Annotated in this window: 54 protein-coding genes and 4 tRNA genes (2 of these 58 cut by a window edge); 29 read left to right on the top strand and 29 right to left on the bottom strand. The window is 59.9% G+C overall.

Going from position 1 to position 56,334, the window contains the following annotated elements:
* From ANI01nite_RS02595 to ANI01nite_RS02575, 5 genes are all read right to left on the bottom strand, one after another.
* Positions 1 to 331, bottom strand: the 5' portion of a protein-coding gene (locus ANI01nite_RS02595; RefSeq protein WP_141355752.1) for a dihydrofolate reductase family protein. The gene continues 263 nt to the left of window position 1, outside the view; 331 of the gene's 594 nt are visible here — the first part of the coding sequence; its start codon is at positions 329 to 331; its stop codon lies off the left edge, out of view.
* Positions 332 to 440: 109 nt separating this feature from the next.
* A complete protein-coding gene (locus ANI01nite_RS16880) occupies positions 441 to 1,124 on the bottom strand; it encodes a hypothetical protein (protein WP_218024296.1) in 684 nt (227 codons plus the stop codon).
* A gap of 124 nt (positions 1,125 to 1,248) precedes the next feature.
* Positions 1,249 to 1,707, bottom strand: coding sequence for a MarR family winged helix-turn-helix transcriptional regulator (locus ANI01nite_RS02585; protein WP_141355750.1), 459 nt, complete (start codon positions 1,705 to 1,707; stop codon positions 1,249 to 1,251).
* The gene (locus tag ANI01nite_RS02580) at positions 1,691 to 2,824 is read right to left on the bottom strand and encodes an LLM class flavin-dependent oxidoreductase (RefSeq protein ID WP_121866599.1); all 1,134 of its coding nucleotides are present in this window, start codon (positions 2,822 to 2,824) and stop codon (positions 1,691 to 1,693) included. Before ANI01nite_RS02580 ends, ANI01nite_RS02585 begins: the two co-directional genes overlap by 17 nt.
* Positions 2,825 to 2,990: 166 nt before the next feature.
* Entirely contained in the window at positions 2,991 to 3,224 is a 234-nt protein-coding gene (locus ANI01nite_RS02575) for a hypothetical protein (protein ID WP_141355748.1), read from the bottom strand.
* Positions 3,225 to 3,311: 87 nt separating this feature from the next.
* On the opposite strand from ANI01nite_RS02575, the gene soxR reads away from it, so the two are divergent.
* Entirely contained in the window at positions 3,312 to 3,818 is a 507-nt protein-coding gene (soxR, locus tag ANI01nite_RS02570) for a redox-sensitive transcriptional activator SoxR (RefSeq protein ID WP_255314356.1), read from the top strand.
* Here the strand turns inward: soxR and ANI01nite_RS02565 are convergent.
* Together ANI01nite_RS02565 and ANI01nite_RS02560 are read right to left on the bottom strand one after the other, a co-directional pair.
* Positions 3,799 to 4,476, bottom strand: a complete 678-nt coding sequence (locus ANI01nite_RS02565; RefSeq protein WP_141355746.1) for a response regulator — start codon at positions 4,474 to 4,476, stop codon at positions 3,799 to 3,801. The genes soxR and ANI01nite_RS02565 overlap by 20 nt on opposite strands.
* A gap of 13 nt (positions 4,477 to 4,489) precedes the next feature.
* Positions 4,490 to 5,839, bottom strand: coding sequence for a sensor histidine kinase (locus ANI01nite_RS02560; protein ID WP_170214539.1), 1,350 nt, complete (start codon positions 5,837 to 5,839; stop codon positions 4,490 to 4,492).
* A 138-nt stretch (positions 5,840 to 5,977) separates the two neighbouring features.
* Here ANI01nite_RS02560 and ANI01nite_RS02555 point away from each other — a divergent pair, with 138 nt between their 5' ends.
* Complete coding sequence (locus tag ANI01nite_RS02555) at positions 5,978 to 6,904, top strand: ATP-binding cassette domain-containing protein (RefSeq protein WP_141355742.1); 927 nt, start codon at positions 5,978 to 5,980, stop codon at positions 6,902 to 6,904.
* On the top strand, positions 6,901 to 7,695 hold the full coding sequence (locus ANI01nite_RS02550; protein ID WP_141355740.1) for an ABC transporter: 795 nt from the start codon (positions 6,901 to 6,903) through the stop codon (positions 7,693 to 7,695). The genes ANI01nite_RS02555 and ANI01nite_RS02550 overlap by 4 nt, the downstream gene beginning before the upstream one ends.
* A gap of 107 nt (positions 7,696 to 7,802) precedes the next feature.
* On the opposite strand, the gene ANI01nite_RS02545 is transcribed toward ANI01nite_RS02550, so the two are convergent.
* From ANI01nite_RS02545 to ANI01nite_RS02535, 3 genes are read right to left on the bottom strand one after another with little or no spacing between them, the layout of a single operon-like run.
* Positions 7,803 to 8,240 carry a DoxX family protein gene (locus ANI01nite_RS02545; RefSeq protein ID WP_141355738.1) on the bottom strand — a complete coding sequence of 146 codons (438 nt, stop codon included), beginning with the start codon at positions 8,238 to 8,240 and terminating at the stop codon, positions 7,803 to 7,805.
* Positions 8,233 to 8,655, bottom strand: a complete 423-nt coding sequence (locus ANI01nite_RS02540; protein WP_141355736.1) for an organic hydroperoxide resistance protein — start codon at positions 8,653 to 8,655, stop codon at positions 8,233 to 8,235. The genes ANI01nite_RS02545 and ANI01nite_RS02540 overlap by 8 nt, the downstream gene beginning before the upstream one ends.
* 34 nt (positions 8,656 to 8,689) lie before the next feature.
* Positions 8,690 to 9,142: a MarR family winged helix-turn-helix transcriptional regulator gene (locus ANI01nite_RS02535; RefSeq protein WP_255314355.1), complete on the bottom strand. Its 453-nt coding sequence runs from the start codon at positions 9,140 to 9,142 to the stop codon at positions 8,690 to 8,692.
* 144 nt (positions 9,143 to 9,286) lie between these two features.
* Between ANI01nite_RS02535 and ANI01nite_RS02530 the strand changes: the two genes are divergently transcribed.
* From ANI01nite_RS02530 to ANI01nite_RS02520, 3 genes are all read left to right on the top strand, one after another.
* On the top strand, positions 9,287 to 9,721 hold the full coding sequence (locus ANI01nite_RS02530; protein WP_141355734.1) for a DUF6153 family protein: 435 nt from the start codon (positions 9,287 to 9,289) through the stop codon (positions 9,719 to 9,721).
* A 93-nt stretch (positions 9,722 to 9,814) separates the two neighbouring features.
* Positions 9,815 to 10,417 (top strand): DUF305 domain-containing protein, encoded by a 603-nt coding sequence (locus tag ANI01nite_RS02525; protein WP_141355732.1) that lies wholly within the window; start codon positions 9,815 to 9,817, stop codon positions 10,415 to 10,417.
* 33 nt (positions 10,418 to 10,450) lie between these two features.
* Complete coding sequence (locus ANI01nite_RS02520; protein WP_141355730.1) at positions 10,451 to 11,086, top strand: CueP family metal-binding protein; 636 nt, start codon at positions 10,451 to 10,453, stop codon at positions 11,084 to 11,086.
* Between the two features lie 87 nt (positions 11,087 to 11,173).
* Here ANI01nite_RS02520 and ANI01nite_RS02515 read toward each other — a convergent pair whose 3' ends face one another.
* The 4 genes from ANI01nite_RS02515 to ANI01nite_RS02500 all read right to left on the bottom strand — a co-directional run bounded on the left by ANI01nite_RS02515 (position 11,174) and on the right by ANI01nite_RS02500 (position 15,947).
* Positions 11,174 to 14,536, bottom strand: coding sequence for an efflux RND transporter permease subunit (locus tag ANI01nite_RS02515; protein WP_141355728.1), 3,363 nt, complete (start codon positions 14,534 to 14,536; stop codon positions 11,174 to 11,176).
* Positions 14,537 to 14,824: 288 nt separating this feature from the next.
* Positions 14,825 to 15,166, bottom strand: coding sequence for a hypothetical protein (locus tag ANI01nite_RS02510; protein WP_141355726.1), 342 nt, complete (start codon positions 15,164 to 15,166; stop codon positions 14,825 to 14,827).
* Positions 15,130 to 15,363: a hypothetical protein gene (locus ANI01nite_RS02505; protein WP_141355724.1), complete on the bottom strand. Its 234-nt coding sequence runs from the start codon at positions 15,361 to 15,363 to the stop codon at positions 15,130 to 15,132. The genes ANI01nite_RS02510 and ANI01nite_RS02505 overlap by 37 nt, the downstream gene beginning before the upstream one ends.
* Positions 15,360 to 15,947 (bottom strand): helix-turn-helix domain-containing protein, encoded by a 588-nt coding sequence (locus ANI01nite_RS02500; RefSeq protein WP_141355722.1) that lies wholly within the window; start codon positions 15,945 to 15,947, stop codon positions 15,360 to 15,362. Before ANI01nite_RS02500 ends, ANI01nite_RS02505 begins: the two co-directional genes overlap by 4 nt.
* A gap of 286 nt (positions 15,948 to 16,233) precedes the next feature.
* On the opposite strand from ANI01nite_RS02500, the gene ANI01nite_RS02495 reads away from it, so the two are divergent.
* Positions 16,234 to 16,716, top strand: a complete 483-nt coding sequence (locus tag ANI01nite_RS02495) for an OsmC family protein (protein ID WP_218024295.1) — start codon at positions 16,234 to 16,236, stop codon at positions 16,714 to 16,716.
* Between the two features lie 77 nt (positions 16,717 to 16,793).
* Here the strand turns inward: ANI01nite_RS02495 and ANI01nite_RS02490 are convergent, their stop codons facing one another.
* The 3 genes from ANI01nite_RS02490 to ANI01nite_RS02480 form a co-directional block, all read right to left on the bottom strand.
* Positions 16,794 to 18,287, bottom strand: a complete 1,494-nt coding sequence (locus ANI01nite_RS02490; RefSeq protein ID WP_255314362.1) for a malate:quinone oxidoreductase — start codon at positions 18,285 to 18,287, stop codon at positions 16,794 to 16,796.
* 72 nt (positions 18,288 to 18,359) lie between these two features.
* A complete protein-coding gene (locus tag ANI01nite_RS02485; protein WP_170214538.1) occupies positions 18,360 to 20,204 on the bottom strand; it encodes an ABC transporter substrate-binding protein in 1,845 nt (614 codons plus the stop codon).
* 150 nt (positions 20,205 to 20,354) lie between these two features.
* Positions 20,355 to 21,287 carry a 2-hydroxyacid dehydrogenase gene (locus ANI01nite_RS02480; RefSeq protein ID WP_141355714.1) on the bottom strand — a complete coding sequence of 311 codons (933 nt, stop codon included), beginning with the start codon at positions 21,285 to 21,287 and terminating at the stop codon, positions 20,355 to 20,357.
* A 173-nt stretch (positions 21,288 to 21,460) separates the two neighbouring features.
* Between ANI01nite_RS02480 and ANI01nite_RS02475 the strand changes: the two genes are divergently transcribed.
* The 6 genes from ANI01nite_RS02475 (at position 21,461) to ANI01nite_RS02450 (ending at position 23,568) form a co-directional block, all read left to right on the top strand.
* Positions 21,461 to 21,533 (top strand) — tRNA-Lys (locus ANI01nite_RS02475).
* A gap of 49 nt (positions 21,534 to 21,582) precedes the next feature.
* A tRNA-Lys gene (locus tag ANI01nite_RS02470) sits at positions 21,583 to 21,655 on the top strand.
* Positions 21,656 to 22,087: 432 nt separating this feature from the next.
* Positions 22,088 to 22,160: transfer RNA gene (locus ANI01nite_RS02465), tRNA-Lys, on the top strand.
* Between the two features lie 66 nt (positions 22,161 to 22,226).
* Positions 22,227 to 22,718, top strand: coding sequence for a thioredoxin-dependent thiol peroxidase (gene bcp / locus ANI01nite_RS02460; protein WP_038991372.1), 492 nt, complete (start codon positions 22,227 to 22,229; stop codon positions 22,716 to 22,718).
* 92 nt (positions 22,719 to 22,810) lie between these two features.
* A tRNA-Leu gene (locus ANI01nite_RS02455) sits at positions 22,811 to 22,895 on the top strand.
* Positions 22,896 to 23,007: 112 nt separating this feature from the next.
* Complete coding sequence (locus ANI01nite_RS02450; protein ID WP_073707546.1) at positions 23,008 to 23,568, top strand: MarR family winged helix-turn-helix transcriptional regulator; 561 nt, start codon at positions 23,008 to 23,010, stop codon at positions 23,566 to 23,568.
* 21 nt (positions 23,569 to 23,589) lie between these two features.
* On the opposite strand, the gene ANI01nite_RS02445 is transcribed toward ANI01nite_RS02450, so the two are convergent.
* Both ANI01nite_RS02445 and ANI01nite_RS02440 read right to left on the bottom strand, forming a co-directional pair.
* Complete coding sequence (locus ANI01nite_RS02445; protein WP_141355712.1) at positions 23,590 to 25,053, bottom strand: SDR family oxidoreductase; 1,464 nt, start codon at positions 25,051 to 25,053, stop codon at positions 23,590 to 23,592.
* Positions 25,050 to 25,880, bottom strand: coding sequence for a TspO-related membrane protein (locus tag ANI01nite_RS02440; RefSeq protein WP_141355710.1), 831 nt, complete (start codon positions 25,878 to 25,880; stop codon positions 25,050 to 25,052). The genes ANI01nite_RS02445 and ANI01nite_RS02440 overlap by 4 nt, the downstream gene beginning before the upstream one ends.
* A 116-nt stretch (positions 25,881 to 25,996) precedes the next feature.
* Here ANI01nite_RS02440 and ANI01nite_RS02435 point away from each other — a divergent pair, with 116 nt between their 5' ends.
* The 9 genes from ANI01nite_RS02435 (at position 25,997) to ANI01nite_RS02395 (ending at position 32,810) form a co-directional block, all read left to right on the top strand.
* Positions 25,997 to 26,494, top strand: a complete 498-nt coding sequence (locus ANI01nite_RS02435) for a MarR family winged helix-turn-helix transcriptional regulator (protein WP_168201972.1) — start codon at positions 25,997 to 25,999, stop codon at positions 26,492 to 26,494.
* Entirely contained in the window at positions 26,491 to 27,624 is a 1,134-nt protein-coding gene (locus tag ANI01nite_RS02430) for a polyprenyl synthetase family protein (RefSeq protein WP_141355706.1), read from the top strand. The genes ANI01nite_RS02435 and ANI01nite_RS02430 overlap by 4 nt, the downstream gene beginning before the upstream one ends.
* 5 nt (positions 27,625 to 27,629) lie before the next feature.
* The gene (locus tag ANI01nite_RS02425; protein WP_141355704.1) at positions 27,630 to 28,574 is read left to right on the top strand and encodes a phytoene/squalene synthase family protein; all 945 of its coding nucleotides are present in this window, start codon (positions 27,630 to 27,632) and stop codon (positions 28,572 to 28,574) included.
* Positions 28,571 to 30,163 carry a phytoene desaturase family protein gene (gene crtI / locus ANI01nite_RS02420; protein WP_141355702.1) on the top strand — a complete coding sequence of 531 codons (1,593 nt, stop codon included), beginning with the start codon at positions 28,571 to 28,573 and terminating at the stop codon, positions 30,161 to 30,163. Before ANI01nite_RS02425 ends, crtI begins: the two co-directional genes overlap by 4 nt.
* A complete protein-coding gene (locus tag ANI01nite_RS02415) occupies positions 30,160 to 30,489 on the top strand; it encodes a lycopene cyclase domain-containing protein (protein WP_141355700.1) in 330 nt (109 codons plus the stop codon). The genes crtI and ANI01nite_RS02415 overlap by 4 nt, the downstream gene beginning before the upstream one ends.
* On the top strand, positions 30,479 to 30,793 hold the full coding sequence (locus tag ANI01nite_RS02410) for a lycopene cyclase domain-containing protein (RefSeq protein ID WP_141355698.1): 315 nt from the start codon (positions 30,479 to 30,481) through the stop codon (positions 30,791 to 30,793). The genes ANI01nite_RS02415 and ANI01nite_RS02410 overlap by 11 nt, the downstream gene beginning before the upstream one ends.
* The gene (locus ANI01nite_RS02405; RefSeq protein ID WP_141355696.1) at positions 30,790 to 31,650 is read left to right on the top strand and encodes a prenyltransferase; all 861 of its coding nucleotides are present in this window, start codon (positions 30,790 to 30,792) and stop codon (positions 31,648 to 31,650) included. Before ANI01nite_RS02410 ends, ANI01nite_RS02405 begins: the two co-directional genes overlap by 4 nt.
* 30 nt (positions 31,651 to 31,680) lie before the next feature.
* Entirely contained in the window at positions 31,681 to 32,205 is a 525-nt protein-coding gene (gene idi / locus ANI01nite_RS02400) for an isopentenyl-diphosphate Delta-isomerase (RefSeq protein ID WP_141355694.1), read from the top strand.
* Positions 32,206 to 32,285: 80 nt separating this feature from the next.
* A complete protein-coding gene (locus ANI01nite_RS02395; protein WP_141355692.1) occupies positions 32,286 to 32,810 on the top strand; it encodes a hypothetical protein in 525 nt (174 codons plus the stop codon).
* 80 nt (positions 32,811 to 32,890) lie between these two features.
* Here the strand turns inward: ANI01nite_RS02395 and ANI01nite_RS02390 are convergent, their stop codons facing one another.
* Positions 32,891 to 33,352, bottom strand: coding sequence for a hypothetical protein (locus tag ANI01nite_RS02390; protein WP_038991384.1), 462 nt, complete (start codon positions 33,350 to 33,352; stop codon positions 32,891 to 32,893).
* Between the two features lie 617 nt (positions 33,353 to 33,969).
* Between ANI01nite_RS02390 and ANI01nite_RS02385 the strand changes: the two genes are divergently transcribed.
* From ANI01nite_RS02385 to ilvC, 3 genes are all read left to right on the top strand, one after another.
* The gene (locus ANI01nite_RS02385; protein WP_038991385.1) at positions 33,970 to 35,853 is read left to right on the top strand and encodes an acetolactate synthase large subunit; all 1,884 of its coding nucleotides are present in this window, start codon (positions 33,970 to 33,972) and stop codon (positions 35,851 to 35,853) included.
* Between the two features lie 3 nt (positions 35,854 to 35,856).
* Complete coding sequence (gene ilvN / locus ANI01nite_RS02380) at positions 35,857 to 36,375, top strand: acetolactate synthase small subunit (protein WP_038991387.1); 519 nt, start codon at positions 35,857 to 35,859, stop codon at positions 36,373 to 36,375.
* Between the two features lie 120 nt (positions 36,376 to 36,495).
* A complete protein-coding gene (ilvC, locus tag ANI01nite_RS02375) occupies positions 36,496 to 37,527 on the top strand; it encodes a ketol-acid reductoisomerase (protein ID WP_038991389.1) in 1,032 nt (343 codons plus the stop codon).
* Positions 37,528 to 37,779: 252 nt separating this feature from the next.
* Here ilvC and ANI01nite_RS02370 read toward each other — a convergent pair whose 3' ends face one another.
* Complete coding sequence (locus ANI01nite_RS02370; protein WP_255314354.1) at positions 37,780 to 38,388, bottom strand: sunset domain-containing protein; 609 nt, start codon at positions 38,386 to 38,388, stop codon at positions 37,780 to 37,782.
* A 259-nt stretch (positions 38,389 to 38,647) separates the two neighbouring features.
* On the opposite strand from ANI01nite_RS02370, the gene ANI01nite_RS02365 reads away from it, so the two are divergent.
* The gene (locus tag ANI01nite_RS02365; protein ID WP_141355688.1) at positions 38,648 to 39,352 is read left to right on the top strand and encodes a class I SAM-dependent methyltransferase; all 705 of its coding nucleotides are present in this window, start codon (positions 38,648 to 38,650) and stop codon (positions 39,350 to 39,352) included.
* Between the two features lie 30 nt (positions 39,353 to 39,382).
* Here ANI01nite_RS02365 and ANI01nite_RS02360 read toward each other — a convergent pair whose 3' ends face one another.
* The 3 genes from ANI01nite_RS02360 to ANI01nite_RS02350 all read right to left on the bottom strand — a co-directional run bounded on the left by ANI01nite_RS02360 (position 39,383) and on the right by ANI01nite_RS02350 (position 44,540).
* Entirely contained in the window at positions 39,383 to 40,294 is a 912-nt protein-coding gene (locus ANI01nite_RS02360; protein WP_141355686.1) for a class C sortase, read from the bottom strand.
* Between the two features lie 125 nt (positions 40,295 to 40,419).
* Positions 40,420 to 41,829, bottom strand: coding sequence for a SpaH/EbpB family LPXTG-anchored major pilin (locus ANI01nite_RS02355; RefSeq protein ID WP_141355684.1), 1,410 nt, complete (start codon positions 41,827 to 41,829; stop codon positions 40,420 to 40,422).
* Between the two features lie 68 nt (positions 41,830 to 41,897).
* A complete protein-coding gene (locus tag ANI01nite_RS02350; protein ID WP_141355681.1) occupies positions 41,898 to 44,540 on the bottom strand; it encodes a SpaA isopeptide-forming pilin-related protein in 2,643 nt (880 codons plus the stop codon).
* Between the two features lie 1,634 nt (positions 44,541 to 46,174).
* Here ANI01nite_RS02350 and serA point away from each other — a divergent pair.
* The 3 genes from serA to ANI01nite_RS02335 all read left to right on the top strand — a co-directional run bounded on the left by serA (position 46,175) and on the right by ANI01nite_RS02335 (position 50,473).
* Complete coding sequence (gene serA, locus ANI01nite_RS02345) at positions 46,175 to 47,770, top strand: phosphoglycerate dehydrogenase (protein WP_141355679.1); 1,596 nt, start codon at positions 46,175 to 46,177, stop codon at positions 47,768 to 47,770.
* Between the two features lie 87 nt (positions 47,771 to 47,857).
* Positions 47,858 to 48,589, top strand: a complete 732-nt coding sequence (locus ANI01nite_RS02340; RefSeq protein WP_141355677.1) for a DUF6270 domain-containing protein — start codon at positions 47,858 to 47,860, stop codon at positions 48,587 to 48,589.
* A gap of 102 nt (positions 48,590 to 48,691) precedes the next feature.
* Positions 48,692 to 50,473, top strand: a complete 1,782-nt coding sequence (locus ANI01nite_RS02335; protein ID WP_141355675.1) for a hypothetical protein — start codon at positions 48,692 to 48,694, stop codon at positions 50,471 to 50,473.
* Between the two features lie 664 nt (positions 50,474 to 51,137).
* Here the strand turns inward: ANI01nite_RS02335 and ANI01nite_RS02330 are convergent.
* The 5 genes from ANI01nite_RS02330 to ANI01nite_RS02310 form a co-directional block, all read right to left on the bottom strand.
* Positions 51,138 to 51,938, bottom strand: coding sequence for an ATP-binding protein (locus tag ANI01nite_RS02330; RefSeq protein ID WP_255314353.1), 801 nt, complete (start codon positions 51,936 to 51,938; stop codon positions 51,138 to 51,140).
* On the bottom strand, positions 51,898 to 52,383 hold the full coding sequence (locus ANI01nite_RS02325; RefSeq protein WP_141355673.1) for a hypothetical protein: 486 nt from the start codon (positions 52,381 to 52,383) through the stop codon (positions 51,898 to 51,900). Before ANI01nite_RS02325 ends, ANI01nite_RS02330 begins: the two co-directional genes overlap by 41 nt.
* Positions 52,376 to 53,482, bottom strand: a complete 1,107-nt coding sequence (gene istA / locus ANI01nite_RS02320; protein ID WP_255314361.1) for an IS21 family transposase — start codon at positions 53,480 to 53,482, stop codon at positions 52,376 to 52,378. The genes ANI01nite_RS02325 and istA overlap by 8 nt, the downstream gene beginning before the upstream one ends.
* Before the next feature lie 361 nt (positions 53,483 to 53,843).
* Positions 53,844 to 54,110, bottom strand: coding sequence for a helix-turn-helix domain-containing protein (locus ANI01nite_RS02315; RefSeq protein ID WP_170214536.1), 267 nt, complete (start codon positions 54,108 to 54,110; stop codon positions 53,844 to 53,846).
* A 341-nt stretch (positions 54,111 to 54,451) separates the two neighbouring features.
* A protein-coding gene (locus ANI01nite_RS02310) for a heparinase II/III domain-containing protein (RefSeq protein ID WP_141355667.1) crosses the window boundary here: on the bottom strand, positions 54,452 to 56,334 show its 3' portion. It continues 808 nt past the right edge of the window; 1,883 of the gene's 2,691 nt are visible here — the last part of the coding sequence; the start codon falls outside the window, past its right edge — the gene reads right to left on this strand; it ends in the stop codon at positions 54,452 to 54,454.

Below are 56,334 nucleotides of genomic sequence, written 5' to 3'. Positions count from 1 at the left end.
ACTGGAAGCTGGTTCCGCCCTCCAGGCAAAGCACCGGCTTCGGATGATTGGTTAGCACGAAGACCGGGGCATGATACGGAGGATTCTCTCCCCACCACCCGATCCAGCCGGCATCGTCTTCTCCGGCTGGAGGGCCGAACATCTTGCTGCCCATGATGAAAGCCGACGCTTCGGTAATGGCAGAAATTTCAGCCTGGTTTTCCTCAAGATTCTCGAACTGCCAACGGTGCAGCGCTTCGGCTCCTACGCCCAGGGGATGCTCCATGCTCTGGTTGGGGCCAGCGCAGAATCCGTCCAAGGAGACGGTGACATCGCAAACTACCGGGCCCATGGCAAATGCCTCGATTCAACCTACTTGCTGGCGGGAGGGTGGCTACTCCAACAATGAACCTGCCCGCAAGCAGAATCAACCCCAAGCCCGGGAAAATCCGGCAGGAGGCTCAGTTCCCGGCATCCTTCGGCGCACCGGCAACATTCCACAGCGTAGCGTGGTATTTCCGGATCAACGCGGCTTCCAGCAGCAGGGCAGCCTTGCGGTGGATGCAGGTCACCCACCGGCCTTCGAGATGCAAGCGGTCAATGGCCAGGCGCGCGACTTGCTGGACGGTCCGGGACTCGCCGCGATCGGCCTCGGCTGCCAGTTCCCGAAGCCACTGCGGGTCAGCCAACGCTTCGTCGAAGGCGTACTTGCCCAGGCCGGAGGTCGCACCCTTGCCGCTGGAATAGATCTTCAGCCGTCCGCGCAGGCCCTTGCCGCTGCGCTCGCCGGCCTGCCCCACGTAGATGGGCTCGTGGTCCCCGGCGCCGGCCCGGCGGAACATGTAGACTCCCGGAGCCACGGGTGCCGAGTCGGCTGTGGCTTCGAAGGATTCCCACGGCGACCATTCCAGCGAATCAATGACCTGGTCATCGACGGGCTTGAGGGCAATGTCCATTCCCGGTGCGCCGGCGAACTGCAGCTGGGCCAGCAAGGTGGCGGACACATGCCACGTGCCTCCTGGCTGGGGCGGCTTCTGGATTGCGCCCTTGGGACGATGCTGGCGCAGATAGCTGCGCAGCTGCTTGGTGTCTACCCCAAGGGTGCCAGCGGCTTCTTCCAAGCTGAATAGCTTCTCGTCCTTCAAAAGTGATCTGCCTTCTGGGTGCCGTGAATGAACAGGTGATGATGAATCAATTTAATCCCATGCAATGCCAAAGAGCCCGGAAGGAGCTGCCTCATGGCATGTCCTTCCGGGCTCGGCTGATCCGCTACTGCACCGCATCTCGCAGCTTGGTGCTCAGGCGCCGCAGTTCATGGAATTCGTCTTCGCTCAGCGCGCTGCCCAGCAGGTTGTGCAGATGCTTGACGTGCTCGCGCCCGATTTCCTGCTGCAGCTTGCGTCCCTTCTCGGTCAGCGAGAGCTGCATGGCGCGATGGTCATTCGGGTCGGGCTCGCGAACTACCAGCCCCTGGTCTTCCAATCGGGTGACCATGCGGCTCAGGCTGGGTTGCGAGATCAGCAGCTGCTTATTCAGGTCAACCAGCCGGCTCTTGCCTCCGGGGCAGGTGCGCAAGTTGAACAATACGTCGTACTCGCGCATGGAGAGCTTGCCGAATTCCGGCATTGCGGTGATCTGGCGCATGACCGCCACCTGTGCGCGGAAAAGCGCTTCCCAGGCATCGGTGGTGACCTTCAATGAGGCTGCTGGATTACTGGTCCCGGTCACTTGCTGCTGGCTCCTTGGTGGTTGCTTGCTCAGCGACCAGTTTAGCGTTGCGAGCGGCCACCAGGCCTTCATGGGTCGGCGCCGGGGTGAGGTCCTTCGGTGCGCGGGACTCCATTTCCTTGCGCAGTTCAGGCAGCACGTACTCGCCGAACATGTCCAGCTGGTTCAGCACGGTCTTCAGCGGAAGGCCCGCGTGGTCGATCAGGAACAGCTGGCGCTGGTAGCTGCCGAAGTATTCCTGGAAGGACAGGGTCTTCTCCAGCACCTGCTGCGGCGAGCCGACGGTCAGCGGGGTCTGCGCGGTGAAGTCTTCCAGCGATGGGCCGTGGCCGTAGACCGGGGCGTTGTCGAAGTATGGGCGGAATTCCTTGACCGCCTGCTGGGAATCCTTGGCCATATAGAACTGGCCGCCCAGTCCCACGACTGCCTGGTCTGCGCGTCCGTGGCCGTAGTGCTCGTAGCGCTCGCGGTACAGGCCGATCAGCTGCTGGTAGTGCTCTTTCGGCCAGAAGATGTTGTTGGCGAAGAAGCCGTCGCCGTAGTAGGCGGCGATTTCAGCGACCTGCGGGGTGCGGATCGATCCGTGCCAGACGAACGGTGCCACGTCATCGAGCGGGCGCGGGGTCGAGGTGAAGTTCTGGAGCGGGGTGCGGAACTTGCCTTCCCAGTTCACGACGTCCTCATCCCACAGGCGGCGCAGCAGGTGGTAGTTCTCCACGGTCAGGTTGACCGAGTCCTGCATGTTCTTGCCGAACCATGGGTAGACCGGGCCGGTGTTGCCGCGGCCCAGGACAAGGTCCACGCGGCCATCGGCTAGATGCTGGAGCATCGCGAAGTCCTCGGCGATCTTCACCGGGTCATTGGTGGTGATCAGCGTAGTCGCGGTGGACAGGATGATGCGCTCGGTCTGCGCGGCAATGTAGGCCAGCGTGGTGGTGGGGGAGGAGGAGAAGAACGGGCGGTTGTGGTGCTCGCCGATGGCGTAGACATCCATGCCGATCTCTTCGACCTTCTTGGCGATTGCCACCGATGCGTCAATGCGCTCTTTCTCGGTAGGGATGCGGCCGGTCGTCGGGTCGCGGGTGATGTCGCTGACTGAGAATACTCCGAATTGCATGTCCACTCCTGTTACTACGGTGCAAGCGTTTTGCCCTGCCACCAATTTATATGCGTATGCATGTAATAACAAGTTGATGCGTCAAATATTCCCGTTCCCTGCGTGGTGCGCTTGCTTGCACTTGCTTCTGCTCGTTCGCACCAGGCTTACGGCTGCCTGACGCGGATCAGCGATGCGTGGGGACGAAGCCGCCACCCCAGAAGAGGGAACTGTGCTCATGGGCCAATTCCATTGATGTTCCCTGCGGCGTGCACTGGCAATGGCGCCGGTGCTTGCGCAGCTGCCGCAGATGGCGGCGCAGCTGGCGCGCGTTCAGCGGGGACGTGTTCCCTGCATCAAGTTGCAGTTCCGGCAGGGGCGAGAACGGGGTGGTGCATGGGTAGATCTGGGTGGCGCTCATGTCGTGGCCTTTCGTCGTGGTTCATACGACAGCCAACAGGCTCTAGCTAACTTGAGGTCAAGGGAAAGGGGCTGAATAATTCGATTTATGACCGCCAGCGAATCCGCAATGCCAACCAGGAAAAGCCAGCTAGGCATCGGGGATCTTGCGCGCCGTGCCGGGGTATCAGTTGCCACGATCCGGTTCTATGAATCGCGGAACCTGATTTTCTCCACCCGGACCAGCGGGAACATGCGCCTTTTTCCCAAGCACACGCTGCGCCGGTTGGCCATTATTGCCGCGGGCCAGCGTGTGGGGCTGACCTTGGCCGAAATTGCCGACGCGTTGAGCGAGCTGCCCGAGGACCGGGCCCCTCGGCAGATCGAATGGGAACAGCTGAGCACGCACTGGAAGCGGATCATCGATCGCCGCATGCTGCAGCTCGAATCGCTGCGGGATTCGCTGGATGGATGCGTCGGTTGCGGGTGCCTGTCATTCAAGACCTGCTCGCTGGTCAACCCCGGAGACGAAGCCGCGAAGGAAGGCGAAGGGTCGCGCTGGATCCGCAAACTCGACGCGAAATTCAACGATGCGGCTACGGACTCTGCGGACTGACGATCCCGCCCTGATAGGCAATGAGCGCGGTCTCCACGCGATTGCGCGCCCCGACCTTGAGCATGATGCTCGTCATGTGCCCCTTGACGGTTGCTTCGGTCAAGAACAGCCTGCCGGCAATTTCCGCGTTGGACATGCCCGCGCCAACCAGCGCCATGACATCATGCTCACGACTGCTCAGGGAGCTGATTCGCGACTGCGCGCGGGAGGCAGCGGAGGTATCAATGCCACGCAACTTGTCGATGACGCGCTTCGCGATGCGCGGCGAAAGGGCAGCGGCTCCCGCGGCGACCGCCAGCACGCCTCCCACCAGTTCCTCCGGTCCGGAACTCTTGAGCAGGAATCCAGCCGCGCCGCCGGACATGGCGCGGTCGATGTAGTCTTCTTCGCCAAAGGTCGTCAGGATCAGTACCCGGGCCTGCGGATTCTGCTCCAGGATGGCCTCCATTGCGCTCAAGCCGTCCAATTGGGGCATGCGGATATCCATCAGGATGACGTGCGGTTCCAGACGCTGGGACAGCTCGATGGCACGGTGGCCGTTCTCAGCCTCGCCGATGATGGTGATGCGCTGGTCGCTGCCCAAGATGGTGCCAAGGCCTGCACGAATCAGCGGCTCGTCGTCAACGAGCAAAACGGTTACGGGGGAGTCAATGTCCATGGCGGGAGCGATCCTAGGGAGCTGGGTACAGGTGGTCGGCAGAGACGAGGATATCGTCGGTGAAGCACAGCCTGAACATCTCGCTGTCCAGGTCGAGTACACCGGTTTTCGCGGCGTAGTACCGGCATTCGGCGTTGGCGGCCGGGGATGATTCCTTGATTACCGGCAAAGGCTCGTCCAGGCCCTTGGCGGTCACGAAGCGGGAAACTTCCTCGCGGCTCATCCCAGGCTGCAGCTGCTGGAAGTCTGCAGGGCTCAAGGCCGTGGCCCTGTAGGTGGCGTCCTGCAGCAAGTAGAGTCCGGCGGCGATGGCTGCGACGGCAAGAATCGGCACGGCAATCATCAGGCGCCTGCTGGTTTTCAAAACAGGCGCATGGGATACCGGTGACGGACGGTGTTGCTTGCCCAGCGGAACGCGGGCCAGCAGTTCGAAACGGCCGGCTGCCTGGGTGATCTGCAGCGAACCGCCGGCGGTGTCCAAGGCCCGGCGCAAGGAGGCCAGACCCGTGGCCCCGGGCCGTGGCTTCGGGGAGTCCCCGGCCAGCGAGTTCGCAATGCGGAGCACAGCGGGACTCGTGCGCGTATCCAGCTTGATGCTGACCGGCTGTTTGGGGGCATACTTGGCGGCGTTGGTCAGTGCTTCCTGCACCATCTGATTCAATATCGCCGACGCGCCATCGGAAGAAAGCGACGAAGACTTGCCGCCGTCATGCTCATAGCTGATGCCCATGCCGTTGGCACGTGCCCGTTCGAGCAAGCGGTCGATGCTCTCAACTGCTGGATCCAACGGAGCTTGCTGATCCGGATCATGCAGCACGCCGATAATCTGGTGCAGATGGTCGATGGAAGCATCGGCCTGTTCGCGGACCCGTGCAGCCTGCGCATAGGCTTCGCTGCCTTTCTCCACGGTGACCTGCAGCCCGCTGGCCGACAGGGCCAGCAGCGCCAAATCATGCCCCAGCTGGTCATGCATTGCTTCGGCGATGCGGGCTCTCTCGCGAAGCTCGGCTTGCACCACCGCATGCTCGCGTTCCTGGGCCCGGAACAGCACCGTATTGCGCCGTGACCGGCCAATCCACCAAGGCAGCAGCGCGAACAGCACCAGACCGGTCAGGATATTCAAGGCAAAGGTCAGCAAGCTGACATGCGAAGAGAAAACCAGCGTCAGCGCCGCGGCAAGCGTGCCTGCGGCGAAGGCCAGCACGCCATGGAGCAACGAGGCCACATGCCGCCCGGCCAGGAAGCTGATCCAAGCCGCACAAGGCGCCAGGAGAATCCATGCGGCATTCGTGGAAATCGGCACCAAGTACGCGCACAATGCCAGGGCAATCAGAAGCCCGAGCTGCTTCCACGAAGTAGTCATGGAACTCATGCTACGCACGATGCGGTGCAGCGAACACCGACGAAAGTCGTGGACTTCGCCATGAGAAGAGCCGACCAACCTCCGATGTGCCGGCACAGCAGAATTCCTAGGGTTGAAGCACAACCCAAGGAGCACACCATGATCACCCTAGACTCGCTGACCAAGGACTACGGGAAGAACCGAGCCGTCAACGAACTGAGCTTCACGATAGAGCCAGGAACCGTCACCGGGTTCCTCGGACCGAACGGGGCCGGCAAATCCACCACCATGCGCATGATCCTCGGACTTGATGCGCCCACCAGCGGGAAGTCGCTGATCAACGGGGTGGGCTACGAACAACTGCGCCATCCCATGCGCACCGTAGGAGCGCACATCACAGGAACCGCCGGCCACCCCGGACACACTCCGCGCACGCACCTGAAAGCCCTCGCGCAAAGCAACCAGATCCCTGCCAGCCGCATCGATGAAGTCCTGGCCCAAGCCGGACTTCAATCGGCGGCGGCACAACGCATCGGCGGATTCTCGCTGGGCATGCGCCAACGCCTGGGCATCGCAGCCGCGTTGCTCGGCGACCCGCAGATCCTCATCCTGGACGAGCCGATGAACGGCCTGGACGCCGAAGGCATCGCCTGGATCCGGCAGCTCATGAAGAACCGGGCCGCCCAGGGAGGAACGGTTTTCGTTTCCAGCCACCTCATGAGCGAAATGCAGCAGGTTGCAGACCAGCTGGTCCTCATCGGACGCGGAGAACTGATCACCCAGGCACCTACCGACGAGCTCATCAAGGGCTTCGCCCAGCAAGTGATTGCAGTCCGCGCGCCGCAAGCTTCGGCGCTCGCCGGAGCCTTGGCCGGCCACGGTGCTGAAATCACTGAGGGTGGCGGAAACCGTCTGGAAATTTCCGGGCTTTCCCTGGCGGAAGTCGGCGCCATCGCGTTCAGCAACGATTTCGAACTGCACGAGTTGAGCCAGGCACGCGGATCACTTGAATCGGCCTATGACCAATTGACAAGAGACACTGTGGAATTCACTTCAAGCACGGCAGGAAAGGCGATGGGCAAATGAGCTCGCCAGCAATCAACCAAGCAACGTCCGGTTTGTCAGCCCCAGCGCTGATGGCCGCAACCCGAGCGGAAACCACCAAGTTCTTTGGCCTGCGATCCCTGACCGGGTTGTTCCTTGCCGGGTTCGTGGCAACCATCGCGTTGAGCTGGGTCCTGGGCATCAGCGCGAAAGCCAGCGGCGACAACGGCTTCGACACCGCGATGCCAGCCCCTTTGCTGGCCTTCGCCACCTTGCAATTCGGCCAGCTTTTCTTCGCGGCCGCCTCAGCGCTGCACATCACCAACGAGTACTCCAGTGGAACCATCGCCAGCTCCTTGCAGGCTGTCCCGCGACGCGGCGTATTCCTCGGGGCCAAGGCGCTGTTGCTGTTCATCGTGAACTTCCTGGCCGGTGCTGTGATGATCTTGCTGGCCACCATTCCCACAGCGCTGAGCGCAGGGGAGTACGGCACATTCAGTTTCCCTGACATGGTGTCCGCGGCACTGGGAGCCGGAACCTACCTGGCGTTGCTGAGCTTGATGGTTCTTGGATTGGGTTTGCTCTGCCGCAATTCTGCGGGAACCATCGTCTGCGCCATCATGCTGGTCATCGGGTTGCCGCAGATTCTGCAGCTGATCCCCATTGAGTGGATCCAAGAAGTGATCCAGTATTTGCCAACCAACGCGGCGACGTTCATGGCGACCGGAGCCAGCGAACCGTACGGGCCTTTGGTGGCCTTGATGGTCCTGATTGCGTGGAGCGTTGCTTTGCTCGGCGCCGGATGCATCAGCTTGAAACGTCGGGATGCCTAGCCATGGGCGGGCGCCAGGCCGCCGGCCAGCGAAATTGCGCAGGCAGTGCACGGCGGGGCATCCGGCGTGATGCCCGAAACTCCCGCCGTGCGCATGCCGCCGCTTTTCTAGGCCTTGGACCGCAGCTGGGCCCGGTCGCGCCATGCTGCGGTGCTCCACAGTGCGAGCGCTATCAGCGCCGGCTGGAAGAAGAGCCGGGCCAGTCGTTTCGCGTCGGTGTCCAAGCCGAACGCATCGCGTCCCTCCTGCCACTGGGCTAAATTGCCGGGGAACACCGCGACGAAGAAGAGGGCGGCGATCCAGCCCACGGCTACCCGCTTCTTGAGCAGCGCGAGCAAGGAAAGTCCCAGGCCGATTTCCACGACACCGGAAAGGATGACCGTCAGATCCGGATCCAGCGGGACGAAGTCCGGGACCTGGGAGCGAAATTCCTCGCGGGCAAAGGTCAGGTGGCTGACCCCGGCGAAGCCGAGAAATGAGCCGAGCGCTATCCGTGCTCCGTGCCGGGCGAAACCCAGTGGCTTCCCCTCCCTGGACCTAGTCATCGCCGACACTCACCAGGACATCGATGTTGCCGCGTGTGGCATTGGAGTAGGGGCAGACTTGGTGAGCCGCATCGGCCAGTTCCTGGGCCAGTGCGGGTTCCAGGCCGGGAATGATGACTTCCAGCTCTACCGACAACTTGAATCCGTTCTCCCCGTCGCGGTTCAGGTGGACACGGCCGCCGACGCTGGAGTCGTCAATTTTTACCTTGCGGCCGCGCGCGACCAGATTTAGTGCCGAGTGGAAGCAAGCGGCGTAGCCAGCGGCGAACAGCTGTTCCGGGTTGGTCCCGGCGCCCGAACCGCCTAGTTCTGCCGGGGAGGCCAAAACCAGGTCGAGCTTGCCGTCGGGGGTCTGGACGCGCCCTTCGCGGCCTTGGCCGGTGGACAGGGACTCTGCGGTGTACAGGGTTTCCATGGAATTGCCTTTCGTTGATGGTGAAAGCTTGTAGCTATTTTCGGGAGGGTTGCTCCGGAGCAGGGATTCCCTGCATGGAAGTGGTGATGCGGTGCAGCGTTGCCAGCAGCGCTTTGGCGCTTTCCATGTCCGGCAGCCCGGTGCCGCAAGCAATCTGCGCCGGGATGTGCGCCAGATCCTTGCGCAGGGATGTGCCAGCGGGAGTCAAGCTGACGTTGACGACGCGGCTGTCCTGGCCATCGCGGCGCCGTTCAATGAAGCCCTTCTGCTCCAGCCGGCGGAGTAGCGGAGACAGGGTCCCGGAGTCCAGCTGGAGCATTTCGCCGATCTCGCGCACCGGCTTATCGCCTTCGGTCCACAGTGAAACGAGCACCAAGTACTGGGTGTAGGTCAGCTGCCACGGGGCGAGCAGTTCGGTATATGCGCGAGTGGTTGCCCGGCTTGCCGAGTAGAGGGAGAAGCACACCATATCGTCAACTATTGCCATGGAATAATGATTGCACACAATTCAATTGTGCACAACTTAAATATTAATGGTTTATCCGAGCTTGGAGCTGCAATCAACGCAGAACGGGGATTCGGACGTGGACGCGTTTCGCGTCCGTGAGCTGCCGTCGCTAAGCTGGGATCCATGAGCATCGGAAAACACCCGGCGAAGGCCGGCGGGCGCAACTGCCCCCGCCTGGCGGTCGTCCGCTCGCTGTTCCTGATCAGCGCGGTGCTTCTCGGCTTGTTCTCGATGCATGTGATGAACCATGGAGCCCAGGCGCAGTCCTTGGCCCCGGTGGCCCATGCACATCCGGCAGACGCCGAGCCCACGCCACATGCGCCGCCAGCCGACGCGGGTGGCTCGGAGCAGGGCTGCGCCGACTGTCCGATGGACCATGGCATGGCCGCCGCGGGTTGCGTGTTGGCGCTGCTGGCCATGCTGCTGTTCTTGCGGCCGCCGCATACCGTAGCCGTGCTCCCGACGGCGTTCCCGCAGACGTTGTGCACGGCATCGGCGCTGCCTGGTATCGGGCCGGAAAAACCTGATCTGGTTGCCTTGGGGATCTGCCGAACGTGAGGGCTTGGCCGGTCCACGCACCGGCCTCCGGCTGGTTCCGGCGCCGCCGCAGGCGGGCGCCGTTCACGTTCGATATCCACCAGGAGAATTACCATGAACAAGCAGATCCTCATTTGCAGCGCCCTCGTGCTGGGCGCAACGCTCGCCCTCGCCGGATGCTCGGGGGAATCATCAAGTACCCCGGCGCCGAGCGCCTCAGCGTCCGATTCGCATGCCGGCCATTCCATGGACCAGTCAGCGTCAGCCAACGATGCCGATATGGCTTTCGCTTCGGGCATGAAGGTGCACCATGAACAGGCGATCGAGATGTCCGAGATGATCTTGGGCAAGAAAGACATCCCGCAGGAGGTCACAGCCTTGGCCGAGCGCATCAAGGCAGCCCAGGCGCCGGAGATCGAGCGAATGGATGGATGGCTGGACGAGTGGGACATGCCCGAAGGAATGGACCACGGCAGCATGGAGCACGATGGCATGGTTCCGGAAGACGGGATCAAGGCACTGCAGGAAGCTTCCGGAACGGAAGCCGCGCAACTGTTCCTCGAGCAGATGATCATGCATCACGAAGGTGCGGTGGACATGGCCGAGTCGGAGCTGGAGGACGGCCAGGATGCCGAGGCCAAGGAATTGGCTGGGCAGATCATCGACTCGCAAACCACTGAAATCGACGAGATGAAGCAGCTGCTGGCCGGCCTGTAAACGGTGCTGCGAACCAAGAAGATGGGATATTACTTGACTCAACGAATTTCGCCCCCTTGCACTGCACGCTGGAAGGCGGCGGCAACTGGCGCTGGAACCGTCCTGGCACTGGCCCTCCTCGCAGGGTGCAGTGCCGGGCAGCCAGCAAGCCAGTCTGCCACGACGGCGATCGACGCCGAGCACGCAGGGCAGTTCCTTGCCGAGCTGGGACTGGAGGGGTTGGACGCCAAACAGGTCATCGACCAGCTCGATCGCTTGCCGAAGGACCAACGGCCTCAGAACTTCACCGCCCAGGTGAAGCCAACGCAGCTGGTGCTGGCCGATGAATCGGGACGCACCGCGAACCTGCCGCTGCCCGAAGACCAGTACTACCTCTCAGCCGCACCCTACGTGGACCAGACGCACAGCTGCCATTTCCATAGCCTCACCACCTGCGTGGGGCAGCTGCAAGGCGTGGAAATGAAGGTCAAGGCAGTCAACTCGGATACCGGTGAAGTTCTGGTGGACAAGGAAATGGAATCCTTCGACAACGGATTTATCGGCCTGTGGGTTCCGCGGGGAATTATGGTGGACCTGGAGTTCACGTATCAGGGAAAGACCGCGCAGACCACGGTGTCCACCGCCGGGGATGAGAACGCTACCTGCCTGACGGAGATGCAGCTGGTGTAGCACCAATTGCCGCCGGCAGAGCACCAACGAACTCGGGCCTGCAACCACCGCGGTGGTTGCAGGCCCGAGTTCTATCGATGCTGAAAGCTAGCCGTCAGTCTTGGGCGGCGTCTGCTTCATCATCTCTTCGAACGCCCGGCGTTCCTTGCGCGAGACCGGAATCTGTCCGGTCAACGGGTTGATGACCTGATCGGCCGGTGCCGCCGGCTTTTCATTCTGGCCAGCCTTGCCCTTGTCCTTGACTAAGGCCTTGTCTTCCGACTTGGCCTTAGTCTTGGCATCGGCTGCCGGTGCAGCCTCCGGCGCGATCTTGGCGCTGGCGCTGTCCATGGCACGGGTCAGGTCCTGGGCCGCGGTGTGCTGCTGCGCAGAATGCTTGCGCGCGGAGCGGGCCTTGGCGTTCTTCTCCTTGCGGGACTCGACCAGGCGGTAGAGCACCGGCACCAGGATCAGCGTGAGCAAGGTGGAGGAGACCAGGCCGCCGATGACCACCACGGCCAGCGGCTGGGAGATGAAGCCCGACTGGCCGGTCAGGCCCAGGCCCATCGGCACCAGCGCGAAGATGGTCGCCAGCGCGGTCATCAGGATCGGGCGCAGGCGCTGGCGGGCGCCGTGCATGATGGCATCCTCCAGGGCCATGGCCGGACGCTCCGGCGTGTCCTGACGGTACTGGTTGATCAAGTCGATCAGCACAATCGCGTTGGTCACCACGATGCCCACCAGCATCAGCATGCCGATCAGCGAGGGCAGGCCCAGCGGGATGCCTGAGATCAGCAGCAGGCCGATCGCGCCGGTGGCGGCGAAGGGAATCGAGACCAGCAGGATCAGCGGCTGGATCAGGGACTTGAAGGTGGCCACCATGATCACGTAAACGATGGCGATGGCCGCCAGCAACGCCAGATACAGCTGGTTGAAGGACTCGGCCTGTTCGGTGGCCGCGCCGCCGATTTCTGCCGTGGCGCCCTCGGGCAGCTGCACCGACTCCAGGCGCTCGGTGACGTTCTTGGACACATCCCCGAGCATGTTCTCCGCAGGGGCCAGGGTGACGGTGGCGATCCGCTCGCCGTTGGAGGTGGTGACCTGCTGGACCACCTTGGCGCGCTCCACGGTGGCCAGATCCTGCAGTTCCTTGACGCCGGCGGCGGTCGGGATCTCCAGCTCGCGCAGCTTGTCAAGGCTGTCCAGGTCCATGCCCTCGCCGATCTGCACCGTCATGTCGGTGTAGTCCAGGCGCAGCGTACCGGCAGGAACAGGGGAGACCTGGGAGGCGACCATTCCCGCCAGCTGGGTTTCGGTCAGCCCCGCCTCGGCGGCCTTGGTGGCATCGATATCGATGGAGACCTGCTCGCGTTCAGCCGAGAGGTTATCGGAGATTTCGGTGACGTGCTCGGTGCCTTCCAGCGCCTCGCGGGTCGCGGTGGTCGCCTCGCGAAGGATTCCCTCATCCGGGGCCTTGATCTCGACGGTGACATCGCTGGACATCATGGCCGAGGAGTTCGAGCCGAAGCTCAGATCCAGGTCCTTGGGCAGGTCCAGTGCCTCGACCTGCTCGCGCACCGTGTTCTTCAGCGCTTCCTGATCCGCATCGGGATCGGTGATCACGGTGAAGCTGGCGGTGTCCGAGCCCGAGGAGAACATGGCCGCCATGCCGCTGGCGGTGCCCACGGTCAGCTGGACATCTTCGATGCCGTCGATGTCCGCGAGCTTGGATTCGATCTTCGCCGCTTCCTTCTCGGTGGTTTCCATGGCCGTGCCCGACGGCATTTCGGCGGTGATGGAGATCGAGTTCTCGCCGGTTGAGCCCAGCAGGTTGGTGTTCAGCAGCGGGGTCATCGCCACGGTGCCGGCAAGCACCAGCACGGAGGCGAGCAGCGTGATGACCGGGTGCTTCTGGGTCTTCTTCAGCACCGGGATATAGGCGCGCTGCAGCCAGGACTTGTCTTCGGCTACGTGCACGGTGTGGGTTTCGCCGCTGCCCGGGCGGTGCGGCAGGAACCAGTACGCCAGCACCGGGACGATGGTCAGCGAGACCAGCAGCGAGGCCAGCAGCGCGATGGTCATGGTCAGCGCGAACGGGCTGAACAGCTCGCCGGCCATGCCGCCCACCAGGGCGATCGGCAGGAACACCGCCACGGTGGTCAGGGTCGCCGCGGTAATGGCGCCGGCAACTTCCTTGACCGCCAGCAAGATGGCCTGCGCCTTGGATTCTCCGTGGGCCAGATGGCGCTTGATGTTCTCGATGACCACAATCGAGTCATCCACCACTCGTCCGATGGAAATGGTCAAAGCGCCCAAGGTCAGCATGTTCAGCGTGTACCCGAAAACGTTCATCCCGATGAACGTCGCCATCAGCGACAGCGGGATGGAGATTGCGGTGACCAGGGTGGAGCGTACCGAGAAGAGGAACACCAGGATGATGATCACGGCGAAGCCCAGGCCCAGCGCGCCTTCCAGTGCCAGGTGCTTGATCGAGTCCTCGATGAACGGCGCCTGGTCGAAGATCGTGGTCATGGTGGCCTTGTGGCCCAGCTCCGATTCCAGCTCGGCGAGCATCGCGGTGATGGCATGCGAAATGGCTACGGTGTCGCCATCCGGGGTCTTGGTGACCTGGATAGAGAGGGTCTCCTCGCCATTGGTGCGGGTGATGCTCGTGGCCTCGTCGGCCTGCACCGAGACCTCGGCGACGTCCTTGAGCAGCACCGGGCCGTTGTCGGTGACCAGCGGGATGTCCTTGATGGCGTCCAGGGTATCCGGGGTGGAGCCGGCAATCACCGGAAGCTCCAGGCCGTCGACGTCCATGTTGCCGATCGGCATGGGGGAGCCGGCGTTCTCGATGCCGTCCTTCAGGTCCGCGACGGACAGCCCGGCCTCGCGCATCTGGCTGTCCTTCGGGATCACCGCAATGTGCTGGGAGGAGCCGCCGGAGACCGAGGCCTCGCGGACGCCGTCGATCTTCTGCAGCTTGGGCAGGGTGATGCGCTCCACGTCGTCGTTGAGCGCTTCCAGCGACTGGTCCGAGGAGACCGCCAGGGCCAGCACCGGGAAATCGGCGATGGAACCGGCGAAGGCGGTCGGCTCCACATCCTCGGGCAGCTGGGACTTGGAGTTGGCAATGGCCCGTTCCACCTGGGTGCGGGCCCGGTCCATGTCCGTGCCGTATTCGAAGGTCAAGCCGATGCGGGTGAAGCCGGTCTGCGAGGTGGCCGTGGAGGATTCCAGGCCCTCGACAGCCTGCAGCGCGGTTTCCAGCGGTTCGGCGACCTGTTCGTCGATCACCTCGGGGCTGGAACCCATTTGGGTTGCCATGACCGAGATCTGCGGGAATTCCAGTTCCGGGATCAGCTCCTGCTTGAGCGATCCCATGGAAATCACGCCGAAAACGGCGGCGAAAACCGTGATGAGCGCAATGAGCGCCCGGTTCTTCAATGACAAGATGGCCAAGCGCTGCATGCGGGTGTGGTCCTCGTTGTGTCGCAGTGGGAAGGGCTTATATCCAACTTTAGTTGGTTGCCATTGCACAACGGTCACCGAGAGATGTTAAGCACGCAAAAATCATCCGAATGGACTACCCGGCAGTTGCCTGTGGCGGCCGGGCCGGACGACTGTCGTTGGATCCAGGGTATTGAGGATTGCGGAAGGCCAGGACATCGCGAGCACGAACCGTAGGCCAAGGGCACAAGGTTGCGACTTTTCGTAGGTCAATGAAGCCACCGAATCGCAGAACCAAGCCTCCATGGGTCAGCTATTGCGATTCTGGTTGATGGCTTCTTCGACGACGATAGGAGCATCTTCTCGGCTCGTTGCGGAATACGCAACGCCATCGTCGCCATAGAGCTCAGCTGCTATGTCAGTGGCCCCATCCACGCTGTGAATATCCAGCTTTTCCAGCAAGAAGCTGATGTCGAGGATGTCCCGATCTCGTGCTGAGTTGAGCTTCATCGCCAGCAGAGTTTCAGGCGAAGCGATATATGCCTTGAACCCTTGGCCAAGATTGACCGTTACCCATTTTGCTCCTGCGGGGATGAAGGCGGCCGCGCTGGAGTTCAGCCACCCAGATGGAAGATTTCGTTCTTTAGCCATTGACTTGATGAGGCGTTCAACGTCGGCCTGCGGCGATATGCATCAATGTTTTGCGTTACCCGACGGTCGTTTCCCGAAAAGGCGATAGCTGCCCCACCGACCATTCGGATCATTGCAGTGATCCCATTGGCCTGAAGTCGTGCCCCGAGCTCGCCAAGCAGTTCGCGAATCTCATCTAACGTAAAGTCTTTGTTCACGGCATCTCCAGCGAATTGTCTTTGAGGAAAATATTGAAATCAGCGAACGCCTTCGGGGTGCGCTTTATCGTCAATTCCTTGAACGCCTCGCTCATGCTCCGGGTATCGGCACCTGGAAACCATGGATTCTGCAGTTTCACTCCCCACCGGGGCTTCCGCGCAGAAACGCCATCAAGCGCAATCCGCGCGCTCGCTGCCAGCAAGGCATCGAATCGTTCGCTCCCGGTAGATTTGGGCTTCTTCAGGTGCTCCGGTTTCATCATTTTCAATTTCTTCAATGAATCCATTGCGATTCTTAGGGCGAATTCGTTGTCGCCGGAAGACAGCTCGTGGGCAATATCGCGGGCTGCCTCGTCGAGTATCAACTGAGGAGTCGGAAGTGGGGCAGCCCAGTGGATATCCAAGGCATTGGCAACTCGCAACGAAGCGCCGAGCTCAGCCGTCTCTTTGCCTGATTCAAGATCTACGATGAACTTTCGTGATTGCCCGGTTTTGCTTGCGAGCTCCTGTTGGCTCAAGCCGTTTTGAATCCGGGCGCCACGGATTGCTCGCCCCAGATCATGTGCAGTACTAATCGTTCCCATTCCTACATTATGGCACCGTTCGCATACTAAATGTAGATACCCAAGTCGTAGTTCGGAATCGACTCTTGATGTCGAGGCGCTAGATCGTCGAACCTACGATGCCACTGGATTTGGCGATGCGCACTGTGAGCGAAGCAGAGTACCTCAGGCAACTAACCCGGCGCGAATAACCTGCCGATCGCCCGGCTCTTTTGTGCGGAATCGCGCGCATACTCGATCTACGGGATAGTCCCGCGGAACTTCGCAGAGGGGCAGGGCAGCCATGGATCGGGATACTCTACGCAGCGTGCAGCGGCCATTGAAGCAGCTGTACCGCGAGCAGCCGGAGGCTGGAAGCATCGTGCTGGAGGCCAGCGGAACGCTCGGAGAAGAAGGGCTGTCCTGCTCGGTGCACACCGGCCAAGCCCTGGTGGACGCCGGCCTGCACCCGTCCACCGGCGGGGACGGGACATTGGCCTGCTCGGGGGATATGCTCCTGCAGGCGCTGGTGGCCTGTGCCGGTGTCACCTTGGCCGCGGTGGCGATCAACCGCTCGCTGAGCGTGAGCGGCAGCGTCCACGCGAGCGGCGTGCTGGATGTGCGCGGCACCTTGGGATTGGATCCCGACGCCGCGGTGGGGTTCAGCTCGATCAAGCTGTCCTTCGAGCTGCAGACCGAGGCCAGCGAGCAGGAAGTGGCGCAGCTGATCGAGGCCACCGAAAAGTATTGCGTGGTGCTCCAGACCTTGAAATCCCCGCTGGACATCGAGGTCGCCGCATCGGCGCAATAACCCGCGGTAGTGCTTAGCCCGGATATGCGAAGAACCGTCCACCAATGCTGGTGGACGGTTCTCGTGGTGCCAGGTGGCTACAGTCCCAGGGACTTGTCGGTAGCTGCCTTGACCTCGGCGTAGAGTGCCGGGTTCTCGTTCAGCTTCTGGCCGTAGGAAGGAATCATGTCCTTCAGCTTCGACTCCCAGCCGGCGAACTGCTTCGGGAAGCAGCGCGAGAGCAGGCCGATCATGATCGGGGTAGCGGTCGAAGCGCCTGGCGAAGCGCCGAGCAGGCCGGAGATCGAGCCGTCCGAGGAGGTGATGACCTCGGTGCCGAACTGCAGCACGCCGCCCTTCTTGGCATCCTTCTTGATGACCTGGACACGCTGGCCAGCGGTGATCAGTTCCCACTTGGAGCCATCTGCCTGAGGGAAGTACTCTGCCAGCGACTCGTCCTTCTTGGCGCGCGACTTGAGAACTTCCTTGATCAGGTAGGTGGTCAGATCCAGGTTGTCCTTGCCCACGGCCAGCATCGGGATGATGTTGTGAGGACGCAGGGACAGTGGAAGATCCAGCTGGCCGGTGGACTTCAGGAAGTTCATCGAGAAGCCGGCGTACGGGCCGAACATCAGCGAGCGCTTGCCGTCGACAAAGCGCGTGTCCAGGTGCGGCACCGACATTGGAGGTGCGCCCACGGAAGCCTGGCCGTAGACCTTGGCATGGTGCTGGTCGATGACGGTCTCGTCGGTGCAACGCAGGAACTGGCCGGAGACCGGGAATCCGCCGAAGCCCTTGATCTCGTCGATGCCTGCCTTCTGCAGCAGCGGCAGTGCTCCGCCGCCCGCGCCGACGAACACGAACTTGGCCTTGACGTTCTTCACTGCGCCCGAAGCGTTGTCCTTGACGGTCAGCTCCCAGCCGGCGCCCGAACGCTTGAGGCCCTTGACCTTGTGGCCGTAGTTCACCGAGGCGCCGGCGGCGCCCAGCGAGTCGGTCAACTCGCGGGTCAGCCGGCCGAAATCGACGTCGGTGCCGGAGACGACGCGGGACGCGGCGACCTTCTGCGAGGCGTCGCGGCCCTTGGCAACCAGCGGGGTCCACTCGTTGATGGTGTCCAGGTCGTTGGTGATTTCCAGTTCGTCGAACAGGGCGTTCGGCTTCAGGGCCTCGTAGCGCGTCTGCAGGTACTTGGAGTGGTCCTCGCCGATGACGAAGGACATGTGCGGCAGGGCGTTGATGAAGCTGTTGTCAGCTACGCGCTTGTTCTCCACGGCCCACGAGTAGAACTGGCGGGACACCTGGAACTGCTCGTTGATGCCGATGGCCTTGGCCGGATCGACCGAGCCGTCAGCCTTGGCAGCGGTGTAGTTCAGCTCGCACAGTGCCGAGTGGCCGGTGCCTGCGTTGTTCCAAGGGGAGGAGGACTCCTGCCCGGCCTTGTCCAGGTTCTCGAAAAGACCAATGGACCAGGTTGGCTCCAGCTGGTTGATCATGGTGCCAAGGGTGGCACTCATGATGCCGGCACCGATTAGTACTACGTCAAAAGATTCGGTTGACGTTTCAGAAGGCACGAGGATCTCCATCGACAGTGATACTTTGCTCTCTCCCAGAGTAGACCCATATCCCCGGGGGCCAGAAATCGTTAACTGGGTTAACGGTCGCTAACTTGAGATGGACGGTGAATTCGTCATCTGCACATCCGCGTAGCACTCATTGAGCATCGGCGATGGCGGATAGAAGGTGACGTTCCCGTTAAACGCCAGCGCAGAGATCGGAAAGACCAAGGGGAGCGCGGGCAGATCGGTGTTCAGGGTCTCGAGGATATCGGCATAGGCAGCGGTCCGCTCCTTGCCAAATGGGACGGAACGAGCCAGCATGACCTGTGAGTCAAGTAACGCCGAGGTGTAGCCGAACTCATTCTCCTTGGACGCCAGGATGCCCGAAAGGAAGTCGTCGGCGGAACGGTAGCCGCCGGAGAAGCCCAGCAGGTGCAGCCCATTGAAGTCCTTGGACTGCACGGTCTGCACATAGCCGTCGGTCCAGGCGATCGGCTTGGGCTTGATGCGGATCCCCACCGCGGCCAGGTCGTCGGCGATCTGCGCGAAGGTGCGCTCGGGCAACGGCAGGTAATTGCGCGAAACCCGCAGCGGATAGGCGAATTCGATTTCTTCACCGTCGTAGCCCAGCTCGCCCAGCAACGCCTTGGCTTTCGTGGCGTCGTGGTTGGGGGTTTCTTCCGGAGCCGGAATGCTCAGCGCGGGAGGCAGCAGGGTGGAAGCATGCTTGGATCCTTGCAGGAACAGCTTCTCGGCCAGCGAGCTGCGGTTGATCGCATGGGCGATGGCCAGGCGGAAATCCGGCTTGGCCAGCCACTTGTTGCGCTGGTCCATGCCAAGGTAGAGCACCGAGAAGGGGTCGCGCTGGACGACCACCTTGGCATTGCGCACCAGTGTGCGCATGATGTCCACCGACACCATGTCGAAGCCGTCGATTTCATCGGCCAGCAGCGCGCCTTCGCGGTTGTAGGGCGAAGGAACTGCGGAGATCAGCGCGACTTCAGGATGCCCGGTGTTGTTGTCCAGACGCGCCTGGTTCCAGTAGTCCTTGAAGATCTCCAGGCGCACCACGCCGTTGCCATTGGAGACGAAGGCGTAGGGCCCGGTACCTACCGGGTGGGTGGACAGCGACTGGGCAGGATTCTGCTTTGGGCCGCCGGTCAACGCGCTGGGTGCGGCGATGGCCATGCCCGGCAAGGTCAGCGCGTCGACCAGCCCTGGCAGCCTGCGGCGCAGGTTCAAGGTGACCACGTACTCGCCGGTGGCCTCGACGGACGCGAAATAGCTTGCCGAACCCGCGGAGGATTTGCCTTCAAAGAGCTTCGTCTCGAACTGCTTGGACAACTCTTCGAGCTGCTCGGTGCGCGACTGCTGGGTGGCCAGCTCTTCTTCGGTAGCCTCGCCAGTGCTCTTGAAGGTCTTCTCAAGTTCCTTGGTGGTGGGCAGCTTGGGGATGTCGCTGTCGATGTGGAAGATGTTCGCGAAACCCTGGCTGGAGGCGGTGCGCAGCTGCGGCGACAAGTTCTCCCAGCGGTTGAAGTTGGCGACCACTGCCTTAGCGGTCAATTCGGTGCCGTCATGGAAGAGCACTCCCTGGCGCAGGGTAAAGGTGTAGCGCAGGCCGTCGGGACTTTCGGTCCAGGATTCGGCCAGGCCGGCTACGGTGCTGCCGGTATCCGGATCGATGTCGACCAGCGTTTCGTAAACCTGGCGGGTGATCCGGAAGGATTCGTTATCGCCGACGATGGCAGGATCAAGCTTGACCGGGGGAGCGGCTGCCGCCAAGCGCAAGGTCCGCGGAACAGGGGACGCGCTGGCGGAGGCCGAGGGCGAAGCGGAGGTGGCGGGTTCGGAATTGCCGGTGCAGGCGGTCAGCGCCAGTGCGGTTGTCGCCAATGTACCGGTCAGCAATGCGCGTCGTGATACGGGTTTCGGTGGCAATTCGGGCACGGGGATGGCTCATCTTCCTTCGGCAGGCGGTACTGCTTTGCGCAGGGAACAAGCAGGGAGCAATGCGCAAAGGTATTTATCAAAGATAGCGCACCACGTCCACTGCTCCGGGAGCCAAAACTCCCGGAGCCGTCATCTGTCACTAAATTGTTAGCTGCGGTGCACGAGGTTCTCGCCGTCGTTGCCCGCCGCCCAGGCCTGCACCTGCTTCTTGAGCAGCTTCACCATGCGCGGGAAGAACGCCTTGGTGTTCCCGCCATTGTGCGGAATGACCAACGCATTGGGGTGCTGCCACAGGGGATGGCCGGCAGGCAGCGGTTCCGGGTCGAAGACATCTGATGCCATGTTCAAGCGGCCCGAGGCGACTTCCGCCACGATGGCGTCGGTGTCCACCACCGGACCGCGGGCCACGTTGATGACCGTCGCGCCGTCAGGAAGCTTGGCCAGCAATTGCGCATCCACCAGGTGGCGGGTGGAATCATTGAGTGGCACGATCAGGATCAGCACCTCGATTTCCGGCGCACGAGCCGCCAGCTCGGAGGTTGCGAAGACCTCGCCATGCTCATCGGTGCGGGCGGTCGATCCGAAGCGCAAGAGATTGACTTCGAAAGGCTCCAGGCGCTTGCGGATCTCCTCGCCGATGCCGCCCACGCCAACCAAGCCCACGGTACGGTCAGCTAAGCCGGGCCATTGCTGGGGATTCCATCGGCCCTGCTGCTGGTCGCGCACCGATTGCGGAAAGCCCCGCAAGGAGGCGATGGCCAGTCCCAGTGCCATCTCGGCGGTAGCCGCCGCGTGGACGCCGGCCGCTGTATTGATATCGGCGCGGTCGCCGATCAGGTCGATCATTCCATCAAAGCCGGTTGTCTGCGTCTGGACCACCTTGACATTAGGCGCCTTGCGGACGTTCTTCAGCGTCTGGGGATTCGCCATGTAGGGAAGGACGGCAATGTCGATGTCTTCCAGCGGGGTCTCGGGGTCGTTCTCCAAGTCCCAGAGCACTGCCTTGAGATTTTCCGGGATCGGTCCGACCGCATCAATCAGTTCTTGGGAGGGGAATGAAATCGTTCGTTGGGTGCTCATGGAATCACTGTACAAACCCCTTCCGCTCTTTGGTAGTAACCCCTAGTCATCTCCTGTAATGAAGGTCACCGCGGAATACTGGCAATCGAATTTGCGCTGAGGGAAATTGCTGGTAAAGTTTTATCTCGTTGCGAAAGCGCGAAGCCCGAAAAGCTTCTAGAACATCGCAGCGGGCGCCTCTAGCTCAATTGGCAGAGCAAATGACTCTTAATCATTAGGTTCCGGGTTCAAGTCCCGGGGGGCGCACGAACAATTTGTTCGGTTCACCAGACAGCTTGTTTATATAAATCAATACGCGCCTTTAGCTCAATTGGTAGAGCAAATGACTCTTAATCATTAGGTTCCGGGTTCGAGTCCCGGAGGGCGCACAAAACAAAGGTCAGGCTTCGGTCTGGCCTTTTTTGTTGACCATGCGCGATTCTGCGCTTCCGGTCATGGCGCCAGGCCGAAATTTACCGGCCGCGGGGCTTGTCCGTTGGCAATGCCGGGGCGGATCAGCGTTTCGACTCGTGCCCGTTTGCGGCTCGCGGCGCAGCGACCGCGATGGCGAACTTCTAGCGGGTGGTCGGCGTTATTGAATATGCAACTACGGTGCGCGATGGCAATGGGCATTGCCGAAGTGAAAACTTGTGTGTTTTAGATTACTTCGGCATCGGCGTAGTCGTGATAACATGAACCTGACTTGGATGTTTATCTTTGCGAACTGGATGCTGGGTGATTTTTGCTTTTGCGCCATTTCTGCCTATGATTGTCTACGTCGCAATGACGGGTTCTGAAAAAGAACTAGTCAGAGCGAGGAAGCGCCTTTAGCTCAATTGGTAGAGCAAATGACTCTTAATCATTAGGTTCCGGGTTCGAGTCCCGGAGGGCGCACAGTAGATCCGATCTGATTCATCAGGTCGGATTTTTTGTATACCGCAAAGAAAAGAGGATTAGCTCATGAGTACTCCCGCAACGGCTAACCGCCTGTCCGTCGGCGACCAGGCCCCTGATTTCACCTTGCAGGACGCTGCCGGCAATTCCGTCTCCTTGTCCGATTACCGTGGCAAGAAGACCATTGTGTACTTCTATCCAGCGGCATCCACCCCTGGCTGCACCAAGCAGGCGTGCGACTTCCGTGATTCGCTCGAATCATTGAAGGGCCTGGGCTATGCAGTTCTGGGCATTTCCCCGGACAAGACCGCAAAGCTTGAAAAGTTCGTTGCCAACGAAGAACTGAATTTCCCGCTGCTTTCCGATGAAGATCACGCGGTGGCTGAAGCCTATGGTGCTTGGGGAGAAAAGAAGAATTACGGCAAGGTCTACGAAGGCCTGATCCGCTCCACGATCGTGGTCGATGAAGAGGGCAAGGTTGCGCTCGCGCAGTACAACGTGCGTGCCACCGGACATGTGGCAAAGCTGCGCCGTGACTTGGGGATTGATCCGAAGTAACAGCTGCCCTTGACTGATTTCATATCAGGCCCAAGTTCCGCTACACTAAATGAGGTCGCCTTCAGGGAAACGGTGTTTCCGGTGTAGCGCTAGCGAGTATGGCGGAATTGGTAGACGCGCTGGATTTAGGTTCCAGTGTCTTCGGACGTGAGAGTTCAAGTCTCTCTACTCGCACCAACAAAACCCTGCGGTCTGATTCCATCGGCCGCAGGGTTTTCTGCATGCATCCATCACGCACGGCGTAAGATCCAATTAGGCACGCGACCGAGATCCGATCAGGAGAGGCACCATGTCCGCCAAAGACCTGCCCACCATGTACGGGCTAGCTGAATCCGATCCTGGCCAGAAGCTGATCAAGCGGGCTGGCGTCGTGGATGCGGATCTGCAGCAAATCGACCGGATCATGGCTGAAATGGGCCGGATGCGCCAGATCGAGCGCAGGATCATGCGCAGCTCGCAGCAGTACATGAAACTGAACGAAACCGACATGCGCGCCATCCGCAAGATGATCTCCGCCAAGCATGCCGGGCAATCGGTCACCCCTGGCGCCCTGAGCCAGTATTTGGGAATTTCCAGTGCGTCGGTCACCAAGATGATTGACCGGTTGGAGGCCCATGGCCATGTGCGGCGCACCAAGCATCCAACCGACCGTCGCTCGCAGTGCGTGGAAGTGACCGAGGAAACCCATCTGGCCGCCCGCGAGCAGGTCGGCCGGCATCATGCCAAGCGATTCGAAGTCGCCAAATCGCTGAGCCCCGAAGAACGGGAAGTGGTGATCCGGTTCCTTGCCAGCACCTCTGATGCCATGGAAAGCAGCCTCGACGAAGCGGGCCCCGGCGAAACCGAATAGCCCCGGAGCAGCAGTAGCTGCTCAGCCCTCCTCCTGCTTTTCCGCATCGCGCACGATGTTCTTGATGGTGGCTGGGAAAATGGCGCCATGGAACGGGAATACCGCCCACCAATAGCAGCGTCCTGCCAGGCCGCGCGGGAAGAACACCGCACGCTGGATCAGTTCCGTTCGCCCCTCGCTGTCCTTCCCGATGCGGTAATCCAGCCAGGCCCGCCCCGGGGCGCGCATCTCCGCGCGCAGGCGCAGCAGGCTGTTCTCTTCCAGGGCTTCCACCCGCCACCAATCCAGCACATCTCCCAGCGCCAAGGTGCTGTGCGAGCGCCTGCCGCGCCGTGAGCCTACGCCTCCCGCCAGCTTGTCCATCAGGCCGCGCAGCTTCCACAGGGCGGGGAAGGCGAAATAGTGCGAATCCCCGCCAAGCCGTTGCAGCACGCTGAACAGCTGCGCCGCGGTGGCGCTGGTGCTGATCCGGCGGATGTCCGTGTAGGCCTTGCGCCCTGCCCAGTCCGGGTCTGAAGGCAGCGGTTCGGCCGGGGCGGCGATCGGCTGGGCGGTAGCCCAGCTGGTTTGCACCGCGTCAGCATCCATCTTCTCCAGCGCCAGCTGCACCGCGCGCGGATAGTCGCACAGCCCTTCGGCTGGCGGGGCAATCAGCGCATCGATCTCCCGCGAGCCCATCACGCAATCATGCTGCAGCGACTGCACCAGCGCCGATGCCAGGGTGTGCGGCAACGGCGTCACCAGATTCACCCAGTGCGAGGCCAGCCGCGGGGTCAGCAGCGGCAGCGGCCAGATGCTCGGCTCGCGCAGGCCGGCCACCCGGGCATAGATCTTCATCAGTTGGGCGTAGCTGTAGGTGCTTGGCCCGCCGATGTCATAGGTGCCCTGCGCGGGTTCCGCCAGCTCGGCGCAGGCCGCAAGGTAGTGCAGGGTGTCGCGGATGGCGATGGGCTGTACCTGGTTCAGCACCCATCGCGGTGCCGGCATTACCGGCAGCACATCGCTCAGGTGCCTGACCATTTCGAAACTGGCCGAGCCCGAGCCGATCACCAGGCCTGCCTGGAGCACCAGCGTGCTGGCGGCCTCCGACAGGATTTCTCCCACGGCCACCCGTGATGCCAGATGCTCGCTGAGTTCGCCGGCGGGATGCAGGCCCGAGAGATAGACCAGCTGGCCGACCGATTGCTCCCGCGCGGCCTGCGCCACAACCTGTGCGCAGGCTTTCTCCTGGGCCGCGAAATCTCGGGTTCCCGACATCGAGTGCACCAGGTAGTAGAGCAGGTCCACGTCCTTGCAGAGCCTGGCCACGGCCTCCCGGTCCTGCAGGTCGCCCTCGACGACTTCCACCTGGCTGCGCCAGGGTATATCGCGCAGGCGCTGAGCATCACGGGTGAACACCTTGACCTGGTGCCCATTGCTCAACAGCAGCGGCACCAGCCGTCCGCCAATATATCCGCTGGCTCCGGTTACCGCGATCAAGCTCATGGCGCCGTCACCCCGCGCTGGCGCCAGGCGATGGCCAGCGAGCCGAGAAGCAGCAATGCAGCGCAGCCCAAGCCGGCGTAGCCCACCAGCTCGGACTGGTTGCTGCCGGCCAGCCGGCTTGCGCCGATCCAGGCAAGGCCCCAGGCGATGGCCACCGCGGTGAAAATCCTGCCCGAGTAGGCGGTGATGCCCAGACCGATGCCCGCTGCCGCCACCAGCAGCACCACAGCGAATCCCGGCGTCCAGGAAGCGCCTTCGCCAACGCCCAGCGAGAGCAGCCACGCTGCGGTGTTGGCAATGCTGGCCACGCAGACCCAGCCCAGGTAGATGCCGAAGGTCAACCACATGATCCAGTATTCGGTGCGCGAGCCAGGGGTGCCGGCCATCATGATGGACAGCATCCAGGCCAAGCAGGCAACCAGGGCGAAGATCACCGCGACGCTTACTCCCAGCCAGCCAAGCTGCACGACGGCAATCCAGGCGGCATTAAGCAATGCCGAAAGCAGCGCGGGCATCCGCAGCCGGGCCGCCCAGGCCGAGCGGCGCCCGGCGGGCGTGAGCTGGAAAATTCCGTAGACGGCCAGTCCTGCATAGATCACGCTCCAGATGGAGAACGCCGGGCCGGCCGGTGCCAGCAAAGTCGCATCGGCGCTGAGATAGCCGCCGGCTGCCTGCTGGATCGGTGTCCCGCCCAGGGCCCCGCTGCCGATGAACGAGACGGCGATGGCAAGAACCAGTGCCAGCGCCGTGGTCACCGGCAGCGTCCACGATGCCGTGGCCGTTCGGGCCGGCAGGGGGAAATCGGGGGAATTGGCTGGACTGCTCATCGTGCGCTCCTGAAAGGTCGATGGAAAGTTTTTCCCGTGTCGGGTCGACAAAACGGGATAGTTAAACCATGATGTATCTAGATAAGCTAAATATCAATAAGCCGAGAGAAGTGATCATGGAATGTCCAGCAGTGCTGACGACCTCGGAACTCTTCCGGGAGCTGTTGCGGCTGACGCGCTCCTACGCCCTGTGCGAGGCACGCTTGCGGCATCGGCTTGGCCTGAACGATACAGACCTGCGCGCGGTGAACCTGCTGCGTTCCATGCAAACTCCCAGCTCCGGGCAACTGGCCCGCGAACTCGGGGTCTCATCGGCAGGAATCACCTCGGTCCTGGATCGGCTGGAGGCCCGCGGAGTGGTGGAAAGACGGCATCACGCCTCGGACCGCCGGCGCACCTTGGTGGTCCCGGGACCCAATTTCCCTGTGTCCACCGGACCGGGACAGGTACTGCTTCGGCATCTGCACACCTTCAGTGCGCAACTCGACGAGCCGGATCGCGTCCGGCTGCGCGCCGAGCTGGAAGCGTCCCGGCGCGAACTGGACCAGCGGGAGACCGGGAGCAGTGAAGAACACCAAGCAACCACACCACAACCTGGGAGCAGGGAATCATGAGAACGCACACCACCACGCACCAGTCCCTGCCGGCCCCAACAGTGCCAGCGCACACTGCGCCATCGCAAACCCCACCGGCCGCGCGCGGGCTCATCGATGACGCCACCCGGCAGGCCATCAGCGACCGGCTGGAACTTCTGGCCATGCAGGCCCAGCGGCGCAGCGCCGCCTACTCGGAGCAGACCGCGCTGCTCTGGTCCCGCATCGGCGCACGCCTGGGAACCGGCAAGCTCATGCGGCCAGGGATGGTGATGCTCGGCTACCGGGCCTTCGGCGGACGCAACGAAGCCCGCGCCATCGACCTGGGCTGCGCCTTCGAGCTGCTGCACGCGGCCCTGTTGATCCACGACGACGTGGTGGACCGCGACTTCGTGCGCCGCGGAGAGCCGACCATCTCGGCGGTCTACCGCGACCACGCACTGGCCAACGGCCGGAATCCTGTCGATGCCGAGCATGCGGGCAATTCGGTGGGCATCATTGCCGGGGACCTGCTGATCAGCGAGGCGATCAAGCTCGCCGCCCGCGCCGCGGCCGGCAGCGATGCCGAAGCCGGCGTGGAACAAGCCTTCTTCCAAGCCATCGAGCAGGCAGGAGCCGGGGAACTCGAAGACCTGCTCTACTCGCTGGGCCCGGCTCCTGCCACCACCAGCCAGGTGCTGCGCATGGAGCAGATGAAAACCGCCGCCTACTCCTTCCAGCTGCCGCTGCAGGCAGGAGCCCTGCTGGCCGGAGCGCACCCCGCGCAGGCCGAAGCCCTCGGCACGGTGGGCTGCCAGCTCGGCGTGGCCTACCAGATCATCGATGACGTGCTGGGAACCTTCGGTGATCCGACACGCACCGGCAAGCCGGTGGAATCTGATCTGCGCGAATTCAAGAGCACCATCCTGCTGGCCCTGGCCAGCGAGCAACCAGAATTCTCCGCACTGCTCACCGGATTCCGCGAGGGAACGGTGGATGCCGGCAGGATCCGCCAGGAGCTGGCGGCGCAGGGAGCAGAGCGCTTCGCCCGCCAGCTGGCAGCGCAGCTGTGCTCGCGGGCCACCGGCTCCGCCGCCTTCCTGGACTTGCCCGAAGAAGCCCGCACGCTGCTGCTCGAATGCACCAGCCTGATCCTGGATCGAAGCAGCTGAACACCATGAAACGCGATACTTCCCTGAAGCCCGCTGCCGGCACCGCCGCCCTGGAGCACTACTCGCGCGCCGCCCAGCGCAGCGCACGGGTGGTGCTGGGCGAATACTCCACCTCGTTCTCGCTGGCCTGCAGGATGCTGGATGCCGGCAGTGCCCGGCACATTGCCAATATCTATGCGCTGGTGCGCCTGGCCGATGAGATCGTGGACGGGGTGGCCTGCCAGGCCGGCCTGGATAACCAGGCCATCGGAGGCTGCCTCGACGAGCTGGAAGCCGAAACCCTGCGCGCGATGGACCGCGGCTACAGCACCAACATGGTGGTCCATGCCTTCGCTATCTCCGCCCGGGCCACCGGCATCAACGCCGAGCTCACCGGCCCGTTCTTCGCATCCATGCGCGCGGACCTCTCCACCGGGCAGCACGACGCGCGCAGCCTAGAAGACTACATCTACGGCTCGGCCGAAGTCATCGGGCTGATGTGCCTGCAGGTCTTCCAGGCGATGCCCGGCGCACCTGAACTGGACCGGGCCGAGGAGCAGCAGGCCCGCCAGGCTGCCCGCAGCCTGGGCGCGGCCTTCCAGAAGGTCAACTTCCTGCGCGATCTGGCCGAAGACAGCCAGGACTTGGGACGCAGCTACTTTCCCGGGATCAACCCGGCCCGCTTCGACGAGCAGGCCAAGGCGCTGCTGGTGGAGCAGATAGAGCAGGATCTGGCCCAAGCCCGCGCCGGGATTCCGTATCTGGCCCCATCAGCGGCCCGGGCGGTGCGCCTGGCCCATGACCTGTTCCGCGAACTGAATTCCCAGCTGGGCAAGGCCGACGCCGCCGACCTGCTGCGCACCCGCATCTCGGTCTCCACCCCGCGCAAGGCGCTGATCGCCGCCCGCGTGCTGCTGGGAACCAGCCGCAGCGCGCACCGCAAGCAACTCATGGAAAGAGCACGCAGATGAAGAACGAAAACCCGGACGTCGTCGTCATCGGGGCAGGCTTCTCCGGCCTGGCCAGTGCCGGGCTGCTGGCCGCCCGGGGCTGCAAGGTCACCGTCATCGAGCAGCAGCCGCATCCTGGCGGACGCTCAGGGCGCCTGGAACGCGAAGGGTTCCGCTTCGACACCGGGCCCTCCTGGTACCTGATGCCCGAGGTCTTCGAGCACTGGTTCCGGCTCATGGGCACCAGCACCAGCGAACAGCTTCAGCTGCGCGAGCTGGATCCCGGCTACCGCGTCTTCTTCCAGCACCGCGACGCACCCGTGGACGTGGGCACCGGTGCCGCGGCCAGCGCCCTGTTCGACGCCCTGGAACCGGGCAGCGCTCCAGCCCTGGCGCGCTACCTGCGCACCGCGAAGGAAGGCTACGAACTGGCCCTGGAGCATTTCCTCTACGATGATTTCAGCTCGCTGACCGGGCTGCTGCACCCGAAGATCCTGCGCCGTGCCCCGCAGCTGGCCAAGCTGCTGGCCACCAGCCTGGCAGGCCATGCCGCCCGGCGCTTTGCCAGCACCGAGATCCGCCAGCTGCTCGGCTACCCGGCGGTGTTCCTGGGCTCCAGCCCGAAGCGCACCCCAGCGCTCTACCAGCTGATGAGCCACCTGGATCTGGCCGACGGGGTCAAATACCCGATGGGAGGCTTCGCCGCCGTGGCCGATGCCATGGCCGCACTGGCACGGAAGCACGGCGCATCCATCCACCTCTCGGCCACCGCAACGGCCATCGAAACCAGCCCGGGAAAGAACCCGCGGGTCACCGCGGTGCGCTGGATCGATGAGCACGGCAAGGCGCAGCGCACCGAGGCCGCGCATGTCATCGGAGCCGCGGACGTGCGCCACCTGGACGGCGAGCTGCTGCCCGAAGAACTGCAGACCCATACCGCCAAGAGCTTCCAGCGCAAGGACCCCGGCCCCAGCGCGGTGCTGCTCTGCCTCGGGGTCAAAGGCAAGCTGCCCCAGCTGGAACACCACAACCTGCTGTTCACCACCGACTGGGACGAGAACTTCTCGCGCATCCGCAATGGGCAGGCGTTGCAGGAAGAAACCAGCATCTATGTCTGCAAGCCCAGCGCCACCGACCCGGACGTGGCACCAGAGGGCTGCGAGAACCTGTTCATTCTGGTCCCAGCCCCAGCCGTTCCCGGATGGGGGATGGGCGCCGCCGATGGCGCAGGAGCCGCCATGGTCGAGGCGGTGGCCGACGCTGCCATCGACCAGCTGGCTTCCTGGGCCGGCATCGAGGATTTGCGGTCGCGGATCGTGGTGCGCCAGAGCATCGGCCCGGGGGACTTCGCCGCCCAGTACGGCGCTTTCAAGGGCGGTGCGCTGGGCTTGGCCCATACCCTGGGGCAAAGCGCCATGCTGCGTCCGGGCAACCGCAGCGCCACCGTGCGCGGGCTGCACTATGCCGGCAGCACCGTGCGCCCCGGAATCGGGGTGCCGATGTGCCTGATCAGCGGGGAGCTGGCAGCCAAGGCGGTGCTCGGTGTCCCCGGTGCCGGGCCGATGGCCGAAAGCGGTGCTGCAACGCTGGCGCAGGAGGCCGGAGCATGATCTATTTGGGCATCTTGCTGGTGCTGCTTGCCTGCATGGTGCTGCTGGATGCCAAGGGGAAGCTGTTTCTCTTCCGCCACCCCGTGCGCGGGATCCTGGCCCTCGCGCTGGGCACCGGATTCTTCGTGCTCTGGGATGTGCTGGCCATCAGGCAGGGCATCTTCCTGCACAAGGAATCGCAGCTCATGACCGGGATCATGGTGGGCGAGCAGTTCCCGCTGGAAGAAGTCTTCTTCCTCGTCTTCCTGTGCTACTGCGCGATGATCGCCTTCGCCGGCCTGCCGATGCTGGTCCGCGGTCTGCGAGGTGAGCGGCATGTTCCTTGAATTGAGCTTCTGCTTCCTTGCCGCGGCCATGGCCATCTTCGCCGCCGGGCTGGCCGCCAGCAAGCAGCGCCTGCGCACGGTGATCAAGCCGCTGGGCGCCGCATTGGCCGTGATGCTGGTGCTCACCGCGATTTTCGACAACCTGATGATCTACGCCGGGCTGTTCGGCTACGGCAGCGGCACGCTGTCCGGGGTGCATATTGGTTTGGCCCCGATCGAGGACTTCTTCTATGCCGCCTGCGCGGTCTTCCTTCTCCCCGGGCTGTGGTGGCTGCTCGGTGCAGGCAGAAAGGATGCTTCATGATCCGCGGAATCGTTGCCAGCTCGCGGCCCATTTCCTGGGTGAATACCGCCTACCCGTTCGCCGCCGCCTATCTGCTGGATGGCGGGGGAGTTGATTGGAGCTTGGCCGTGGGCGCGGTGTTCTTCCTGTTTCCCTACAATCTGCTGATGTACGGCATCAACGATGTCTTCGACTACGAATCGGATCTGCGCAATCCGCGCAAGGGCGGAATCGAGGGGGCGCTGCTGTCCCGGCAGAGCCACAAGGCGCTGCTCGTCGCCTGCGTTGCGTGCGCCGTTCCGTTCCTCGTGGTGCTCGCAGCGGCGGGAAGCCTGGTGGCCAACCTCGTGCTGGCCGTGTCCATCTTCGCTGTGCTTGCCTATTCGGCACCGCGGCTGCGCTTCAAGGAACGGCCCGGGTTGGACTCGCTGACCAGCGCGGTGCATTTCGTTTCGCCGGCGGTCTACGGCTGGGTGCTCGCTGGTGCCAGCGTGCAGCCCGGGCAGTGGCTGGTCTTTGGCGCGTTCCTGCTGTGGGGGATGGCCAGCCATGCCCTCGGAGCAATCCAGGACATCATTCCCGATCGCCAGGGCGGCCTGTCATCGATTGCCACCGCCTTGTCCGCCCGCACCACCATCTGGCTGGTCCTTGCCGGCTATGTGCTGGCCGGAGTGCTGGTGGTCGCCGGGGTGCAGGGGATCGGCCGCTGGGCGTCGCTGCTGGCCCTGCCCTATGTGCTCAACGTCCTACCGCATCTTGGGGTCAGCGACGCGAGCTCGGGTACGGTTAATCGAGGATGGAAGAGATTCTTGTGGATCAACTACCTGTGCGGTTTCCTGCTGACCATGCTCCTGATCTTTTCGGCACTTTTCACCTAACTAGACCCGGATGGGGAATCAAGGATTTCAATGGATGTCATTTTGCTTTCGGAGGATGGCCAGCCAATCGGCGTGCGACCGAAAGAACTGGTCCACACCACGGATACCGTGCTGCACCAGGCATTCTCGTGCCATGTGCGCAATGCCGCCGACCAGGTGCTGGTGACCCGCCGCGCACTGTCCAAGGTGACCTGGCCAGGGGTATGGACCAATTCCTTCTGCGGGCATCCGCAGCCCGGTGAAAGCTTCGAGGAAGCGATTGCCCGCCATGCGGCCCATGAGCTCGGCTTCAAGGTCAGTGGCATCGAATCGGCGCTGCCGGATTTCCGCTATCGCGCCGTGGATGCCTCGGGCATTGTGGAGAATGAAATCTGCCCGGTCTTCACCGCCGTGATTGACAGCGAGATCACCGCGAACCCGGATGAAGTCATGGACTACTGCTGGGTGGATCCTGCGCAGCTGGGCGCAGCACTGCGCGCAACCCCGTGGGCCTTCAGCCCGTGGCTGGTGATGCAGGCCGAGGAGCTTTCCCTGTACCAGGCCGCGCAAGGCTGACCCCGAGCGCGGCGCCGGCATGAACGCCGGTTCGGTAATGGCCTGTGGAGATGTCCTGGCCATGGGCTAGGCTCAATTGCATGGTGCTTCAAGTAATTGCTGTCGGTATCAAGCGGCGCTCAAAGGCCAGGCATGCCTTGGGCAAAACCGGCGTCGTAGCTGCCGGACTGGTGCTGGCAACGTGCCTGGCCGGCTGCACGCCGCTGCAGTTCGAAGCATCCGACCGCATCCCGGGCGCAAACGCGACGATCGCGGCGCTGCCGAAGTACGCCGATAACCTGGAGGAAGTCGAGGGCCGGCAGGAATGGGCTGATCAGAAAATCTTGCAGTACCTCAACGGCCAGGGTGCTGCGGGATTCCATTCATTCGCCAAGGATTCCATCCAATACGCCACCGTCGGCTGGCTTTCTCCGGTCCAGGGCGTGCTCGCCATAGTTGTGGAGGGCAGCGACTGGATCGCCGATGGCAGTGCCGTCCGCTATGCCGAACTGGTCATCACATCCGTCGGCTACGAATCCAGCGAATTGGACCGGGTCGAGATTATCACCGTAGAAGGTGAGTTGCTCGCTTCCGACTACCGCGGGAATCACCCCGGGGCGCTGTGAACGAAAGGCCACCTCGCCGCAGGGCTCGCGATGGAGCTGGCAGGCGAGATGGCCTTCTCGTTTTGGGATGCTGTTGCTGCTTATACGAAGTTCTCGGTGCCTTCGATGGTGTTCATGAAGTGATCCATGAAATCGGCGAAGTCTTCAGCATCCGATTTCTGGTCGAGCGTGGCACCAATGCTGATCGCGTCATCCACATGCAAGTCGATGCTCGGTGCTTCAGGAACGCTGAAGCGGAACACGCGACCGGTAGAGATCGCAATCTCGTAGCCGCCATCGCTCAGCTCGGCCAGCTGGTTCACGTTCGTGTTGTTGATGTTGATGGCATCTTCGGAGGCTTCCAAGCTGCTTGCATTGACTGGCGCAATAATCAGCTCCGCCGGCTGGCGTCGATATCCGATGACCTTGAGCCCCCCGGAGCCGGCGATGCCGGTGCCCGCCACGAGATTGTAGCTGGCGAAATTGGGGATCTGCGAGTCAAAAGCCTCGTGGAGGCGGTCCTTGACCTGCTGGGTCGGATTTTCGTCTGGGCGCTTGTCCATACCCCTTACTCTACCGATAAGTTTGGACAATTTGATCAGACGCAACACTTATCGAAATATGTCATCGACACGTCATGGGTTATCTGATTGGTCATATTGACTTCTAGAATGGGATTAATGAGCCAAGATGCTAATTGAGTCAAGACGCCATGCGCACGTGTGGCCACTGGTCCAATTCATGCCCTTCTTGGCTTAAAGCTGCAAGCGAAACCATCTGCAAGGGAGGCGGTTTCCTTGGGGCAAGGGCTGCGAGCTGGATTAATCGCATCCCTGGCAGCTGGTGCTCGTCTCCAGCTAACCCCGCTTCGACAGGCGCTTTCAGTGCCCGGGAAGCGAAATGGCCAAGGTCTGAACGTGGGGACGCGTCCAATCTTTGGACATTTATCTCATATAATGAGATAAACAGGGTGTCTAGTTGCTCTTTGCCGTGAGGTGGAGAAAACTAGAGGCATGCAAATAAACACCGATGTACTACTAGTTATCAGGCGCGGAGCCTGAGGCGCTGTCCAACACCACGGACGGTACACCGGTAACGCGCAAGCCCCCTTTCGTCATCAGTGACGGCCGCGGGGCGTTTTTTATGCGTAAACGAAGAGATAGAAATGGAAAGGATCCCGATGAGCAACTCAACACCCGCCAATCCGGCGTCGGTTGCGAAGTCAATCAATCGAACCAAGGATGCCGCCGCCGCTGTCTCTTCCGTCGTGGAAGCTTCGAACCCGGTCCAGGGTCCGAATAATATCGTTGCTCCCACACAGATGACGGGCTCACAAGCCATCGTCCGCTCGCTGGAAGAAATGGGCGTCAAAGACGTCTTCGGATTACCAGGTGGGGCCATCCTTCCCACTTATGATCCACTGATGGATTCGACCAAGATTAACCACGTCTTGGTCCGCCACGAACAGGGTGCAGGCCATGCCGCACAGGGTTACGCCATGGTGAGCGGGGAAGTGGGCGTCTGCATCGCCACTTCCGGTCCAGGCGCAACCAACCTCGTCACCGCACTGGCCGATGCCAATATGGACTCGGTCCCAATGGTGGCCATCACCGGTCAGGTCAATAGCGCTTTCATTGGCTCTGACGCATTCCAGGAAGCAGACATTGTCGGCATCACGATGCCGATCACCAAGCACGCTTTCCTGGTCACCAACGCAGAGGACATTCCTCGCACGCTGGCCAGCGCGTTCTACCTGGCGCAGACCGGCCGTCCCGGTCCGGTGCTGGTGGATATCACCAAGGATGCGCAGACATCCGAGATGACCTTCTCCTGGCCGCCCAAGGTGGACCTGCCCGGCTACCGCGTGGTCACCCGTGGCCACAACAAGCAGCTGCGCGAAGCCGCCAAGCTCATCGCTTCGGCAACCCGCCCGGTGCTGTACGTCGGTGGCGGCGTGATCAAGGCCAATGCGCACGAGCAGCTGAAGGAATTCGCGGAATTCATCAACGCACCGGTGGTCACCACCCTGACCGCCCGCGGCGCATTCCCGGACTCGCATGAACAGCATGTGGGCATGCCGGGCATGCACGGCGCCGTGTCCGCAGTGACCGCGCTGCAGCAGGCAGACCTGTTGATCACCCTCGGTGCCCGCTTCGATGACCGCGTCACCGGCGTGCTCTCCACCTTCGCGCCGAACGCGAAGGTGATCCACGCCGATATCGATCCCGCGGAAATCTCCAAGAACCGCGTGGCCGATGTGCCGATCGTGGGTTCGCTGGATGAGATCATCCCGCAGCTGCACGAAGCCTGCGCCGCACGCTTCGAGAACGAAGCCCAGCAGGATCTGACCGGCTGGTGGGGACTGCTCAACCGCCTGCGGGAAACCTACCCGATCGGCTACACCGAAACCCATGATGGCCTCTCGGCTCCGCAGAATGTCATCCAGCGGATCGGCGAGCTGACCGGTCCGGAAGGCGTGTACGTGGCAGGCGTGGGCCAGCACCAGATGTGGGCTGCGCAGTTCGTGAAGTACGAGCGTCCGCGCTCGTGGCTGAACTCCGCAGGCCTGGGCACCATGGGCTACTCGGTGCCTGCCGCGATGGGCGCCAAGGTGGCGCAGCCGGACCGCGTGGTCTGGGCCATTGACGGCGATGGCTGCTTCCAGATGACCAACCAGGAACTGGCCACCTGCGTGATCAACCAGATCCCGATCAAGGTTGCGGTGATCAACAACTCGTCGCTGGGCATGGTCCGCCAGTGGCAGACCCTGTTCTACGATGGCCGCTACTCCAACACCGATTTGAACACCGGACATGGAACCGCCCGGATTCCCGATTTCGTGAAGCTGGCAGACGCCTACGGCTGCGTGGGCCTGCGCTGCGAACGCGATGAGGATATCGATGCGACCATCCAGAAGGCATTGGAAATCAATGACCGCCCGGTAGTCATCGACTTCGTGGTCTCAGCCGATTCCATGGTGTGGCCAATGGTCCCATCGGGAGTCAGCAACGACCAGATCCAGATTGCCCGCGGCATGACCCCTGAATGGGAAGAGGAGGACTAGAACATGGCAAAGCATACGCTTTCGGTACTGGTTGAAGACGTTCCCGGCGTGCTGACCCGCGTCGCCAGCCTCTTCGCCCGCCGCGCCTTCAACATCCACTCGCTGGCCGTGGGCCCGACGGAAATTGCCGGCATCAGCCGCATGACCGTGGTGGTCGATGCCGAGGGGGATTCCCTGGAGCAGGTCACCAAGCAGCTGAACAAGCTGGTCAACGTCATCAAGATCGTGGAACTGCTGCCCGAAACCTCGGTGCAGCGCGACCACATCATGATCAAGGTGCGCGCTGATGCAACGACCCGTCTGCAGGTCACCCAGGCCGCGGAACTGTTCCGTGCTTCGGTGATCGACGTATCCACCGACTCGCTGGTCGTGGAGGCCACCGGCAATGCCGCGAAGATCGATGCGCTGCTGGCAGTGCTTGAGCCCTTCGGCATCCGCGAGATCGTCCAGGCAGGAACCCTGGCCGTAGGCCGCGGATCCAAGTCAATGAGCGACCGCGCTTTGAAGACGATCTCCGCCTAGGCGCAACGACTTCAAGAGACACGAACTACAAAATTTAGATACTTGGCACCTAGCTTGGAAGTAAGCAACAGTGCCTCAGCAAAGACTTCTTCACCAGAAGCACATATAAGGAGAATTACAGTGGCTGATCTGTATTACGAAGACGACGCAGACCTCTCGATCATCCAGGGCAAGAAGGTAGCCATCATTGGCTACGGCTCCCAGGGCCACGCCCACGCACTGAGCCTGCGCGACTCGGGTGTCGAAATCACCGTTGGCCTGGCCGAGGGCTCGAAGTCCCGCGCCAAGGCTGAGGCCGAAGGCCTGAAGGTCGCCACCGTTGCCGAGGCAGCAGCCTGGGCAGATGTCATCATGATCCTGACCCCGGACCAGGTCCAGGCCCAGGTCTACACCGAGTCGATCGCCGAGCACCTCGAAGAGGGCAACGCCCTGTTCTTCGGGCACGGCTTCAACATCCGCTTCGGCTTCATCCAGCCACCAGCCAACGTTGACGTTGCCCTGGTTGCCCCTAAGGCGCCAGGCCACACCGTGCGCCGCGAATTCGAAGCCGGCCGCGGCATCCCTGACCTGATCGCCGTGGAGCAGAACTTCACCGGCGGCGCCAAGGAACTGGCACTGTCCTACGCAGCAGGCATCGGCGGCACCCGCGCCGGCGTCATCGAGACCACCTTCACCGAAGAGACCGAAACCGACCTGTTCGGCGAGCAGGCTGTGCTCTGCGGCGGCACCTCCCAGCTGGTGCAGTACGGCTTCGAGGTCCTGACCGAGGCTGGCTACAAGCCGGAGATCGCCTACTTCGAGGTGCTCCACGAGCTGAAGTTGATCGTCGACCTGATGTGGGAAGGCGGCATCGCCAAGCAGCGCTGGTCGATCTCCGACACCGCTGAGTACGGCGACTACGTCTCCGGCCCACGCGTGATCACCCCAGAGGTGAAGGAAAACATGAAGGCTGTCCTGGCTGATATCCAGTCCGGCGCTTTCGCAAACCGCTTCATGGAAGACCAGAAGGCCGGCGCTCCTGAGTTCAAGGAACTGCGTGCCAAGGGCGAAGCGCACCCAATCGAGACCACCGGCCGCGAACTGCGCTCGCTGTTCTCCTGGATCTCGGATGCATCCTCGGATGACTACGTTGACGGTTCCGTAGCCCGCTAATTCCAGGCAATTAGCTGATCACATAGCCTAAAGCCGCTGGCCCGGACGATTGAATCAATCGTCCGGGCCAGCGGCCTTTTGCTGCTTGGAATCGTCATTCGGAAGAACCGATCCGCGGACAACGCGGAAACTTCCACAGCCGAACGGGATTAGTTGGTCCAACACGAAAATTGACCCCGACTACTTTGCTGGCAAAGTGGTCGAGGCCAATTCCTATTCAGTTATTGATAAATGGCGATGGCCCAAGCCGGCTCAGATCTTCGAAGCCCTGTAACCGGCCTTGCGTGCATCAGCTGCAGTCTTGAAGCATTCCTCGGGTTTCGTGATGTCGTAGAACCGCTGGCCCTTGACGTGGTACTTCCACTCCTTCTCGCTGCCCGTGCGGTTTCCCTTTACCGGGTAGCCTGCCGGGCAGTTCTTGGCCTTGCCGTTCATCTTCACGGAGCGTTTGGTGGCCGCTTTCTTCTTCACCAGCAGGGTCTGCGTCTTCTTCACCGTCGAGGTTTTGCCCTTGAGCTGGTACTTGACCGTGGTGGTGACCTTGTATGTGCCGGCTGCAAGCTTGACCGACTTCTTCTTGTTGGCAATGGTCTTCTTTCCCTTGACCACCTTCAACAACGCCGACTTGATCTTGACGTTCTTGGCTTTGGAGTAGCTTGGCTTGATGGTGGCCTTGGCGGCTCCGCTGACGGTTTTCGTACCGATCTTCTTGATCGATACTGCCGGTACCTTCTTCGCGGCAGCAACAGTGACTGAAGGCGCGGCGGATGGCAGCGGCGCCGCCGCGGAAACGGCAACGCCAGAGAAAGCAAGCGCACCGGTGGCAACCACTGCCAGTGCGCGCTGAACCAATTTATTCAATTTATCCCCAGGTAGATGCGAGTGGATATGGAACCGGTTTGTCCCATGCCTTGATTGTAAATGGCCTTGCCGAAATAGGAAGCAGATCGCGGAATTATGTCCTGTTCAACCGAGTATTTCGGCTGGTTCCGCGAGTCAGGCGCCGTGGGAGCACCTGGTGCCGGCTCACCGGAAACAACCATACGGAAGGCCGTGTTTTCCGTGCGATTCTCTCCAGCGGATTGCTAGACTCGCTGGAAACGAGCAAGGGAGCGCACCAGTGCTGCAGGAAAGCAACTATGACGACTTCGCCACGGACTACGCCGATGAGAACGAATTCAGCCTGCTGAACGCCTACTACGAGCGCCCGGCCACCCTGGAGTTGGCAGGCGAGGTGGCAGGACGGAAAATCCTGGATATCGGGTGCGGTGCTGGCCCCCTGGCCGAACAGCTGATCCGTCGCGGAGCCACTGTCTCAGGCTTCGACGCCAGCCAGGCAATGGTGGATCTGGCACGCCAGCGGCTGGGAGACGATGCTGATCTCCAAGTGGCCACGCTGGGGGAGCAGCTCCCATATGGCGATAGCAGTTTCGACGACGCCATTGCTTCCCTGGTCTTCCACTACTTGCCGGACTGGAGCTATGCACTGGAAGAAGTCCGCCGGGTGCTCAAGCCCGGAGGGCGGCTCATCATGTCGGTGAACCACCCGATTCTCTACCCGTTCAACCACCGCGGCAAGGACTATTTCCAGCTCACCCAGTACACCGATGAAGTGTCCTTCAACGGGAAGCCTGCCGAGCTGACCTACTGGCATCGTCCGCTGCATGAAACCATTGAAGCGCTGATTTCTGCAGGGTTTGCCATCGAGCGCGTCTGGGAGCCGCCCTATGCGAAGGATGCGCCCGAGGACGTGATTCCAGAGGCTTTGCGCGAACGCGATGCGTTCTTGAGTTTCCTGTTCTTCTCGCTGCGCTCGACGCGCTAGCAGGCGAGGGTCAAACTTGCCGCCGCGGGCTTAGGACCCGGTGTTCCCGCTATTCCGAGGGCGACCTGCAAGGTACACCCAGATCCCCAGGAGCACCAGTACCGTACCAAGCCAGATGCTCCACCAGGGGAAGCCCGGGATCTCAGGAGCGGAACCGAGCGCATCCAGATCGGCCTGCGGGGTGGGGTGCACGCGTTCGCCGGTGACCAGCATGCGATGGGTGTTGATGCCCAGGGGAGTGCAGGTGACCAAGGTGGCCAGATCCTTGCCGAATCGCGGGGCCAGCGCCTTGGTCTCATCCGGTTCCACCGTCTGCGTTTCGACGACCCGGTAGGTCAGCACCTCGTTGAAGACTTCGATGCTGAAGGTCTCCCCGATCCTGACCTGCGGCAGATCGTTGAACAGGTTGGCTTCCGGAAGCCCGCGGTGCGCGGTCAGCACCGTATGCCTGGACTGACCGCCCACTGGCAAGGCAGTACCCTGCAGGTGCCCTACGCCTTTGAGCAAGGTTTCTGCATCGGTGCCGTGGTAGATCGGCAAGTCGATGTCCACCGACGGCACTCGCAGCCGTCCGATCAGTCCCTCGCTGTTGACATTCAGCAGCGAGCCGTATTCGGTATCTTCGCGCACCGAGCCGTCGCTGGTGGGGACGTTGCTGCCCGGAGCCAGCAAGCCACCGCCAACCAGGTCCTCGTTGTACTCCTGTGCCCGCAGCAGCTCCTGGGAAATCCTTGAGCTGCCCTCATGCGAGACGTCGGTGGAGATCTCCTTGATGATCTTGGATTGGTTGTACTGGGAGAACCAGCTCGCCGTTGGCGGGTACAGCAGCATGAGCGTGCCCGCCAGGAAGACGGCGGCGATCACCAAGGTGGATACCGGGGCGCGCCAGCGGTCCCTGCGTCTTGGCTCAGGAGGCAACGTGGAACTGGATGTGGAGGTCATGATTTCTGCCTATGAGTCGTGGGAATCAGGAAGTTCAAAAAAGAAAATGGCGGGAGACCCAAGCAATGCTCAGTTCTCCCGCCATCTACTGGTTGGCCTTGCGCCGCGGCAACCAGTACGCGGGCTTAGCCCTGGGTGCGTCCGCGGCGGCGCTTCACCAGTACCGCACCACCGGCGGCGGCCATCAGGCCAACGCCTGCAATGGTGAACAGCACGGTGCCCGAAGCGCCGGTGAGTGGCAGATCTGGACCGGTCGGCTTGTGGTTGGTGATCGTTTCGATCAGGATCTGGCCGTTGGTGACAACCAATTCATCGGACCATGGGTCAGCTGGAAGCACGTATCCGGCTGGTGCCTTGGTTTCCTTGACCCAGTAGCTCGATTGCATGTCGTCCTCGATGCCCAGATGCAGTTCCCACTTGACGACCCCGTTTTCGGTGGTTCCGGTAGCCAGAGGTGCACTGGTGGCATTGCCGTCGGCATCAGGTGCAGTTCCGTAGAGCTCGAAGACCGCACCATTCAGCAGGGCACCATTCTCGCCTTCAGCCTTCTTTTCCAGCTGCAGGGTGCCCAGGTTGGTGTTGGTCGTGCCTTCATCTTCCGTGCCGTTGATGTTGACCGTCGCCGTATTCTCGATGACCCCGCCTTCAGGAATCGCGATGACCTTGGTCTTCAGGACCGCCGTCACCGTGGTGGCGCCGGCGTCATCAAGCTTGGTGAGGCCCTGTAAGGTCAACGTGATCACCGCATTGTCCGGCGAAATCGTGTAGTCGGTATTCAGAACCAGTACCTCGGAACCGATCGAAACCGACTCCCAGGAGATGAATTCCAGGTTTGCCGACAGATTATCGGTCAGGGTGTAGGACTTGTATGGAAGGTCCGATGCAGGAACATCGGTGACCAGCGTCCAAGTGACCACATCACCCAGCAGCTTGGCAGTGTCATCCACGCTCTTGTGCTGATCAATCGTGTTCAGCGTGTTCTTCGGGTACACATGGACGTTGTAGTTCCACGTATTGTCAGCATTCGGGTAAGGAATGCTCACGTAGAACGGAGCGGCTACTGCATTGATCAGGTTGTTACCCGAATCGGTTTCGGTGATCAGGTACAGTCCCAATTCCAAACCGGAGAAGGTAGTGAAACCTCCGACGGTCGCCTGCGAGACACCGGTTCCCAGGCTGTAGCCTGCCGGCAATGCTTCGCCGGCAGTTTCAGATGGCAACTCTTCTGCCAGTTCCCAACCTTCGGCCGTGCTCAAGTCAATGGGAACGCCGTCGAACAGCACCGGCTGCAAGGTGAATTCGACACCATCCAGTCCCTTGCCGGCGCCGGGATCCGGATCCAGCAGGGTGCCGTCATTCAGCCCTTCAACAGGGTCCGCCGAGGACTTGTGGACAGTGATGCTGCCGATGGTTCCCGGCGTAATGTCGGAGACTTCATCAGCGGATGCGGCAGCTACCCCAAATAGCCCCATCCCAGCAAGAGCCAAGGCGCTTGCTCCGGCAATTAGCTTGCCGAGTCTGCGTTGCGTGAACACGATTACTCCTTTTTGCGAGTGATTTCTACGCCTACCCAAGGTCAGCGTGGTTGGTGGAATTGTTGGATTTAGCCGAGATTCCGGCTACGACGGATACGGAAGGTCTGTGCACCCCAAATGCCCAGCCCCAGTACCAGGATTCCGCCGCCAATCAGATATATCTGATCTCGGCCAATGCCGCCGGTGAGCGGAAGCGCGGGACCGTCCTGCTGCTCATTGGTGATAGCAGCCAGCTCGATATCCAGCGCGTCCCCGGTGACGTCAAATTCGTGGCTCCTCTCGTCCTTGATATAGCCCGGAGGAGCCGTAGTTTCTTGGAGCGTATAGTTCCCCCATTCCAGGTTTGCCAAGGCGAACTTCCCCTTGGCTGGATCCATGTCCGGACCGGTGCAACCCTCGGTTATGCAGTCGGTGACCACGATGGTTTCCGATGCATCTCCCAGCGGACCGGTCAGGGTCCATTCGGCGCCTGCAAGCAGGACGCCGTCAACGGTGGTCTTTGTCCAGCTGACCGACCCGGGAAGGGCCGTGTTCACGATGGTGCAGGTGGCTTCCTGGCCTAGCTCCAGCGTGATGCTCGCACCTTCGCCGTTTCCGGTGCCGACGCAGTTCCAGGTGCCTGGTTCATAACCTGCAGCGGTGCCTTCCTCGGCCAGTTGATAGGTTCCCACGCCGACCGCGGCATTGGTGATGGCAGCATCCCCGGTCTTTCCTTCGATGCTCCCAGCGGTGCCGGAAGCCTTCAGCGTCCAGTCGCCGGTGGTCGACGTTCCGTTGAAGTCCTCGTTGTCCACGACCTTGACCAGGGTCAAATGCTGCTCGCAGTCCACTGTGTTCACGATCGCCACCGCATTGGGCGAAGGCGTTCCCGTCATGGTGTGCGTGGCAGATTTGCCTTCGACGCCGTCGATGGTTGAACTGGTCACCGTGCATAGTTCCGGAAGAGTGCCGGTGAGGGTTTCCTCGATGGCTACTTCCTCGCCGATCAGATGTCCGCTGCTGGTAGCACCGAATTCCGCTGGTTGCCCGTCAATGCTCAGTTCCGCGTCGCCGACCGGCTGCTCGCCGTGGGCATACTCGGTGCCATTGACCACCCAGGTCTTGGTGACTGTCAGGTCGATTTCCTGGGTATTGGTGAGCACGCAAGTGGCCTTGCTCCCGGCCGCGATGGTGATGATGTGATCTTCCCCAACTACCGCACCCTCGCACGCCAAGTCCGTCAGCTGGTAGTTTTCCGGCCCGGATTCGGAGATGGCGTATTGGCCGGGAGCTACCGGTGCATTGGTCACGGCTTCGCTGCCGCTCACGCCGGACAGGTCCGTTGAGCTGCCGTCAGCTGACAGCGTCCATTCGGTGGCCGCCGCAGCGCCAATGACTTCCTTTTCCAAGGTCAATGTGGTGCAGGTGACGGTGTTGGTCACCGTGTAGGTGTTCAGCCCAGGTTGCAATACCTGCGCTCCGAGATCCCCCGAGGGGACATTGGTGCAACCTGCGGGGAGCGCGGGGACCGATTCGCCGATGGTGATTTGATCATTGGCTTGGTAATCGGATCCATTGCTGCGCTTTGCGTAGGCGGTGCCGAATTGCGGGGAGTCCTGGCCGGTCAGTTCCAGCGTGGCAGTGTAGTCATCGGGCTGCTGGCCGTTCTCGAATTCTTCGCCGTCAATGACCCAGTTCTTCTCGACGATCACGCTGGAGCAGGTGCTCGGAACGGAAAGGGAGATCGGCGCGATCCAATCACCCAAGTTGGAAGTTTCCTGAATAGAAGACGAAGAACGCAGATTCAGCGTGCCATAATTGCCGGTGCAAGTAGCTTGTCCAAAGAGCGAGGTAAGGTCTACGCCGATTTCGGCAAAGCCGCGTACCGGGATCGTGCTGGTTCCATCGAAGCCGGTAATGGGTTGAGTATTCGTTGCCCCGACAAAACCGCTGAGGGTTTGCTGCTGCACCCAGAGTCCCGTCGTGGCATTCCACATGTAGGCACCGGCAAGGATGAGATTATTGTTGCCATCTTGCTCGATGCTCAGGCGCAGGTCGCCATTGGTGCGAATCGGTGTGGGGATGACCGCGGGGTCGTTTTTCTTGGCATTGAGCTCCACGATATAGCGGATGGTGCCGGTGCTCGTCCCGCGCTCAAATCCCAAGAAGGCGAAGACGTGGCCATTGCTGGTCGTCGAATAAGCGTAGTTGCGGCCAATGTCTGCCTGGCCCGATGCCTGCCCCGTGCCGTTGATTTGGTTCGCAACCCACGGCCAGTTTCTTTCGCTGGCACCTCGGGTGAACTGGGTGCTGTCATCGAAACCATCGTTCCCCGACGGTGCCGCCAGGACGGACGTCCAATCGGCTCGGCTCGCGTTATTGGCGCACAGGTTGCCATCAAGCTCAAATCCCCCAAGAATCTGAGTTGATGACTGGACGACGTTGCAAACGTCCCCTATGGCCATGGGTGCGAGCAATTTGTTTTCCGCCTCGCTGGGCGAGTCCGTAGGTGCCGGCGACGGCGACTCCGGTGACTTCTTCGCAACCTCGGTAGGCGAGGATTCGGCGGTGGCCGATGCTTTCACGGTTGCCGGTGCGCTCTTCGAGGATGGTGCGCTGGTAACTGCCTGGGTGCTAGCTTCTACCTCTGCGACCGGTTCCTCGGTTGGCAGCGTTTGCGCGGCCGGGGCCTCGGATTCCTTCTCCGGCACGGAAGTTGGCGGCTGCGTCATTGCCAGTTGCTTTTCAACGGATGGCTTTGAGGCTTTCGCTTTTGGAACAGCGGGTTCGAGAGAGGACGCAGCCGCGGAAGATTCAGCCGGTGATGGTGCCGGGCTAGTTGGCGACTCAGAAGCAAGTACGATTCTCGAATCGAATTCAGCGGCCGACGGGGCCAGCTTTTCGTCCACTGGCGATTCACCCGACGAAGTGGCGGAAGCTGGAACGAACGTTCCGGCGAACGCCAGGGCGAAGACGAGTCCAGCGCTAAGCGCCACGCTGGACATGGCACTTTGCGACGTGCCATGTTTCCTTGTTCCCCAGAGCAAGGAGCATTTACCTGAACGACCATTGTTCCGTCGTGCAACTCTGTCCCCAACAGGTTTGCCAAACACAAGAATTCCCCAATATCCGAGGACATTGGGGATGCTAAACCTGAAGAACGCAGACTGGTGCGTAAAATTTGACGCTCGTTTCCCAAAAACGAGTGCCAAAATTGCAGCCACTTGATCCCCACGATCAACTGGCTTTCCCCAAGTTTTGCCGGACCCCCAACATCCGGGCGAGTGATATGGCGACAGCGTATCGGATGAATTTCACTTACGTCAACAGTGAAGATTAATAAAATGGTGCAGAAGAATCCGTTGCTGTCTAGAAAGACTGGGAATGCGCGGTTTTTCTTGGAAAACGGATATTGCAGACCGCCAAAAAAGCTTTAAGTAAGTCGCTTAAGAAAGACCTTGAAAGGAACTGAACCGCGACTGCCGGAACCATCTACGATCACTTTGCGCGGGCGTTTTCAGACGAGCGCGAGCCGCCTTGCTCAGTTTTTTGCCAACGGCCGGCAATACGACAGATGGCCGGCGATGTCACCGGGCCGCGGATCCGCGATCTCGGTTACGAGCCAGACGATGATCGACTTGGCGCATGCGCGGCCGGGGCGCGCGTCGAACTGCGGGTCGCCGGCTCGGGGGAGATGCTGTCCTACGGGACGAATTTCTTAGACGATCGCCTCGGTGAGCTTGCACAACCTGAACGATTGGACACAGTCTGTGGCCGGGATATTACGCGTGCGCAAACTTGGCGGATGGCCCATCCTCTTGCGGGCCCCTTCGATCCTGTACCAGTGGAACTACACCGGTGAAGTCTGCTTCCAACGACCACAGGACACCGATGAACTGTCTTTAGCCGACCAGGCTGCGCCGCTGAACGGCGCAGCGGATGATCTAGAACCTCATCGATGGTAACTGGGCTGAAAGAACCAGTGGAGTCCGCACACGAGTTGCCCAATAAAGGCAGTTTGATAACTTTGGTGCGAATAATCGATGGGTGCGCTTTGGCATCCAAGTGATGGGACGAGACTGGGACAGCGACGCTGCACAACCGGACCGTGAGTTCCGGTAATAGTTACTGAATCCGAGGCGGTTTTGATTGTGGAGGAGTAGCATTTCCAACGTGCCAGCAGACAGGGCTCGTCACAGTCTATCGAATAAGTGAAAGTTTTCACAAAGTCGGATTTTCCCTGCGTAACATGCATGAATTCAAGGGAAAACGGGGGATACATAGCGCTACGCTGGAAATGGAAGCAGCGACTAGCAGCTGCTTTCATGCAAGCATCAGCCCAAGAAATCGCAAAGGTGCCACACCCGTGTCTGACAACAAGCCAATCGTACTTCTGGCCGAACAACTCTCCCCAGCAACTGTTGCTGCCCTCGGCCCCGACTTTGAAATTCGTCAGACCGACGGAGCCGACCGCTCCCAGCTGCTCGAAGCCATTGCCGACGTAGATGCAATCCTCGTGCGTTCCGCTACCCAGGTCGATGCAGAAGCAATCGCTGCTGCGAAGAACCTGAAAGTTATCGCCCGCGCCGGCGTGGGACTGGATAACGTGGACATCAAGGCAGCCACCCAGGCTGGCGTCATGGTAGTCAACGCACCGACTTCCAACATCATTTCCGCTGCTGAACTGACCGTGGGCCACATCGTGTCGCTGGCTCGCCGCATTCCGGCAGCCAATGCATCGCTGAAGAGCGGGGCATGGAAGCGTAGCTCCTTCACCGGCGTTGAGCTCTTCGAGAAGAAGGCCGGCATCATCGGTCTGGGCCGCATCGGCGCACTCGTTGCCGCACGCCTGCAGGGCTTCGGCATGGAAATCGTTGCTTATGATCCGTACGTCACCCCGGCTCGTGCCGCGCAGCTGGGCGTCACCCTCTTGACCCTGGACGAACTGCTGGCTGAAGCCGACTTCATCACCATCCACATGCCGAAGACCCCGGAAACCGTGGGCATGTTGGGCAAGGAAGCCTTCTCCAAGATGAAGAACTCCGCCTATGTGGTCAACGTGGCCCGTGGCGGCCTGGTGGACGAAGACGCTCTGTACGAAGCATTGAAGAATGAAGAGATTGCAGGCGCTGGCATTGACGTCTTCGTCAAGGAACCAAGCACTGACCTTCCATTCTTCGAATTCGACAATGTCACTGTGACCCCGCACCTGGGTGCTTCGACCGACGAAGCACAGGAGAAAGCCGGTGTTTCGGTTGCAAAGTCGGTCCGCCTGGCGCTTGCCGGCGAATTGGTTCCAGATGCAGTGAACGTTGCAGGCGGCGTTATCGATGAGAACGTGCGTCCTGGCATCCCGCTGATTGAGAAGCTGGGCCGCATCTTCAACGCTCTGGCTTCCGGTTCGCTGACCAGCATTGATGTCGAGGTTGCCGGCGAAATCGCTGCGCTCGATGTCAAGGCCCTGGAACTTTCGGCGCTCAAGGGTGTCTTCATGGACGTCGTATCGGATCAGGTTTCCTACGTGAACGCACCGGTACTGGCCGAGCAGCGTGGAGTTGCCACCCGTCTGATCACCACCCCAGACTCGCCTGAGTACCGCAACCAGCTGACCATCAAGGGATCCACCAATGAAGGGACCCAGCTCGCAGTGGCTGGCACCCTGACCGGGCCTAAGCAGATCGAGAAGCTGGTGGGCATCAACGGCCACGAGATCGAAATCCCGATTTCCGATCACATGATCGTCGTTCGCTACTCGGATCGTCCAGGTGTCGTTGGCTCCCTGGGCAACGTGCTGGGGGAGCAGGGCATCAACATCGCCGGCATGCAGGTTTCGCGCGATGAGAAGAAGGCTGAAGCGCTGGCTGTCATCAACATTGATTCGGCGCTGCCACAGGGCGTGCTGGACGTTGTTGGTGCTGCGATCGGTGCGAGTGTTGCGCGCGAGATCAATCTAGCTGACTAACGGTCAAAATAAGCAGGGTCAATAGAATATGCTGGGGTGGACACCGGAATGAGAGTGTCCACCCCCGCAATGCGTTAGGAATTTTTCATGGCAGAAATAATCATCTATGGCAGTTGCGTCAGCCGGGATACGTTCAGCATTATGGAACAAGAACATAGACTCTTGGCATATGTAGCACGTCAAAGCTTGATCAGCGCAATGACCCAACCCACGACATTGCTTGAACCTGCAAAACTTGACTCGAAGTTCCAATCGAGAATGCTAAACGGGGATCTAAAATCAGACTTATTAGGAACGCTACGAAAGCATTCTATGCAAGCGGATCTTTTACTGATAGACCTTACTGATGAGCGCCTGGGTGTGCATAAGCTGCCGGATAATTCATTTGTTACCAGGTCGTCCGAACTTATCCAGTCAGGATTGCTGAATAAACTCGATCCCATTCCCGGAGTGATCCAAATAGGAACTGAGCGACATTGGAATTTCTGGGAACGGGCGGCTAACAGATTTGTCGACCATTTGTCTAGCATTGGATTATTTGACAAAACAATAATTGTCAATACGCCATGGGCTGCAGAATCAATTGAAGGCGCACCTGTACCTGGCTATAGAAATTTCACCGTTAAAGAGATGAATGGGCACCTGAGGCGTTACGGAGAGCACCTTAAGCGTCTTGGCCTTAGCGTTTTGGAAATGCCTGAAGAGCTGGCCAAATCCACAAAAAATCATAAATGGGGAATAGCCCCGTTTCATTACCAGGATTCAGCATATGAATGGATTTCTAAAGAAATCGAACTATCACTATCTGGTTTAAAGTAGAAAAATACCTGTACATTGGATTTCGAACTCAAATGAAAATCAATCTAAATTAATGATATGTCGTTGCGTAACATATTGAAAATCTAAACAGGAAAGGCCAGCATGTACAACGCTCCATGTGTTCTAAAATTGAAAGCATCCAGTGTTCATGAAAGGTCTATTTTTAACCAATATAGAATTCTAAATTCCTCGGTTAGACTCGGCGCTTCCCGGCCAATAGTTTTCGCCGTACATGGAGTTGGTGTGGTAGATGGGAAATGGGTTAGCAATATCGGTGAAGCGCAACGCGTCATCGATGAAACTGAGCTGGACTATGAATCCTTAGGTGCGAGTATTAAAGGGTCCATCACCGTGTATATTGTTGACGTGCCTTCGCAGAAAATTATTCTTTTGTGCGACCCGTTCGGTTCATCAATAGTTTATGTTTATGAATCAGATGCATGTAAAGCAGTGTCTTCGGACTTGGCCTCGTTAAGGGACGGGTTGAGCACTGTAGGAATTCATCTGGAGAAGGATCTGACATACGCAGCCTTGTACGTCGCAACGAACACCGGAGGTCTAGCGCAGTCAAGCTACATGAACGTGAGGTCCATCGAGCCGTTTCGGTATTTATCTCTTGACGTTGACGAATTTCATGAAGTTGAATATAAATCTCTAGATAACTTAAGTTTTCCTTCATATTCTTATGACGAGTTGTTGGATAAGGCCGCCAACGATGTCATTCAGAATATCGAGGCGGCAAGTACACATAATTCGAGAGCGAAGATTTCTCAATTGACCGGGGGCGCGGATTCACGTCTTGTTTTGGGCGCGCTTCTTGCTTCGGGAAAAGAAACTGAGTTTAACTTCTACTGTTCAGGAAACATTAACGAGCCTGATAAGATAATTTCAAGGCAACTCAGTAATCAATTCGATTTGTCAATGACAGATTACAGTGGATTGAATCCTATGGGACAGCCGGATACTTTTGAAGATTTTATTTCGCAGCCGTTCGACACTACCGCAGGGATTCTTTCTGGGCCTGCCCACCCCATGCTCGAATTCGGCGATGAGCTCGTATTCTCGGGTGGGTACGGCGAGTTCTTACGAAGTGCATTTGACAAAGGGCAGCGCTATGATGGCGATGTAGCAACAGCCATGAAGAGGATATACGGCAATACTGCATTTAGTGAGTTCCCGTCGAGGAGACTCATCTCAGAACCTGCGTATGAATTCGCAATTAATCGATTCAGCAATCTAATAAGTTTCGGAATAACGAGGGGTCTTCCTGAAGATTCTCGACTAGATGCAGCTTATATTGTGGGTCGTAATCGATATTTCGTGGGAGAGACGACGCGATCCTTGTCCCCATTCGTTGCACGGTTTGATCCTTTATATTCACCCTATGTCTTGGCCCTCGGCCTTAAAGCGAGTTTAGAAGAAAAGGCCTCTGCCTTTCCTTTGTTCGACTTAATGAATCGATTTGAACCTACGTTGATGAAGTTACCGTTCGATTCACCTCGAATTAAACCGTATTACGAAGAGATGCGTGGACCTGTCAGCAGGGTTGATTTTACATACGACCCATCCATTGAACCCAGGATGGTAATTTATAAGCACAATCATAGGTCGAGAAAAACAATGAAATCTTATTTTCAAAAACCTTCCAGTAGTGATATTGCGATTGCAAACGATTTGCACACAGCGCCACGACTAGTTGCACAGAATGCGGAAGTTCAAAAACGGTTGAGAGTGCTTGTCAGCGATACGGGTATGGAATCGATTTCGAAATATTTCAATCCTCTCATTGTGAACTTGATAATAAACAGAAAACCAACGCACCGCGTACATCTGCGGCAGTCATCGAATTTATATGCGGCATTGCTTTGGTATCTACGTTCCTGAAGTAAAGTATCTCTACTATGCCGAGACAATCTGCACGTTTCCCGATGTTGCGGCAAGGAACATGGCGACATGATTTCCGGGTTGCTTATACGTGTACAGGAGACGTATTTGGAAGCACCTGTGCGCGCATCGGCTAGCACTGATGTAACGATCGGGTAGCGCATCAATGCGACCCGAGTAGAGCTGGTCCGAAGCACGAAAAGTCCATTGGATACGATGCGCGGGCAAAGTCCTCCGAACCGAGCTCATGGCTACCACCATGAGCAAGCTGCGGCATTGTCTCAGCTTCTGGTCGGCAATGCGTAGCATTGAGACGAAAGCCGAAGATGAGCAAGTCTCAGCCGGTCAAGACCCAAGCGGTTGGGTCGGCAGGCGAACTTTCGCGCAGACGCTTCCATGCCGTGATACCCGGAATGACTCTGGAGGGCTGGGCAGCCCCAAAGACGTGTCTTCTACGATGGTCGGTTGCCAAATAGCGTCACTTGGTAGTTGTATTCCGACGACCTGGTAGGACGGACTCCGGCTACCCGATAGTGCGATTCCGGGCAGTTGGTAGCGCCGGAAGCAGCGCTCCGTAACGGCTCAGAACCCCTTCAGAGGTTCTGAGCCACTACGTTATGAGGGAGAAGGCTCGGGACGAGCCCTCAGGGAACGGACGGCAAACCTATTCCCAGAAGTCAGCCGACTCCCGCGCCTTCTCATGCTTCAACTTGCGCATGTCAGCATCTCCCAACAGCAGCCATCTCGTGTTGTTCGCCAACCGGTTCACGATGGAATCCCCGGCCACCCGGTCTGGCATCACTTGCACCCAATACGACGGGTCGGTCTGGCTGGCGATCACCGTTGGCAGCCGGTGCTCCCGATCCGCCGGCACGCCGTAAACATCACTGGCGATGTTCTGGTCCAAACCCACCGTGAGGAAGTCATCGACGATCAACAGGTCAGCCTCCCGTAATCTCTCCAACAACGCGTCATGGTCTCGCCCGTTCTCGCGGGCAATCAACAACTTCCTGGCCAGCACGTCCATCCGCATATAGATCACCGAATGCTCGCTGTGGCAGGCGGCTATGCCGATAGCGCACGCAACATAGGTTTTCCCGCCGCCGCTGGGCGCGATGATTAGCAAATTCGTCGGATCATGCCGCCACTGATGCATCGCGTAGCGTTTCATCCGCGCCTCATCGATCTTCCGTCCCGGCCCGTAATGCAGTTCGGCAATCGAGGCCTGCGGCAGCGGAAAGCGAGCTTGCTTGATCAATCGGTCGACCCGGTTCGACCGGCGTGCATCTAAGGAATGCTCCACCGCGGCCATGAACACTTCCTCAGGCAGTAGTTTGTCATTGGCTTCATCCTGAACCAACTCGAAGAACTTCTCGGCAAACACCGTCAGGCGAAGCTCCTTGATTTTCTGGTGATCCTCACTGCTAAACATTGCGATCACCGAACCCCCGGTAATGTTCGGCATCCCGCACGAAGACCCCTGGCAGGTCCTGCACCCCGCTCAAATCCTTCACGTTCTGCGGAGCCGGCGGCACGGCGGTGGCCCGCTCCTTGGCTTGGGCCAGCGTCGCCATAACCCGCTTGATCGAGGTGTAGGTGGGGTAACCATTCAGGTTCAGCAGCTCCTGGCAGGCTTCTTCGAGCAGCGCTTTCTTCTTGCCCAGCTCCGAAAGGATATTGCGGCAGGACGGATAGGCTTGCGCCTCGATCTTGCTTCGGTCCAGGATCTGCGTGATTACCTGGACGGTGGCCGGACCGAACACCCTGGCTCCGGCCACGAACCATTCCCTGGACCACAACCCCTGCACTTGCTGATGATGCTCGGGAGCGTGGGACAGTTCGGTCGAATACTGCCCGCGCCAACCGGTCTTGCGCGCATGCTCGCAGACCTTGACCTGGCCATCAAACACACTGACTGTGCTCGCGGTAATCCGCACCGACAAGATCTTCCCAGCCAATTTCGTAGGGCACCGAATAATGCTGGTAGTCACTGGTGACGTGGTAATTCCTACCCACCTTCAACTGCTTGTCTTCCACCGATTCGAACGGATCATCCGGCAATGGCGCCAGCAGCGCGGCTTCCTCGGCTTCGAAGAGCTCGCGCCGGGTGCTCCCGTTGACCCGGCGCAACCGGTCGTTCAGATCCACCAGCCGTTCATGCACCGCCTCATTGAGCTCCTCCAAGCACGTCCATGACTGGGAAGCCAGATAGCCGATGATTCGAGTTTCCACTGCCTGGACCATCCGCTCAACATGTGCCTTGTCGCGGGGACGCTTCTTTCTGGCTGGCACGATGGCGCACTGGTAATGCTCTGCCAGCTGGCGGTACGCCGCGGTCACGACAACCTCGGAGTCCTTGCCTCGAGGCCTATGCGTAGCTGTGCGCGCGTTGTCTGGAACGATCAGCTGGGGAACCCCGCCGATGAAAGCCAGCGCATTCACGTGGGCTTGGTTCCAGGAGTCCCGCTTCATAGTGTCAAACGCTTGGCAGAACACCAGCCCGGAATACGGCAAGGACGCCACGAAGAAGTACGCTTTCCGAGTCTCCCCGGTCGCCGGATCAATCAACGGCAGCGTTGGTCCTGCCCAGTCCACGAACATCGCCTTGCCAGGTTCGTGCTGCAAGGTCGCTACGACATCGGTGGTCTCAGCGAACTGGTTGAAGCGTTCGCAGTACTGCGAGTAGCTGTATTTCTTCCCCGAGCTGGTTCCTGCCAAATAGTTGACCCAGCCCTGTTGCAGGGTGAAGAAGCGGTTGTGTTTCATCTGCTCAATCACCTGAACGAAGTGCGGATCCGCATACTGCCCGGAAACCGCTTTGCGCTGGTCAGGGAACAGATCCTGAAGGTCGGCGGCGCTGAGGGACGCCAGCCTCTGCTCGGTGATGCCGGCTGCGGTCATGGCGCGCTTGGCCGCAGCGACGTCGCGATACGAGCATCCCACCGACGCGGTGATCTCGCTATAAGTTCGGCCCTTGGCAATCAAGGACATGATGGCGTGGTAATCCACCAAGGTATTTCTCCTTTGAACTGATCGCTGCATCGAATTATGCGGCGATCAGGTCAGCCCATCAAGAAATAGTCCTGGACACTACCGTGTATCCGGAACGGTACTACCAAGTCGTCGGAACAGCACTACCCACTGACGCTATTCAGCAACGGCTGGGAATCATGCGGGCCGCCATGAAACGGGAGTGCGCCAAGGTCATCACCAGCACCGGCATCAACGAGGCCTGGTCTTGGCCCAACGGGATTTTCTGCGGTGGGAACCAGAGGTCGCATTGGGCGGCGTCACCAGGTAACCAGGTAATGCGGTCGGCCGGATCGGCCGGCCGCATTTCGGGCCTGATCTTCGCGACGTGTTCACGCAGTCAGCGCACCGATCCGGTCCAGCCGATCCGCTCAGCGATGACCGTTGAGGGCATCGTCGGTGTTTCCTTCAGCAAACGTCGTACGGCATCTTCGTAGGGGGCGAACGCGGTTGCCTGCTGTTTGCGTTCGTATTTAGGCGGTGTGGTTGAAGCTGCCGCCTTCACAACGGTGGTGCGGGAGATTCCGAGATCACGGGCGATCCGCGACTTGGGAACTCCATCTTTTACGAGCCTTCTGATCAAAGCCCAATCTTCCAAAGTGATCACACTCCTTATTCTGAGAGTGTTCACTTTTCGAGTTCCGTTTATGTCCAGTTTTCAACTTCCGTCGACACGTTGCGCCTGGGCTAAGAACGCCCGGAGCTCGGCATCGGTAGGGCCGAGCCAAACTGCTCAATGCAGGTCACCAAGCGATCAATGCGATTTACGAACTTTATGGCTACGGCACCTGAAGCGGTGCGGACCCGACGAATGAATCTCATAGCCATGATTACACTTTATGGTTAACAACGTATTCGTGACCCTTTTCAGCGACGGCAAATCCTAAAAAACAAGTCCACATATATTGGCTTTATTTAATCATTCACAGTAGCACGAAACAGGTCTGACTATGGGATGTCGATCCAATCACTCGTCTCGGCCGATACTTTCTTGTCCGGAAAGGAACGTATGAAGCCTCGGACTCGATAGCGACCAGAAGGCAAACCAGCCCATGAAGAAAAATTATCTTCTTGATACTTCACAGAGTCAATCAAGGATTCATTTCGATAGAGTCTAAAAGACGACTCAGTGTTGCCGAAAGCTGCAGTAGATGCAAATAATCGCTTGGAAACTCTATCAAACCATGCCACGACAGATTTTGGTTCTGTCCACAACTCAATGGGTGACTCTATTTGACTGCCGGATTCAGACAATCCTAGCACCTTGTCCAAAAGCATTCTGCGATATGGTTTACCTATTTCAGAATGAGGTGTCCCATCCAGCGAAATAAGCTCCACCTCGATTCCGCGTGATGTTGCGTATTCCACCCAAGGTAGTACGTGATTCTTATAATGATGATCAGATTTTCCTACAATTATCGAAATCTCAGAATTTCTTGACGTAGTAAATTCGGGAGAATACATCAAGGAGTCCAATTGCGCCACATGTGCTTGCGTTTCACCGCCGGTCATGTATCTGAGGACGTTGGGATGAGGCTTCTTTAAGAATGAACCAATTTTAGTCTGCGGAGCGCCTACAATGATCTTTGAATTTGGGACTCTCAGGCCATGTATGATTGCAGCCGTTCCGCCTTTAGATGATCCAGCAAAGATAATACTTTGACCAGTTTTCGCTAAATTCTTAATGCGATTATGAATAAAATCCTGAACAGTTTGGAAAATTGACAGATCGCCTTTCTCCTGTAGATAGTATGACCCCTGGTCTCCAAAGTCATCTAATATATAGAAGACGTGAGCATTAGAATTATCTAATGTATTTTTGTAGTTAAATGAAAAATTACCTACTGGTGCCATTGCTGAAAAGACAAAAACTAAAGGGTACTCTTCATTTGGATATTTAGGCTTAATTTCAAGGTAGTTTAGCCTTCTTGCACTTGATGCAACCTGCCAATGGAGACTGGATTTAGAATGCAGTTCTCTGTTTACATATGAAAACGAATTAAGTTCGAATCGAGTTTTGAGCTCTGCGTTCGACGAGGCATTAAAGGTTACGCAAATTGTTTCACTTGGGACTTTATTTCCGAACTTTGGAAATGACCAGCCGGCAACGGTTGGTTTTGTCTGACCGATTTTTTTTGAAATTTTAATAGGGAAATCCGTCTCAATGAAAGCATCTAAGATCTTATCTGAGCCTTTGAAGACTTCAAACCCATTGCCATGAATGACAGCTTCTAACCCCGGGGCTAGGTGCCAAAATTGTTCATAATTATGTGACTCATCGCTGTCTAGATAATCGATTACAGTAATTGTTTCTTGACGCACGGGACCAGTGACCTTAACGGTTCGCGTGTGCCCTACACCGCGAAGGCGTCCAGTTACTCCCGTCACTTCAAATTTACTTTCCGTGACTTGTGACTCTGTAATCAAGACAGAAGACTTTTTATCGTCAGTTCTCGGAATGGATCTCCCATCAACAACTATTGAGTTGTGGGAAAATTGGCTATACGCATAACGTGAATAGGGATCAGCGTAATTATAGCTAAATGGGCCCGATTCAGTGATTATTTCTTGTCCGGCCGAGTACAAGATGAGCGAGAGATCATCAGAGTGCTTGTGGTAATTGTCGTTATATGCCGCTTGGAAGAGTAAATAAGTAGCGTCTACGGATGCCCAATCCGAACGATATATTGCATAACCGCTTTTGCGAAATAGCGCTGAATTTTGATCGGGCACCTTACCGAGTTTTCCCGCACTTGAAGCATAGAGAAAATACTCGTCAAATATCCGTTGATTGGAAGTGCGCGCACCAACGGTTGTGTCACTAATAGGCG

This window comes from Glutamicibacter nicotianae (assembly GCF_006539525.1).
Taxonomy (GTDB): Bacteria; Actinomycetota; Actinomycetes; order Actinomycetales; family Micrococcaceae; genus Glutamicibacter; species Glutamicibacter nicotianae.
The sequence above is the reverse complement of the archived record's forward strand: the minus strand, read 5'-3'. Positions and strand labels throughout refer to the sequence as shown.

Coding starts and splice junctions, on each gene's coding strand:
- idi (WP_141355694.1), top strand. CDS start 31,681: ATGGATGTCATTTTGCTTTCGGAGGATGGCCAGCCAATCGGCGTGCGA.
- ANI01nite_RS02425 (WP_141355704.1), top strand. CDS start 27,630: ATGAAACGCGATACTTCCCTGAAGCCCGCTGCCGGCACCGCCGCCCTG.
- ANI01nite_RS02550 (WP_141355740.1), top strand. CDS start 6,901: ATGAGCTCGCCAGCAATCAACCAAGCAACGTCCGGTTTGTCAGCCCCA.
- ANI01nite_RS02535 (WP_255314355.1), bottom strand. CDS start 9,142: ATGGCAATAGTTGACGATATGGTGTGCTTCTCCCTCTACTCGGCAAGC.
- ANI01nite_RS02410 (WP_141355698.1), top strand. CDS start 30,479: ATGTTCCTTGAATTGAGCTTCTGCTTCCTTGCCGCGGCCATGGCCATC.
- ANI01nite_RS02390 (WP_038991384.1), bottom strand. CDS start 33,352: ATGGACAAGCGCCCAGACGAAAATCCGACCCAGCAGGTCAAGGACCGC.
- ANI01nite_RS02435 (WP_168201972.1), top strand. CDS start 25,997: ATGGAATGTCCAGCAGTGCTGACGACCTCGGAACTCTTCCGGGAGCTG.
- ANI01nite_RS02580 (WP_121866599.1), bottom strand. CDS start 2,824: ATGCAATTCGGAGTATTCTCAGTCAGCGACATCACCCGCGACCCGACG.
- ANI01nite_RS02545 (WP_141355738.1), bottom strand. CDS start 8,240: ATGACTAGGTCCAGGGAGGGGAAGCCACTGGGTTTCGCCCGGCACGGA.
- ANI01nite_RS02540 (WP_141355736.1), bottom strand. CDS start 8,655: ATGGAAACCCTGTACACCGCAGAGTCCCTGTCCACCGGCCAAGGCCGC.
- ANI01nite_RS02440 (WP_141355710.1), bottom strand. CDS start 25,880: ATGAGCAGTCCAGCCAATTCCCCCGATTTCCCCCTGCCGGCCCGAACG.
- ANI01nite_RS02510 (WP_141355726.1), bottom strand. CDS start 15,166: ATGGCTAAAGAACGAAATCTTCCATCTGGGTGGCTGAACTCCAGCGCG.
- ANI01nite_RS02500 (WP_141355722.1), bottom strand. CDS start 15,947: ATGGGAACGATTAGTACTGCACATGATCTGGGGCGAGCAATCCGTGGC.
- bcp (WP_038991372.1), top strand. CDS start 22,227: ATGAGTACTCCCGCAACGGCTAACCGCCTGTCCGTCGGCGACCAGGCC.
- ANI01nite_RS02445 (WP_141355712.1), bottom strand. CDS start 25,053: ATGAGCTTGATCGCGGTAACCGGAGCCAGCGGATATATTGGCGGACGG.
- ANI01nite_RS02525 (WP_141355732.1), top strand. CDS start 9,815: ATGAACAAGCAGATCCTCATTTGCAGCGCCCTCGTGCTGGGCGCAACG.
- ANI01nite_RS02480 (WP_141355714.1), bottom strand. CDS start 21,287: ATGAGCACCCAACGAACGATTTCATTCCCCTCCCAAGAACTGATTGAT.
- ANI01nite_RS02415 (WP_141355700.1), top strand. CDS start 30,160: ATGATCTATTTGGGCATCTTGCTGGTGCTGCTTGCCTGCATGGTGCTG.
- ilvN (WP_038991387.1), top strand. CDS start 35,857: ATGGCAAAGCATACGCTTTCGGTACTGGTTGAAGACGTTCCCGGCGTG.
- ANI01nite_RS02360 (WP_141355686.1), bottom strand. CDS start 40,294: ATGACCTCCACATCCAGTTCCACGTTGCCTCCTGAGCCAAGACGCAGG.
- ANI01nite_RS02555 (WP_141355742.1), top strand. CDS start 5,978: ATGATCACCCTAGACTCGCTGACCAAGGACTACGGGAAGAACCGAGCC.
- ANI01nite_RS02565 (WP_141355746.1), bottom strand. CDS start 4,476: ATGGACATTGACTCCCCCGTAACCGTTTTGCTCGTTGACGACGAGCCG.
- ANI01nite_RS02560 (WP_170214539.1), bottom strand. CDS start 5,839: ATGACTACTTCGTGGAAGCAGCTCGGGCTTCTGATTGCCCTGGCATTG.
- ANI01nite_RS02350 (WP_141355681.1), bottom strand. CDS start 44,540: ATGACGCAGCCGCCAACTTCCGTGCCGGAGAAGGAATCCGAGGCCCCG.
- ANI01nite_RS02395 (WP_141355692.1), top strand. CDS start 32,286: ATGGTGCTTCAAGTAATTGCTGTCGGTATCAAGCGGCGCTCAAAGGCC.
- ANI01nite_RS02330 (WP_255314353.1), bottom strand. CDS start 51,938: ATGCCGAACATTACCGGGGGTTCGGTGATCGCAATGTTTAGCAGTGAG.
- ANI01nite_RS02430 (WP_141355706.1), top strand. CDS start 26,491: ATGAGAACGCACACCACCACGCACCAGTCCCTGCCGGCCCCAACAGTG.
- ANI01nite_RS02340 (WP_141355677.1), top strand. CDS start 47,858: ATGGCAGAAATAATCATCTATGGCAGTTGCGTCAGCCGGGATACGTTC.
- crtI (WP_141355702.1), top strand. CDS start 28,571: ATGAAGAACGAAAACCCGGACGTCGTCGTCATCGGGGCAGGCTTCTCC.
- ANI01nite_RS02575 (WP_141355748.1), bottom strand. CDS start 3,224: ATGAGCGCCACCCAGATCTACCCATGCACCACCCCGTTCTCGCCCCTG.
- ANI01nite_RS02515 (WP_141355728.1), bottom strand. CDS start 14,536: ATGCAGCGCTTGGCCATCTTGTCATTGAAGAACCGGGCGCTCATTGCG.
- ANI01nite_RS02405 (WP_141355696.1), top strand. CDS start 30,790: ATGATCCGCGGAATCGTTGCCAGCTCGCGGCCCATTTCCTGGGTGAAT.
- soxR (WP_255314356.1), top strand. CDS start 3,312: ATGACCGCCAGCGAATCCGCAATGCCAACCAGGAAAAGCCAGCTAGGC.
- ANI01nite_RS02530 (WP_141355734.1), top strand. CDS start 9,287: ATGAGCATCGGAAAACACCCGGCGAAGGCCGGCGGGCGCAACTGCCCC.
- ANI01nite_RS02335 (WP_141355675.1), top strand. CDS start 48,692: ATGTACAACGCTCCATGTGTTCTAAAATTGAAAGCATCCAGTGTTCAT.
- ANI01nite_RS02385 (WP_038991385.1), top strand. CDS start 33,970: ATGAGCAACTCAACACCCGCCAATCCGGCGTCGGTTGCGAAGTCAATC.
- ANI01nite_RS02450 (WP_073707546.1), top strand. CDS start 23,008: ATGTCCGCCAAAGACCTGCCCACCATGTACGGGCTAGCTGAATCCGAT.